39 protein-coding genes, 1 tRNA gene and 11 pseudogenes (1 of these 51 cut by a window edge) are annotated in these 57,671 nt (G+C 64.0%); 24 read left to right on the forward strand and 27 right to left on the reverse strand.

From position 1 onward, the window contains the following. Positions 1 to 64: 64 nt before the first annotated feature. From ACQVLG_RS29710 to ACQVLG_RS29735, 6 genes and pseudogenes are all read right to left on the reverse strand, one after another. Entirely contained in the window at positions 65 to 346 is a 282-nt protein-coding gene (locus ACQVLG_RS29710) for an FAD assembly factor SdhE (RefSeq protein ID WP_034752073.1), read from the reverse strand. A 117-nt stretch (positions 347 to 463) separates the two neighbouring features. Beyond that, positions 464 to 1,174: a succinate dehydrogenase iron-sulfur subunit gene (locus tag ACQVLG_RS29715; RefSeq protein WP_034752075.1), complete on the reverse strand. Its 711-nt coding sequence runs from the start codon at positions 1,172 to 1,174 to the stop codon at positions 464 to 466. 9 nt (positions 1,175 to 1,183) lie between these two features. Next, positions 1,184 to 2,966: pseudogene (sdhA, locus tag ACQVLG_RS29720) on the reverse strand (succinate dehydrogenase flavoprotein subunit). 2 nt (positions 2,967 to 2,968) lie between these two features. Then, complete coding sequence (gene sdhD, locus ACQVLG_RS29725; protein WP_034752078.1) at positions 2,969 to 3,334, reverse strand: succinate dehydrogenase, hydrophobic membrane anchor protein; 366 nt, start codon at positions 3,332 to 3,334, stop codon at positions 2,969 to 2,971. Between the two features lie 2 nt (positions 3,335 to 3,336). After that, entirely contained in the window at positions 3,337 to 3,759 is a 423-nt protein-coding gene (gene sdhC / locus ACQVLG_RS29730) for a succinate dehydrogenase, cytochrome b556 subunit (RefSeq protein WP_034752080.1), read from the reverse strand. A gap of 306 nt (positions 3,760 to 4,065) precedes the next feature. Beyond that, positions 4,066 to 4,962: a GntR family transcriptional regulator gene (locus tag ACQVLG_RS29735; protein ID WP_474292144.1), complete on the reverse strand. Its 897-nt coding sequence runs from the start codon at positions 4,960 to 4,962 to the stop codon at positions 4,066 to 4,068. Positions 4,963 to 5,257: 295 nt separating this feature from the next. Here ACQVLG_RS29735 and ACQVLG_RS29740 point away from each other — a divergent pair, with 295 nt between their 5' ends. From ACQVLG_RS29740 to ACQVLG_RS29760, 5 genes and pseudogenes are all read left to right on the forward strand, one after another. After that, on the forward strand, positions 5,258 to 6,247 hold the full coding sequence (locus tag ACQVLG_RS29740; protein WP_230542180.1) for a malate dehydrogenase: 990 nt from the start codon (positions 5,258 to 5,260) through the stop codon (positions 6,245 to 6,247). Positions 6,248 to 6,373: 126 nt separating this feature from the next. Continuing rightward, a complete protein-coding gene (locus ACQVLG_RS29745) occupies positions 6,374 to 7,372 on the forward strand; it encodes an HpcH/HpaI aldolase/citrate lyase family protein (protein ID WP_474292145.1) in 999 nt (332 codons plus the stop codon). Positions 7,373 to 7,385: 13 nt separating this feature from the next. Next, a complete protein-coding gene (locus ACQVLG_RS29750; RefSeq protein WP_230542182.1) occupies positions 7,386 to 7,940 on the forward strand; it encodes a hypothetical protein in 555 nt (184 codons plus the stop codon). An 88-nt stretch (positions 7,941 to 8,028) separates the two neighbouring features. Continuing rightward, positions 8,029 to 10,750: pseudogene (gene acnA / locus ACQVLG_RS29755) on the forward strand (aconitate hydratase AcnA). 213 nt (positions 10,751 to 10,963) lie between these two features. Next, a pseudogene (locus ACQVLG_RS29760) lies at positions 10,964 to 12,221 on the forward strand (DUF2863 family protein). Between the two features lie 229 nt (positions 12,222 to 12,450). Here ACQVLG_RS29760 and ACQVLG_RS29765 read toward each other — a convergent pair. Both ACQVLG_RS29765 and ACQVLG_RS29770 read right to left on the reverse strand, forming a co-directional pair. Beyond that, on the reverse strand, positions 12,451 to 12,915 hold the full coding sequence (locus ACQVLG_RS29765) for a CYTH domain-containing protein (RefSeq protein WP_474292146.1): 465 nt from the start codon (positions 12,913 to 12,915) through the stop codon (positions 12,451 to 12,453). A 12-nt stretch (positions 12,916 to 12,927) separates the two neighbouring features. Then, positions 12,928 to 14,049: a M14 family metallopeptidase gene (locus ACQVLG_RS29770; protein ID WP_474292147.1), complete on the reverse strand. Its 1,122-nt coding sequence runs from the start codon at positions 14,047 to 14,049 to the stop codon at positions 12,928 to 12,930. 302 nt (positions 14,050 to 14,351) lie between these two features. Between ACQVLG_RS29770 and ACQVLG_RS29775 the strand changes: the two genes are divergently transcribed. Beyond that, on the forward strand, positions 14,352 to 15,014 hold the full coding sequence (locus tag ACQVLG_RS29775; RefSeq protein WP_474292148.1) for a TetR/AcrR family transcriptional regulator: 663 nt from the start codon (positions 14,352 to 14,354) through the stop codon (positions 15,012 to 15,014). Positions 15,015 to 15,110: 96 nt separating this feature from the next. Then, positions 15,111 to 15,482: a hypothetical protein gene (locus ACQVLG_RS29780; RefSeq protein ID WP_474292149.1), complete on the forward strand. Its 372-nt coding sequence runs from the start codon at positions 15,111 to 15,113 to the stop codon at positions 15,480 to 15,482. Between the two features lie 54 nt (positions 15,483 to 15,536). Here the strand turns inward: ACQVLG_RS29780 and ACQVLG_RS29785 are convergent. Next, positions 15,537 to 17,031, reverse strand: a pseudogene (locus tag ACQVLG_RS29785) (acetyl-CoA hydrolase/transferase family protein). Positions 17,032 to 17,191: 160 nt separating this feature from the next. On the opposite strand from ACQVLG_RS29785, the pseudogene ACQVLG_RS29790 reads away from it, so the two are divergent. Next, a pseudogene (locus ACQVLG_RS29790) lies at positions 17,192 to 18,090 on the forward strand (LysR substrate-binding domain-containing protein). A 55-nt stretch (positions 18,091 to 18,145) separates the two neighbouring features. Here ACQVLG_RS29790 and fucP read toward each other — a convergent pair. After that, positions 18,146 to 19,447 carry an L-fucose:H+ symporter permease gene (gene fucP / locus ACQVLG_RS29795; protein ID WP_230542191.1) on the reverse strand — a complete coding sequence of 434 codons (1,302 nt, stop codon included), beginning with the start codon at positions 19,445 to 19,447 and terminating at the stop codon, positions 18,146 to 18,148. Between the two features lie 435 nt (positions 19,448 to 19,882). On the opposite strand from fucP, the gene ACQVLG_RS29800 reads away from it, so the two are divergent. Continuing rightward, the gene (locus tag ACQVLG_RS29800) at positions 19,883 to 20,116 is read left to right on the forward strand and encodes a DUF3563 family protein (protein WP_230542192.1); all 234 of its coding nucleotides are present in this window, start codon (positions 19,883 to 19,885) and stop codon (positions 20,114 to 20,116) included. A gap of 215 nt (positions 20,117 to 20,331) precedes the next feature. Here the strand turns inward: ACQVLG_RS29800 and ACQVLG_RS29805 are convergent, their stop codons facing one another. From ACQVLG_RS29805 to ACQVLG_RS29820, 4 genes and pseudogenes are all read right to left on the reverse strand, one after another. Then, positions 20,332 to 22,038, reverse strand: a complete 1,707-nt coding sequence (locus tag ACQVLG_RS29805; RefSeq protein ID WP_474292150.1) for a lactate permease LctP family transporter — start codon at positions 22,036 to 22,038, stop codon at positions 20,332 to 20,334. Between the two features lie 92 nt (positions 22,039 to 22,130). After that, positions 22,131 to 23,575 (reverse strand): annotated as a pseudogene (locus tag ACQVLG_RS29810) (LutB/LldF family L-lactate oxidation iron-sulfur protein). After that, a pseudogene (locus ACQVLG_RS29815) lies at positions 23,572 to 24,292 on the reverse strand (LutC/YkgG family protein). The pseudogenes ACQVLG_RS29810 and ACQVLG_RS29815 overlap by 4 nt, the downstream one beginning before the upstream one ends. Then, positions 24,289 to 25,081: pseudogene (locus ACQVLG_RS29820) on the reverse strand ((Fe-S)-binding protein). Before ACQVLG_RS29820 ends, ACQVLG_RS29815 begins: the two co-directional pseudogenes overlap by 4 nt. 140 nt (positions 25,082 to 25,221) lie before the next feature. Between ACQVLG_RS29820 and ACQVLG_RS29825 the strand changes: the two are divergent. The 9 genes and pseudogenes from ACQVLG_RS29825 to ACQVLG_RS29865 all read left to right on the forward strand — a co-directional run bounded on the left by ACQVLG_RS29825 (position 25,222) and on the right by ACQVLG_RS29865 (position 33,699). Beyond that, complete coding sequence (locus ACQVLG_RS29825; RefSeq protein ID WP_289904132.1) at positions 25,222 to 25,932, forward strand: FadR/GntR family transcriptional regulator; 711 nt, start codon at positions 25,222 to 25,224, stop codon at positions 25,930 to 25,932. A gap of 109 nt (positions 25,933 to 26,041) precedes the next feature. After that, positions 26,042 to 27,142 (forward strand): GGDEF domain-containing protein, encoded by a 1,101-nt coding sequence (locus ACQVLG_RS29830; RefSeq protein WP_474292151.1) that lies wholly within the window; start codon positions 26,042 to 26,044, stop codon positions 27,140 to 27,142. An 81-nt stretch (positions 27,143 to 27,223) separates the two neighbouring features. Beyond that, positions 27,224 to 28,249: a helix-turn-helix transcriptional regulator gene (locus ACQVLG_RS29835; protein ID WP_474292152.1), complete on the forward strand. Its 1,026-nt coding sequence runs from the start codon at positions 27,224 to 27,226 to the stop codon at positions 28,247 to 28,249. Between the two features lie 63 nt (positions 28,250 to 28,312). Next, positions 28,313 to 28,726 (forward strand): hypothetical protein, encoded by a 414-nt coding sequence (locus ACQVLG_RS29840; RefSeq protein ID WP_474292153.1) that lies wholly within the window; start codon positions 28,313 to 28,315, stop codon positions 28,724 to 28,726. 240 nt (positions 28,727 to 28,966) lie between these two features. After that, a pseudogene (locus ACQVLG_RS29845) lies at positions 28,967 to 29,756 on the forward strand (TorF family putative porin). A 57-nt stretch (positions 29,757 to 29,813) separates the two neighbouring features. After that, positions 29,814 to 31,902, forward strand: a pseudogene (locus ACQVLG_RS29850) (methyl-accepting chemotaxis protein). A 295-nt stretch (positions 31,903 to 32,197) separates the two neighbouring features. Then, positions 32,198 to 32,857 carry a hypothetical protein gene (locus ACQVLG_RS29855; protein WP_474292154.1) on the forward strand — a complete coding sequence of 220 codons (660 nt, stop codon included), beginning with the start codon at positions 32,198 to 32,200 and terminating at the stop codon, positions 32,855 to 32,857. Between the two features lie 216 nt (positions 32,858 to 33,073). Next, entirely contained in the window at positions 33,074 to 33,403 is a 330-nt protein-coding gene (locus ACQVLG_RS29860; protein ID WP_474292155.1) for a hypothetical protein, read from the forward strand. Further along, on the forward strand, positions 33,397 to 33,699 hold the full coding sequence (locus ACQVLG_RS29865; protein ID WP_474292156.1) for a hypothetical protein: 303 nt from the start codon (positions 33,397 to 33,399) through the stop codon (positions 33,697 to 33,699). Before ACQVLG_RS29860 ends, ACQVLG_RS29865 begins: the two co-directional genes overlap by 7 nt. A gap of 206 nt (positions 33,700 to 33,905) precedes the next feature. On the opposite strand, the gene ACQVLG_RS29870 is transcribed toward ACQVLG_RS29865, so the two are convergent. After that, the gene (locus ACQVLG_RS29870) at positions 33,906 to 34,328 is read right to left on the reverse strand and encodes a hypothetical protein (RefSeq protein WP_474292157.1); all 423 of its coding nucleotides are present in this window, start codon (positions 34,326 to 34,328) and stop codon (positions 33,906 to 33,908) included. Between the two features lie 50 nt (positions 34,329 to 34,378). Here ACQVLG_RS29870 and ACQVLG_RS29875 point away from each other — a divergent pair, with 50 nt between their 5' ends. Beyond that, positions 34,379 to 34,846: a hypothetical protein gene (locus ACQVLG_RS29875; RefSeq protein WP_474292158.1), complete on the forward strand. Its 468-nt coding sequence runs from the start codon at positions 34,379 to 34,381 to the stop codon at positions 34,844 to 34,846. A gap of 66 nt (positions 34,847 to 34,912) precedes the next feature. On the opposite strand, the gene ACQVLG_RS29880 is transcribed toward ACQVLG_RS29875, so the two are convergent. The 6 genes and pseudogenes from ACQVLG_RS29880 to ACQVLG_RS29905 form a co-directional block, all read right to left on the reverse strand. After that, positions 34,913 to 35,437 carry an autotransporter domain-containing protein gene (locus tag ACQVLG_RS29880; protein ID WP_474292159.1) on the reverse strand — a complete coding sequence of 175 codons (525 nt, stop codon included), beginning with the start codon at positions 35,435 to 35,437 and terminating at the stop codon, positions 34,913 to 34,915. Next, a pseudogene (locus ACQVLG_RS29885) lies at positions 35,373 to 35,873 on the reverse strand (autotransporter outer membrane beta-barrel domain-containing protein); the annotation flags it as partial. The gene ACQVLG_RS29880 and the pseudogene ACQVLG_RS29885, both read right to left, overlap by 65 nt. 500 nt (positions 35,874 to 36,373) lie before the next feature. Next, positions 36,374 to 36,829 carry an Ig-like domain-containing protein gene (locus ACQVLG_RS29890; RefSeq protein WP_474292161.1) on the reverse strand — a complete coding sequence of 152 codons (456 nt, stop codon included), beginning with the start codon at positions 36,827 to 36,829 and terminating at the stop codon, positions 36,374 to 36,376. Further along, positions 36,793 to 37,362, reverse strand: coding sequence for an Ig domain-containing protein (locus tag ACQVLG_RS29895; protein WP_474292162.1), 570 nt, complete (start codon positions 37,360 to 37,362; stop codon positions 36,793 to 36,795). Before ACQVLG_RS29895 ends, ACQVLG_RS29890 begins: the two co-directional genes overlap by 37 nt. Further along, positions 37,325 to 37,846 (reverse strand): Ig domain-containing protein, encoded by a 522-nt coding sequence (locus tag ACQVLG_RS29900; protein WP_474292163.1) that lies wholly within the window; start codon positions 37,844 to 37,846, stop codon positions 37,325 to 37,327. Before ACQVLG_RS29900 ends, ACQVLG_RS29895 begins: the two co-directional genes overlap by 38 nt. A 22-nt stretch (positions 37,847 to 37,868) precedes the next feature. After that, positions 37,869 to 43,631 (reverse strand): beta strand repeat-containing protein, encoded by a 5,763-nt coding sequence (locus tag ACQVLG_RS29905; protein WP_474292165.1) that lies wholly within the window; start codon positions 43,629 to 43,631, stop codon positions 37,869 to 37,871. Between the two features lie 536 nt (positions 43,632 to 44,167). Here ACQVLG_RS29905 and ACQVLG_RS29910 point away from each other — a divergent pair. From ACQVLG_RS29910 to ACQVLG_RS29930, 5 genes are read left to right on the forward strand one after another with little or no spacing between them, the layout of a single operon-like run. After that, the gene (locus tag ACQVLG_RS29910) at positions 44,168 to 44,449 is read left to right on the forward strand and encodes a phage tail protein (protein WP_474292166.1); all 282 of its coding nucleotides are present in this window, start codon (positions 44,168 to 44,170) and stop codon (positions 44,447 to 44,449) included. 11 nt (positions 44,450 to 44,460) lie between these two features. Then, positions 44,461 to 44,703 (forward strand): phage tail protein, encoded by a 243-nt coding sequence (locus tag ACQVLG_RS29915; RefSeq protein ID WP_474292168.1) that lies wholly within the window; start codon positions 44,461 to 44,463, stop codon positions 44,701 to 44,703. Between the two features lie 30 nt (positions 44,704 to 44,733). Then, positions 44,734 to 44,952 (forward strand): phage tail protein, encoded by a 219-nt coding sequence (locus ACQVLG_RS29920; protein WP_474292170.1) that lies wholly within the window; start codon positions 44,734 to 44,736, stop codon positions 44,950 to 44,952. 38 nt (positions 44,953 to 44,990) lie between these two features. Continuing rightward, positions 44,991 to 45,269, forward strand: a complete 279-nt coding sequence (locus tag ACQVLG_RS29925) for a phage tail protein (protein WP_474292171.1) — start codon at positions 44,991 to 44,993, stop codon at positions 45,267 to 45,269. 52 nt (positions 45,270 to 45,321) lie between these two features. Beyond that, positions 45,322 to 45,855, forward strand: coding sequence for a phage tail protein (locus ACQVLG_RS29930; protein ID WP_230542480.1), 534 nt, complete (start codon positions 45,322 to 45,324; stop codon positions 45,853 to 45,855). A 65-nt stretch (positions 45,856 to 45,920) separates the two neighbouring features. On the opposite strand, the gene ACQVLG_RS29935 is transcribed toward ACQVLG_RS29930, so the two are convergent. From ACQVLG_RS29935 to ACQVLG_RS29960, 6 genes are all read right to left on the reverse strand, one after another. Further along, entirely contained in the window at positions 45,921 to 46,214 is a 294-nt protein-coding gene (locus ACQVLG_RS29935) for a DUF6916 family protein (RefSeq protein WP_474292172.1), read from the reverse strand. Between the two features lie 166 nt (positions 46,215 to 46,380). Further along, the gene (locus tag ACQVLG_RS29940; protein ID WP_474295847.1) at positions 46,381 to 48,990 is read right to left on the reverse strand and encodes an autotransporter domain-containing protein; all 2,610 of its coding nucleotides are present in this window, start codon (positions 48,988 to 48,990) and stop codon (positions 46,381 to 46,383) included. Beyond that, positions 48,948 to 53,975 (reverse strand): beta strand repeat-containing protein, encoded by a 5,028-nt coding sequence (locus ACQVLG_RS29945; RefSeq protein ID WP_474292173.1) that lies wholly within the window; start codon positions 53,973 to 53,975, stop codon positions 48,948 to 48,950. The genes ACQVLG_RS29940 and ACQVLG_RS29945 overlap by 43 nt, the downstream gene beginning before the upstream one ends. Positions 53,976 to 54,635: 660 nt before the next feature. Continuing rightward, on the reverse strand, positions 54,636 to 56,648 hold the full coding sequence (locus ACQVLG_RS29950; RefSeq protein WP_474292175.1) for a S9 family peptidase: 2,013 nt from the start codon (positions 56,646 to 56,648) through the stop codon (positions 54,636 to 54,638). 231 nt (positions 56,649 to 56,879) lie between these two features. Next, positions 56,880 to 56,956, reverse strand: a tRNA-Pro gene (locus tag ACQVLG_RS29955). Positions 56,957 to 57,057: 101 nt separating this feature from the next. Beyond that, positions 57,058 to 57,671, reverse strand: partial view of a TetR/AcrR family transcriptional regulator gene (locus ACQVLG_RS29960; RefSeq protein WP_474292176.1) — the 3' portion only. 1 nt of this gene lie beyond the right edge of the window; the window shows 614 of its 615 coding nt (coding positions 2–615); only part of the start codon is in view: it crosses the right edge, with 2 bases visible at positions 57,670 to 57,671; its stop codon occupies positions 57,058 to 57,060.

Consider the following 57,671-nt stretch of genomic DNA (forward strand, 5'->3'; position numbering starts at 1 on the left):
CGCACCGCATTCGGCAGTGCTACAGCGCGCCACTCGCACCGTTTGCAATATATCGCCCAGGCGTCTAGGCAATGCGCAGTCGTTGCAGCAGTGCGCGCACATGCGGCAGATCGACTTCGCCTTCCGGCTCTTTACGGGCCAGTACCAGATCCATTAACGCATTGTCCGACAAATCCAGCAAACGCGTCAGCGCGTCAACTTCTTCATCGGTCAATTCGGTTTCATACGCATCGAGAAAACGGGTCAGGATAATGTCGTTTTCCAGCAGGCCACGGCGTGAACGCCAGCGCAGGCGGGCGCGGTTGGCCGGGTCGGCCTGATGCGAGGACAAAATTGATTCTGTCATTTGGTTTACCACTTTACGTGTGCCTTGCGGCACGGTGCTGCTTTGCAGGCGCCGCCTGCAGGCAAGAGAGGATACCCTCTTCCCACAAACGGCGCCCGGCGGACGCGATCACGAGGATCAGATCGCGCGGCGGACCATCAATTCCTTGATCTTGCCGATCGCCTTGTTCGGGTTCAACCCTTTCGGGCAGACATCGACGCAGTTCATGATCGAATGGCAGCGGAACAGGCGGTACGGGTCTTCCAGGTTGTCCAGACGCGCGCCCGTGGCTTCGTCGCGCGAATCGGCGATGAAGCGGTAGGCTTGCAGCAGGCCGGCCGGGCCGACGAACTTGTCCGGATTCCACCAGAACGACGGGCACGACGTGGAGCAGCATGCGCACAGGATGCACTCGTACAGGCCATCGAGTTCTTCGCGCTGTTCCGGCGACTGCAGGCGTTCTTTTTCAGGCGGGATCGAATCGTTGATCAGGAAAGGCTTGATCGAATCGTACTGCTTGAAAAATTGCGTCATGTCGACGATCAGGTCGCGGATGACCGGCAAGCCTGGCAACGGACGCAGCACGATAGGCTCCGACAGTTCGTTCAGATTGGTGGTGCATGCCAGGCCGTTCTTGCCGTTGATGTTCATCGCGTCCGAACCGCACACGCCTTCGCGGCACGAGCGGCGCAGGGCCAGCGAGTCATCGACGTCCGCCTTGATGCGCTGCAATGCATCGAGCAGCATCTTGTCGGTGTCTTTCAGTTCGACCGTCAGGTCTTGCATGTACGGCTTGGCATCCTGGTCAGGATCGTAGCGGTAGATTTTGAATTTAAGAGTGCGTGCCATGGTATAGCCTTAGAAAGTACGTGGTTTCGGTTTGAAGGTATCAACCGTCAGCGGCTTGGTCACGACTGGCTTGTATTCCAGTCGGTTGCCTTCCGAATACCACAGAGTGTGCTTCATCCAGTTGTCGTCGTCACGTTGCGGATGGTCGTCCTGGGCGTGGGCGCCGCGCGATTCCTTGCGCGCTGCCGCCGAAACGATGGTCGCTTTCGCCGTTTCGATCAGGTTGTCCAGCTCCAGCGCTTCCACGCGGGCCGTGTTGAAGACCATCGATTTATCCTTGAAGGAAACGTGCTTGCGGCGCTCGTCGAGCTTCATGATTTCTTCGACGCCCTTGTTCAGCATCTCGTCGGTACGGAACACGCCGCAGTACTTCTGCATCGTTGCGCGGATGTCGTTGGCCACGCCCTGCACGGTTTCCGTGCCGGTCGAGCTTTCCAGGCGCTGCAGACGGCCCATGGCGAAATCGGCAGCATCGGCTGGCAAAGGCTTGTTTTCCTTGGCTTTCAGGCCGCTGTTGACGATGTGGTTACCGGCCGCACGGCCGAAGACCACCAGGTCGAGCAGCGAGTTCGTACCCAGGCGGTTGGCGCCGTGCACGGAAACGCAGGCGCATTCGCCGATCGCGTACAGGCCGTTGACGACCTTCGCCGAATTGTCCGGACCGGTCGGGGTGACAACCTGGCCGTGGATGTTCGTCGGAATGCCCGCCCATCTGGTAGTGAATCGTCGGCACGACAGGAATCGGTTCCTTGGTGGCGTCGACGTTGGCGAACTTGTGGCCGATTTCCAGAATCGACGGCAGGCGCTTGGCGATGGTGTCGGCGCCGATATGGCGCAGATCCAGCATCACGTGGTCCTTGTTCGGACCGCAGCCGCGGCCTTCCTTGATTTCCTGGTCCATCGAACGCGAGACGAAGTCGCGCGGCGCCAGATCCTTCAGGGTCGGCGCATAGCGCTCCATGAAGCGTTCGCCTTCGCTATTGATCAGGATGCCGCCTTCGCCGCGCACGCCTTCGGTGATCAATACGCCCGCGCCGGCCACGCCGGTCGGGTGGAATTGCCAGAATTCCATGTCCTGCAGCGGCAGGCCGGCGCGTGCCGCCATGCCCATGCCGTCGCCGGTATTAATGAACGCATTCGTCGACGCGGCGAAGATGCGGCCTGCGCCGCCCGTTGCCATGACCGTCGTTTTTGCTTCCAGGATCATGCATTCGCCGGTTTCCATTTCCAGTGCGACGACACCGATCACGTCGCCTTCGGCGTCACGGATCAGGTCGAGTGCCATCCATTCGACGAAGAAGTGCGTACGGGCGCGCACGTTGCGCTGGTACAAGGTGTGCAACAGGGCGTGACCGGTACGGTCGGCTGCCGCGCAGGCGCGCTGCACCGGCTTTTCGCCGAAGTGGGCCGTGTGGCCGCCGAATGGACGCTGATAGATGGTGCCGTCAGGATTGCGGTCGAACGGCATGCCGAAGTGCTCCAGCTCGTACACGACTTTCGGTGCTTCGCGGCACATGAATTCGATGGCATCCTGGTCGCCCAGATAGTCGCCGCCCTTGACGGTGTCGAACATGTGCCAGAACCAGTTGTCTTCGGCCATGTTGCCGAGCGACGCGCCGATACCGCCCTGCGCCGCCACGGTGTGCGAGCGGGTCGGGAAAACTTTCGACAAAACAGCGACGTTCAGGCCGGCTTCAGCCAGCTGCAACGACGCGCGCATGCCGGAACCGCCGGCGCCAACGATGACCGCGTCAAAGCGGCGGGTAGGGATTGCAGATTTATATGCTGCCACGATTACACACTCCAGAGTATCTGTACCGTCCAGCCGGCACAAGCGATCAACCACAGCATGGTGGCAATTTGCAGGGTCAGACGGAGGCCAGCGCTTTTCACGTAGTCCATCCAGATGTCGCGTACGCCGACCCATGCGTGGTAGAACAGGGCGACGAAGGTCACCAGACTGAACAATTTAAACCACTGCTGTGCGAACAGACCAGCCCAGCCTTCATAGCTGAAGTTGCTGCCAGTCAAGAAAGAAATAAGCAGGATGGCAACATATGCCACCATGACGATGGCGGTGACGCGTTGCGCCAGCCAGTCGCGCAAGCCGTAATGGGCACCGACGACGAGGCGTTTCGGTCCGATATTATTGTCTGCCATGTTTAAAATACTCCAAACAGTTTCAAAGCGACCAGAGCCGTCAACACCAGGCTCACGACCAGCACGGACGACGCGGTCTTGCGTGCCGAATCTTTCTCGATGGCAACGTGCACATCCATGAACAGGTGACGGATACCGGCGCAGAAGTGGTGCAGGAAAGCCCAGACCAGGCCCAGGGTGATCAGCTTGACGAACCAGTGCGAGGCGATGCCCTGGAAGTAGGCGTAGGACATTTCGGAACGCAGGCTCAGTTCCAGCATGTACAGGATGCACGGCAGCAAGGCGAAAATGATGAAACCGCTGATGCGATGCAGGATCGAGACGATGGCGCCGACAGCCATGCGGTAGTTCGACAATTCGGTAACATGAATGTTACGGAATTGCGGCCGTTCTTTTTTTGGTACTTCTCTTACGGCTTCAGACATAACAAAAACCTCCCCTTTGAATTTCAACTAAATATTGAAGCCGCGATTTTCGCCGATTTTCGCAACCCATACCAATATCTATTGTTACATATAACCAAAATGGTTTTTTACTACAAAATACCGCGCTACTTTCCGTAGTTCACGTAATTTAATTACAGAATCGCCGGCAAAGCACGGCCCGCCGGGGCCGGCCATGCTTTAGCTGCGCTTTCCGTTGTCTCCGTTGCCCGCCTTGCGACAGGCATCTTGCAAGCGATGCACTTCAGCCTTGCCGCTTCTCCGGATGCCCGCAGGCATCCCGCTGCTTCAGCTGAGTTCATTCTGATAATGGTGGCGACTGGTCAGGTACAGGCCCCGGCGCAGTTCGACCGGCTTGTCGCCGTAGGTAAACGACACGCGCTCGGAACTGAGCAAAGGCGTGCCGAGGTCGATATTTAACAATTGCGCGGCGCCCGCGTCGGCGCACACGGCGCGGATCTGCTCGGACGCACGGATCATGCGCGTGCCAAATTCCGTTTCGAACAGGCCGTACATGGGGCCCTTGTATTCCACCAGGCGCTCGGCCGTCAGCCCCTTGAAGATCAGGCCGGGCAGCCACAGCTCTTCGACGATGGTCGGCACGCCGTCGAAATACTGCACGCGCTTGATGAAGATCACGGCGTCACCGGACTTCAGATCCATGAGGCGCGCCACGTCGGCCGGCGCGCGCACGCGCTTGACTTCGATAAACTTGCTTTCGGGATAATGCGGCACGCCTTCGTCCGGCACCAGGCGCAGGAAGCGGAAATGCGCGCGCGCCTCATGGTGGGTGGAAACGAAGGTGCCCTTGCCCTGGCGGCGCATGACGAGGTTCTCGGCTGCCAGTTCATCGATGGCCTTGCGCACCGTGCCCTGGCTGACCTTGAAGCGCCCTGCCAGCTCGACTTCGCTGGGAATGAGCTCGCCCGGCTTCCATTCGCCCGATTGCAGGCTCTGCGTAATGAGCGCCTTGATCTGCTGGTACAGGGGACTGAAGGTGGGCGATGCAGTGACTGCAGGCACGGCGGGCGCAGTGGTATTGCTGCTGGCCGTCACGGTGACTGGGGTACTGGCCGCGGCGGCGACGGGCGTGGCCGGGGTGCCCGCGCGGTCGGACTGACCGCCCCGCTTGCAGCAGTGGCATTGTTGGTCAGATTGGACGAGGCGGAATTCATAGTCCGACATTTCAACACAAATCACTGCCCGCGTCCAGTAAAACACTCGTAGTTATCTGTCTTATATAAGACATAAGATATGATTGACAGATACAGATCAGAGGCCTAAACTGCCTTCGATAAAACTTGTGAGCCAGCGTTTTATGTTGTCGGCCAGCCACTCTGGCCTCGTGCAGCACAAGCGTGACGGCGGCGTACACCAGCAATTCGGTGGCGCGGGCCGGTTTTGGTATCATTATAGTTTTTCCGGATAAGCGTAAGCCCAGCTTCAAGCCCGTTTTCTTTCCCATTTTTGGAGATTCATCATGGCTAAAACCCCAATGCGTGTTGCAGTGACCGGCGCCGCCGGCCAGATCGGCTACGCCCTGTTGTTCCGCATCGCCAATGGCGACATGCTCGGCAAAGACCAGCCTGTCATCTTGCAACTGCTTGAAATCCCGGACGAAAAAGCCCAGAAGGCGCTCAAGGGCGTGATGATGGAAATCGACGATTGCGCATTCCCGCTGCTGACGGAAATGACCGCCCACTCCGATCCGCTGACGGCATTCAAGGATGTCGACGTGGCCGTACTGGTTGGCGCGCGTCCACGCGGCCCAGGCATGGAACGCAAGGACCTGCTGGAAGCGAACGCGCAGATCTTCACGGTGCAAGGCAAGGCGCTCGACGCCGTCGCTTCGCGCAATGTCAAAGTGCTGGTGGTCGGCAACCCTGCCAATACCAACGCCTACATCGCCATGAAATCGGCACCATCGCTGCCGGCGAAAAACTTCACCGCCATGCTGCGCCTGGACCACAACCGCGCGCTGTCGCAAGTCGCTGCCAAGACCGGCACCGCCGTGAAAGACATCGAAAAGCTGACCGTCTGGGGCAACCACTCGCCAACCATGTACGCCGACTACCGCTTCGCCACCGTCAACGGCAAGGCTGTCAAGGACCTGATCAACGACCAGGAATGGAACGCCAACACCTTCCTGCCGACCGTCGGCAAGCGCGGCGCGGCCATCATCGAAGCGCGCGGCCTGTCGTCGGCAGCGTCGGCAGCGAACGCCGCCATCGACCACATCCATGACTGGATGCTGGGCACCAACGGCAAGTGGACCACCATGGGCGTGCCTTCGGATGGTTCGTACGGCATCCCTGAAGGCACCGTGTTCGGCTTCCCGGTCACCACCGACAACGGTGAGTACACCATCGTTCAAGGTCTGGAAATCGATGCATTCTCGCAAGAGCGCATCAACCTGACCCTGAAAGAACTGACCGAAGAGCGCGAAGGCGTGAAACACCTGCTGGCCTAAGTCCAGTTCTGGCGGCGTGGCGCAAACGTGCCGCCCGCCACGCAGGCCGCGCCGCGAAATTCGCGGCGCGTCTTGCGCGGCCCGACTGTTTATCAAGTAGTTTTTACCTGCAGAAATGCCTTAAGCATGCACCCTTCCGAGGTTTTATTCCAAGGCAAACGCCAGCCGCTGTTGCTCGCCGCTTGCGACCACTACGCCGGCTCCGAAAAGCTGATGCGTAAATCGATTGCTTTGCAACAAGAGCTTGGGCCCCTGTTCGACATCACGTTCGACTGCGAAGACGGCGCCAGCGCCGGCAATGAAGAGTCCCACGCCCACATGATCGCCGGCCTGCTGGCCAGCGACGACAACCAGTTCAACCGCATCGGCGTGCGCGTGCACGACGTCGACAGCCCGTTTTTCGCGCGCGACGTGGAAATCATCTGCGGCGCCGCATCGCGCCTGGCCTACATCGCCGTACCCAAGGTGGGCGGCGTGCAGGATGCCATGCTGGCCATCGACCTGATCAACCTGCACGCGCGCCGCGCCGGCCGCGACAACCTGCCCGTGCACATCCTGATCGAGACGCATGGCGCGCTGCGCGACGCCTATGCGATCGCCGCCCTGCCCCAGGTCGAATGCTTGTCGTTCGGCATCATGGATTTCGTCTCGGCCCACTACGGCGCCATTCCCGCCGCCGCCATGCGCACGCCAGGCCAGTTTACGCACCCGCTGGTGGTGCGCGCCAAGCTGGAAGTGGCCGCCGCCTGCCATGCGCACGGCAAGGTGCCGTCGCATAACGTGACGACCGACGTGCGCGATTCGGCCGTGGTGGCGAATGACGCCCAGCGCGCTACGGCCGAGTTCGGCTATACGCGCATGTGGAGCATCCACCCGGACCAGATCAAGCCCATCATCAAGGCCTTCACGCCGCGCCTGTCCGAAGTCAACGAGGCCAGCAACATCCTCAATGAAGCGCTGCGCGCCAACTGGGGACCGATTGCGCAAAATGGCCGCTTGCACGACCGCGCCAGCTACCGATATTATTGGACCGTTTTGCAACGCGCCAAACTGGCAGGCCTCGGCCTGCCCGAGGCGGCCGCTGCATTGCTTAACGCCCCCTCTTCCAGCACCACTGAAAACTGACAGGAATTACACGATGTCCCTCTCCAAATTAGCCATTGCCTGCAGCGTCGCGCTGGGCGCCATGACCCTCACGCTGGCGCCAGCCAGCTTCGCCGCCACGGACACCAAGGAAGCGGCAAACGCCAAGGCGGTCAAAGCCAAGGCCAAGCCGAAGGCCAAGGCCACCAAGGCCGCCGCCAAGGAAGCGCATCCGCTGGCCATGTCTGTGGTCGACAAGGAAGAATCCGACGAACCGGACACCGCTGGCTCGGCTTCCACCGATTTCAATTGTGAACTTGGTAATAAAATTACCATCTACACCAATGCGACCGATGACAAACACATCGCCCTGCGCTGGAAGAAGCGCCTGCACCGCCTGAGCCGCGTTGGCACCACCACCGGCGCCAACCGCTTCGAGAACCGTTTGTATGGTCTCGTCTGGATCGGCATCCCGGCCAAGGGCATGCTGCTCGATTCCAAGCAGGGCCGCCAGTTGGCCAATGAATGCAAGGATGCGGAGCAAGCCAAGCCGGCGGCAGTGGTGGAAGCCGCGCCATCGCTGGGCGTGCTGCCGGCGACCGGCGGCTGATGTGAGCAGCAAGGGCCTCTTCGGGGGCTCAGTCATGTTTTGTAATTTGAATAATCAATAAATAGACGATACCCAACAAGGAGAGGTCATGTCCCGCAACACTCTGAACACGCTCAAGGACTTTAATATTTCGGATAGCAAGAAGGGCAAGCTGTACTCCCTGCCTGCGCTGGAAAAAAGCCTGGGCATCAATGTCTCCCGCCTGCCAGTGTCGATTCGTATCGTGCTCGAATCGGTATTGCGCAACTGCGACGGCAAGAAAGTCACCGAAGAACACGTCAAGCAATTGGCGAGCTGGGGCCCGACCGCCGAGCGCACCGACGAGATCCCGTTCGTAGTGGCGCGCGTCGTGCTGCAAGATTTCACCGGCGTACCTTTGCTGGCCGACCTGGCCGCCATGCGCAACGTGGCCGCCAAGATGGGCATCAACGCCAAGAAGATCGAACCGCTGGTACCGGTCGACCTGGTGGTCGACCACTCGGTCACCATCGATCACTACCGCGAAAAGAAAGCGCTGGACCTGAACATGAAACTGGAATTCTCGCGTAACAACGAGCGCTACCAGTTCATGAAATGGGGCATGCAGGCATTCGACACCTTCGGCGTCGTGCCACCAGGCTTCGGCATCGTCCACCAGGTCAACCTGGAATACCTGGCGCGCGGCGTGCACCACGCTGGCAAGAAAGCCGGCGACGTGTACTACCCCGACACCCTGGTCGGCACCGACTCGCACACCACCATGATCAACGGCATCGGCGTGGTCGGCTGGGGCGTGGGCGGCATCGAGGCGGAAGCCGGCATGCTGGGTCAACCGGTCTACTTCCTGACGCCAGACGTCATCGGCGTGAACCTGTCGGGCGCGCTGCGCGAAGGCTGCACCGCCACCGACCTGGTCCTGACCATCACCGAATTGCTGCGCAAAGAAAAAGTCGTCGGCAAGTTCGTCGAATTCTTCGGCGAAGGCACTGAGTCCTTGACCCTGACGGACCGCGCGACAATCGCCAACATGGCACCGGAATACGGCGCGACCATGGGCTTCTTCCCTGTCGACGAAGCGACCATCGATTACTTCAAGGGCACCGGCCGCAGCAAGGCTGAAATCGCCGCATTCGAAGGCTACTTCAAGGCGCAAAACCTGTTCGGCGTGCCAAAAGCCGGCGACATCGACTACACCCGCGTGGTGGAACTGGACCTGGCATCGGTTGCTCCGTCGCTGGCCGGCCCGAAACGCCCGCAAGACCGTATCGAAATCGGCAACGTCAAGGCCAACTTCGCCGAGCTGTTCGCCAAGCCGACGACCGAAAACGGCTTCAACAAGAACCCGGCCGACCTGAACGCCGTGTACGAAACCACCAACAACGTCAAAGTGTCGAACGGCGACGTGCTGATCGCTGCGATCACCTCGTGCACCAACACCTCGAACCCGAGCGTGATGCTGGCTGCCCGGCCTGCTGGCCAAGAAAGCCGTGGAAGCCGGCCTGAAAGTTGCGCCGCACATCAAGACCTCGCTGGCCCCTGGCTCGCGCGTCGTGACCGAGTACCTGACCGCTGCCGGCCTGCTGCCGTACCTGGAAAAACTGGGCTTCGGCGTGACCGCCTACGGCTGCACCACCTGTATCGGCAATGCGGGCGACCTGACGCCTGAGCTGAACGCAGCCATTGCCACGCACGACATCGTCGCGTCGGCCGTACTGTCGGGCAACCGCAACTTCGAAGCACGTATCCACCCGAACATCCGCTCGAACTTCCTCGCTTCGCCACCGCTGGTCGTCGCCTACGCCATCGCCGGCAACATGACGCGCGACCTGATGACGGAACCAGTCGGCAAGGGCAAGGGCGGCAAGGACATCTACCTGGGCGACATCTGGCCGACCTCGGCTGAAGTGTCGGCCATGATGAAGTTCGCCATGAACGCCAAGGTGTTCAAGGACAACTACGCCGACGTCAAGGGCGCGCCAGGCAAGCTGTGGGAAAAAGTCACCACCGTCTCCGGCCAAGTCTACAACTGGCCGAAATCGACCTACATCGCGGAACCACCGTTCTTCGACAACTTCTCGATGACGCCAGCCGCAGTGGCCACCGGCATCGAAGGCGCGCGCGCACTGGGCGTGTTCGGCGATTCCATCACCACCGACCACATCTCGCCAGCCGGCTCGATCCAGGAAAACGGTCCTGCAGGCAAATGGCTGAAGGAAAACGGCGTCCTGAAAGCGGACTTCAACTCCTACGGCTCGCGTCGCGGCAACCATGAAATCATGATGCGCGGCACGTTCGCCAACGTGCGCATCAAGAACCGCATGATCCCTGCCAAGGCAGACGGTTCGGCGGTCGAAGGCGGCATCACGATCCACCAGCCTTCCGGCGAGCAAATGTCGATCTACGACGCAGCGATGAAATATGTTGCTGAAGGCACGCCAACCATGGTCTTCGGCGGCGAAGAGTACGGTACGGGCTCGTCGCGCGACTGGGCAGCCAAGGGCACCCAGCTGCTGGGCGTGAAGGCCGTGATCACCCGTTCGTTCGAGCGTATCCACCGCTCGAACCTGGTGGGCATGGGCGTGCTGCCGCTGCAATTCATCGGCGACGACAGCGTGCAGACGCTGGGCATCACCGGCAATGAAACCTTCGACCTGAAAGGCCTCGAAGGCGAAATCAAGCCACAGCAACTGGCTACCCTGGTGATCCACCGCGCCGACGGCAGCAGCCAGGAAGTCAAAGTCCTGCTGCGCATCGATACGCCGATCGAAGTCGATTACTACAAGCATGGCGGTATCCTGCCATTCGTGCTGCGTCAACTGCTGGCCGAGTAATCAGCCCAGCTGTGAGGTAAGATAAAAGCGCCGGTTCCGACCGGCGCTTTTTTTCGTCCGCAGCATCCGTTTTTCCTTGAAATTTCGACTATTGGCATGATCTAAGGACAGCTTACGTATTGCGTGCGGCTGAATCCTCTACAATACGGTTATAAGGGTTTATCATTGTTTGACTGATCCATTTTTTTCACTTTCCGAGACTCTTATCCCGCTATGCGTCGTCCTTCCAAAGATTCATCCCATAAACTGACTGCCGACAGCCAGCGCCTGGTCACCTTTGCCCAGGCGATCGTACAGGCAGCCAGCCGTCTCGAAGAGCGGTCCTGGGAACACAGCCTGGATACGCAGCTCCAGAAATTACTCAAAACCGGCCACCAGGACACCATCGACAACACCCTGGGCAGCCTGTTCAAGGAAGACTTGAACGCCTACGACGTGCTGATGGACTGCGTTGAAGCCGTCAGCGAATCGACCGTCATCACGCATGAAGACGTGCGCTACGACGCCCTGCTGGTCGCCGTGCCCATCCTCGCGTGGACGCGCTTTTCCATCGCTTCCGGCCCCATGGCCGGCGACGCGCACGGCGTGCTGTCGGCGCATTTCGCCGCCCACCTGCTGGCCGATGGCACGAAGATGGATGGCCATGGCGCCCACCCTGTACTCGATCGATCAGTTGCCGCGCAGCCACGTCGAAACCTACGCCAAGACGCAGAAGCTGGCGCAAGCCGCGCTGAAAGGCACGGCCGTCAAGCCCTCCAGCAAAGAGGCGGAAACGGCGCCTTTCCTGGCCGACACGCGCTACCTGCTGGTGGCCGTGGTGGCGCCAGCAGGCGCCCCGCTGTTCCGCTGGCAGACGCCGGCCAGCCAGCTCGACTTCATCGCCGAGCGCAGCGCCGCCCTGGAACAATGGCGCACGCAGGCGACGCCGACCATCGCCCGTCTGCTGCCCGGCTGCGGCCTGGAATTGCTGCTGCCGGAAGCGTATTACGTGGCCTGCCGCGAAGCGGACAAGCTGATCCGTCCCGTCTCCGTGCGTGCCGCCGTGCACTACCTGACGCACACGCTGGCCATCGAGCCGTCGGAATTGCGCGCCGTCATCGCCGGCTTCGGCGAGGAAGCGGCCGATGGCCAGGTGGACGAGTACCGCATCGCCTTCACCCTGCGCCAGGCGCCGGACGTCATCTACGGCATCGTCTGGCCCCTGTACGGCCAGGAAGACGAGGATGGCACGCCGATCGAAGGCCTGATCCAGGTCGGCATCGCCGCGCTGGACAAGCAAAAGACACCGGTCGATGAGATTATCGAGCATCTGAACGCTGCCGGCGTGACGCAGATCAAGCGCCACGCGGAACGTTTTGTCGGAGAGTATTGCGACGACTGCGGCGCACCGCTGTTTGCCGACCCGGTCGGCGAGCTGGCGCATGCGGAAATGCCGGAAGATACGCCGCAGGGCACGGAACACTTCCATTGATCTGATGACACGCTCTTCAAACCTACTGCGCAGCCCGCTCTCGGGTCGGCGTTACTCAACCCGATATCGGGCTTGCTCGCTACGGTTTGAAGAGGTGTCGATGCAATGGTTGAAAGGCAGACCGCAAGTCGGATTAGCCGGAACGGCGTAATCCGACAACAGCGTTGGCCCATAAAAAAGGCGGAACCCCGGTTCCACCTTTTTCATTTCAACGTCATTTAAAACACTATCACCACTGTGAAAACGGGTGGCGGATCAGGTTTGCGTTGTAGTAGCGCGCATCGCCCGACACTTCCGCGCCTATCCATTCCGGCTTCTCGAAGGGCTGGTCTTCCGACGCCAGTTCGATCTCGGCCACGAGCAAGCCCGCGTTGGCGCCGAGAAACTCGTCGACTTCCCACACCATGCCCGCGTGTTCGACGCGGTGGCGGTATTTTTCGATCAACGGCTGTTCGCACAGGCCATCGAGCAATTCGACGGCGTCGGCCAGCGGGATCGGATACTCCCACTCGCCGCGCGACGCGCCCACGTTGGCGCCCTTGATGGTCAGCATCGCCTGTTCGCCTTCGATGCGCACGCGCACCACGCGCTCGCGCGCCGACGACAGATAGCCCTGGCGCAGCAGTACCGCCTGGCCCAGGCCGCGCCAGGCGTCGCCGGCCAGCAGGAATTTACGCTCGATCTCGATTCCCATGAACAACGCCGATCAATCGAGCGACAGCAGGATAGGCTGCAGCATGGCCGCACCCAGGGCCGCGCTGCGCGCGCCGTTCCAGCCCACGGCCAGATCGGGCAAGTCGGCGTTTTCCTTGAACGGCATTTCCAGCGTCAAGGCCAGGCAGCCGAAGTGGTGGCCGATGTATTTCGACGCCAGCGTCAGCATGTCCGACTTGTACTTGCTGGCCGCATAGCCGAACTTGTCCTGGAAGTCGGGGCTGGCCTGCTTGTAGCGCTCGATGAAGGCCTTCTGGTGCGCCGCTTGCGCCGGCGTAAAGTTTTCCAGCATTTCGTTGCCGGCCACAAAGTTGTACGGTAGCGCTTCATCGCCGTGGATGTCGAAGAACATGTCGACGCCCGTTTCGTGGATCTTGTTCTTCACGCACAGCACTTCCGGGCTGGACTCCAGCGATGGCGTCATCCATTCGCGGTTCAGGTTGGCGCCTGCCGCATTCGTGCGCAGGTTGCCGCGAATCGAGCCGTCCGGGTTCATGTTCGGCACGATGTGGAACACGGCGCGCTGCAGCAGTTTGCGCGCGATCGGGTTGGCATCGTCCAGCAGCGAGTCGATCAGGCCTTCGACGAACCATTCGGCCATCGATTCGCCCGGATGCTGGCGCGCGATGACCCAGATTTTCTTTTCCGCCTGCGGGTTGCCGATGGTCACCATGTTCATGTCGCGGCCGTCGACCGTGCTGCCCAGGTCGGACACGCGCGCCAGCGGGTGCTCGGCCACTTCGCCCAGCAGGCGCAGATGGCGTTCCCACGAATACGGCTCGAAATAGGCGTAGTACACGCTGTCGAGTTCCGGCGTGTGCGAAATCGTCATAACCTGGCCGTCGAACGCCGTCGGCACGCGGAACCAGTTTTCGCTGTCGTAGCTGGCCACGGCCTGGTAGTCTTCATAGCCGGCCGGATAGGTGGCCTGGCCCGCGTTCAGGAAGCGCATCGTGCACGCCTGGCCACGCGCGCCCTGCAGGCGGAAGTGGAACCACTGGTGGATGTCGGCGTGGCTATCCTTGCGCAAGTTCAGGTCGATGGCGCCGGCACTGGTGGCGTTCACCACGTCGATGGCGCCCGAGTCGAAGTTCTGGCTGATTTTAATGGTCATGTAATGATCCCGTCCGAATGTAAGTGTTCCGGCGTTGCCTCGTGGGCCACCGCCGTCGCGCTAAAAAACGCAGTGTAAGCTATCCCGCTATTTTCCGCCCTTTGGCCCCATTCGCAAAGCCTGGTCCGGCGATTTATGCACCAATCCGGGGCATCGATGGAAAAGTGCCGGGCAAAAGCGCGAAAAATCGGTCAGCTGTTGCATCTGCCGGACAAAAAACTGAATTGTAACAATGCCTGACACATTGGCAGCGCATCGCCACCCTATAATTCTTGCTTTCATAGAGTCGCCAGGAAAGAGTCGTGGACAAGAAGTTAACTAACATCCAGGAAAGAAAGTTACGCGAGGCTCAGGCGCGGCGCGAGCACATCATCGACGTCGTCAAGGATCTCATCAAGAAGGGCGGCGCGCGCGCCGTTTCCATCCGCAAGGTGGCCGAGGCGGCCGGCTTTTCCACCACCGTCGTCTACGCGCTGTTCCGCGACAAGGCCACCCTGATCGCCCAAGCCATGGACAAGGACTTGCTGGAACTGGTACGCGCCATGCGCACGGCCTGCGCCGGCAGCGACGACCCGTGGCAGCGCATCGCCCTGGTCGGCCGCGCCTACATCGAGTACGGCTTCCAGCACCCGGACGAGTACTCGCTGATCTTCATGGAGCTGCGCCCGCATGCCGAGCTCGACGCCGTGGAAGTCGAACACGGCAATATCGAGCAGGATCCATATGCCTACGCGCTGCACCTGTTCGGCGAACTGGCGCAAACGGGCCAGGTACGCCAGGACGAGCCGGCGCTGCACACGATGACGCAAATCTTCTGGCAATCGCTGCACGGCCTCGTGTCCCTGCGCATCGTCATGGATGCGGGCGACCCATGGACGCCACACCCGGAAATGAACGCGCATATTGACGACTTGCTGGCCGTCGTCACGGCAGGCATCCGGCTGCGCTTTGCACCGGTTTCCTGACGTTTGATCCAGCGCAAACCGCCCGGACAGAAAAGGCGGACAGTGGAGTGAAGCCGCCTGCGCTGGTGCAGCGCGGCTCGCGCGAAGGAGTGCGAGATGAACGAAGCCTATGCCACGGACCGGCTTGACAAACAGCAAAGCGCGAACAATGCTGTACGCATGGAAGCGCGCCTGACAAAACTGGAAACGGACCGGGAACATGACCGGCTATGGTTCAAGACCCTGGAACAGCGTCTTGGCGAAGGCCTGGACAACGTGCGTGCGGAATTGCGCGACGAATCGCAGTTGCTGCGGGCCGACCTGACGCAATTTCGCGGCGACCTGCGCGGCGACTGTCACGCCTTGCGCACGGAACTGGGCGACATCCGCAAGCACATGCATACCCACTTCCTGTGGTTCATGGGTATACAGGCCACCACCACGTTTGCCCTGCTGGGCCTGGGCGCCAAGGCGCTGCATCTGTACTGAGGAAAATTACAGGTGCGGCGCCTCCCCACCCCACCTGTATATTAGCCAGACTGACTACGCTTCGAGCATGCTCTGCGTTTCCTGGTAGCGCGTATGCCACGACAGCGCCTGTTCCAGGAGGTGCGGCGTGTGTCCGCCGCGCTGGCATGCCGCGTCGTAATACGCGCGCAATTGCTCACGGTAATCGGGATGCGTACAGCGCTCGATGATCAGCGGCGCCCGTTCGCGCGGCGCCAGGCCGCGCAAGTCCGCATAGCCCCACTCCGTCACCAGCACGTCGACGTCGTGTTCCGTATGATCCACATGCGACACCATCGGCACGACGCTGGAGATGCGCCCGCCCTTGGCCGCCGATTTCGACACGAACATCGACACTTGCCCATTGCGCGCAAAGTCGCCCAGCCGCCGATGCCGTTCATCATATGCGTGCCGCACACGTGCGTGGAATTGACGTTGCCGTAGATATCGAATTCCAGCGCCGTGTTCAGGGCGATGATGCCCAGGCGGCGCACGATTTCCGGATGGTTGCTGATCTCTTGCGGGCGCAGCACGATTTTCGAGCGGTAATGGTCGATATTGTCCATCAGCTTTTGATGCACGCCAGCCGACAGCGTGATCGACGAGGCCGAGGCAAACGCCAGCTGGCCCGAATCGAGCAACTCGATGGCGCTGTCCTGCAGCACTTCCGAATACATCGTCATGTTCTGGAAGGGCGAACCGATCAGGCCGTGCAGTACGGCATTGGCGATGGTGCCGATGCCCGCCTGCAGCGGCAGCAATTCCGGGCCCATGCGCCCGGCCGCCACTTCGCCTTCGAGGAAGGCGATCACGTGGCCGGCGATCGCCTGCGTTTCCGCGTCGGGCGGCAAGGCGTTCGACGGACTGTCGGGGCTGTCCGTGATGACGATGGCGGCAATGCGCGCCGGATCGATGGCGATGGCCGTGCTGCCCAGGCGCTGGTCCACGCGCGTGAGGGGTATCGGTTCGCGGCCCGGCAAGGTTTGCGGAATATAAATGTCGTGCAAGCCTTCCAGCGCCAACGGCGTGGACAGGTTGATTTCGATAATGACTTGTGTTGCCTGCTGGGCGAACGCGGCGGAGTTGCCCACCGACATGGTCGGGATGATGGCGCCGGCCGCCGTGATGGCCGTCGCTTCGATGACGGCGATATCGACGGCAGCCAGGTTACCCGAACGCAACTGCTCGGCCGTTTCCGACAGATGCTGGTCGATGAACATGACTTCGCCGTTGTTGATCTTGCCGCGCAGAACCGGGTCGACCTGGAACGGCATGCGGCGCGCCAGCACGCCCGCTTCGGCCATCAGGCCGTCGCTGCCGTTGCCCAGCGAAGCGCCCGTGATCAGGGTCAGGCTCAGCGGGTCTTGCAAAGCGCGCTCGGCCAGTGCGCGCGCGGCAGGGCCTTGGCGTCGCCGGCACGGGTAAAGCCGCTCATGCCGACACGCATGCCGTTGTGGAACAATTTAGCTGCCTCATCGGCGCTCATGATTTTGCTGAGCAGGCCTGGGTGGCGGATACGGTCCTCGTACATCGTGATGCTCCTGATATTCTTAATATTCTCAAACTGGATGGCTGTCATACACCAACCCCATAAGTGGATTCAGTATAAAATCCCGGCCATATGCATGGCATGAATTAATTTCGCCACATCCAGTCGATATTTTCATGCCGCGCCACTGCCGAGCACCCTCTTGGATATCCGTTCCCTGCGCTATTTCGTGGAAACCGTGCGCCTGTCGAGCTTTACGCAGGCGGCCGAATCTCTGCACCTGACCCAGTCCACCATCAGCAAGATGGTGCGCCAGCTGGAAGACGAGGTGGGCGCGCAGCTGCTGGTGCGCGACGGGCGCAAGCTGACCCTGACGGACACGGGCCGCATCGTCTACCAGCACGGCACGGCCAGGAAATGCTGGCGAACATGCGCCAGCTGACCCTGGAAGTGCGCGACACCCAGGCCTTGCAGCGCGGCAGCCTGACGGTCGGCATCCCGCCCATGATCAACGTGCTGTTTACGCCCGTATTAAAAGCCTTCCGCGCGCGCCATCCGCACATCAGCCTGACCCTGCAGGAAGACACGGGCCAGCAGATCGAGCGCAAGGTGGCGGCCGGCGAGCTGGAAATCGGTATGACGGTGCTGCCAGCCGACCCGGAACTCGACCTCGTGGCCGTGGAAGTGGCCAGCTACCCGATCTGGGCCCTGGCCGAGCCGGGCACGTTCCAGAAAAACCGCACGACACTGCCCTTCAAGGCGCTGGCAGACTTGCCGCTGGTGTTATTGAAAGATGATTTCGCGCTCACGCGCAGCCTGCGCCAGCATTTCGCGCAAGCGGGCTTCACGCCGACGATTGCGGCGCAGAGCGGCCAGTGGGACTGGCTGGTGGCGATGGCCTCAGCGGGCCTGGGCGTGGCGCTGCTGCCCGAGCCGTTCATCCACCGCCTGGCCGGCGAACCACTGGAAGCGGTACGCATCGTCGAGCCGGAAGTGGCGTGGCAGGTGGCGCACGTCTGGAGCGGGCGCTATCTGTCGCACGCGGCGCGCGCCTGGCTCGAAGTGTGCCAGGACGTACTGGGCACGCAATTCGCGCACTGACGCAAAAAAAAAGGGTGGCCGAGGCCACCCTTTTGCTTGATCGCGACAGCGCGGCTTATTTGGCGTCGTCGTTGTACATGCTGGCGTATTTCCAGCCGAAGTACAGAATGAAGGTGTAGCACAGGGCCGGCACGAGGAAGGACAGCTGCAGGTTGATATGGTCGGCCAGGAAGCCCTGGATGAACGGCACGATGGCGCCGCCGACGATGGCCATGCACAGGATGCCCGAACCTTGGCCCGTTTGCGCGCCCAGCTTGTTCAGAGCCATGCTGAAGATGGTCGGGAACATGATGGAGTTGAACAGGCCGACGGCGATCAATGCCCACATGGCCGTATGACCGCTGGAGAACACGGCGACAAGGATCAGCGCGATGACGACGGCGGCGTTGAAGGCCAGCGTCTTGCCCGGGCTGACATAGCGCATCACGGCAAAGCCGACGAAGCGGCCCAGCATGGCGCCCCCCCAGTAATAGCTGACGAAATAGGCGGCGTCGGCGTGGCTGAGGCCCGCGATATGGCTCTCGCCCAGGAAGTTGATCAGGAAGCTGCCGATGCTCACTTCACCGCCCACGTACAGGAAGATGGCCAGCGCGCCCAGCACCAGGTGGCGGTGCGACCAGATCGAGACCTTGTGGCCGTCCTGCGCCAGGGCGGCCGCATCGTCCGCATGCGAAATCTTCGGCAGCTTGGCCAGCGCGAACAGCACGGCCAGGATCACCAGGGTGGCGGCCAGCACCAGATACGGGCCCTGCACGGAAGCAGCTTCCTTGGCGCGGTAGGCCAGTTGCTCGGCCGCCGGCAGCAGGTCGAACTGCTGCACCGTCAGCACGGTACCGGACAAAATCAGCATGCCGCCCAGGGCCGGTGCCACGGTGGTGCCCAGCGCATTGAAGGCCTGGGTCAGGGTCAGACGGCTCGACGCCGTCTGCGGGTCGCCCAGTTCCGTCACGTACGGGTTGGCCGCCACCTGCAGCACGGTGATGCCGGCCGCCAGGATGAAGAAGGACAGCAGGAACAGCGCGTAGCTGCCGGTGGACGCCGGGTAGAACATGGCGCAGCCGGCGGCTGCGATCAGCAGGCCGGCAACGACGCCGCGCTGGTAGCCGATTTTCTTGATCAGCATGCCGGCGGGCAGCGAGACGATGGCGTAGGCACCAAAGAAGCAGAACTGCACCAGCATCGCCTGGACATAGGTCAAGGTGTAGATCGAGCGCAGATGGGGAATCAGCACATCATTGAGCGAGGTCAGCAGTCCCCACATGAAAAACAGCACCGTGACAATGATCAGGGCGCCTGTATTGTTTTGCGTGCCGGCCTGTGCGGACTGGACGCCCTGGCCTTGCTTTACGTATTCCATACCTTCTCCATTTTTCAATTCCAAGTTGATCTTGCCAGGCATGGAAACGTTTCCATCCAGGCAGCACCAGGACGCGCAAGCGCCACGCAGATATCAGCGTGGGCCATGACTGCCATCAGCGATACGGGGGCAGGCATGGCAATCTTGCGCGCGGCAGGCGCACGGCCGACCGTTTCTCGTCAGAACGATGTCTTGTGGGCGCGGCACGCCTGCGGGCTGCGTTTGAAAACAACATCCAGGACAAAACAGTCTTGTAGTAAAACTACGATACTGCGCCGGCATTATGCCTTAAAGCCCCGTATTGCGCAGCTTTCCCGCCAGTTATCTCAAAAATGAATAGCTGACATTTGAAATCAAAAGTAGCCTTATAACTTGGAATTGGTATACTTGTGTTGCAGTGCAGCATAACGCGGCACGCCACACAAGGAGTCTGCCATGTCTACCGCATTTACCTACCACACCACGCAAAGCAGCAATATCGTCGCCACCCTGGTGCACGCCGCCAAACGTCTTGGCGCCTGGCTGAACCAAAGCAGCGACCGCCGCGAACGCGCTTACGAAGAAGCCTATCTGGCCGAATCGACCGACCGTTACGATCTGGAATACCGCATGCGCGAACTGGCCCGTGCCAACCCGCAGCCAAGCTGGATGAGCGGCCTGAGCCGTTAATGTTGAGCAAGAAGTAAGCAGCGCCAGCAAGACCATCGCCAGCCCCATCCTGCTCGCCCCGCGCTTGAGCACAGGATGGGTAAGCGGCAGCAGGCGGCCGCCCGGCATGACGCCGGGAAGCGCCACGATGCTGCAGTGCATCAGGTCATTTTCATGACCCTCTGCACGTTTTACTATCAATTCATCTAGTTTTACTACGTACTTCTACGGACCGCTCAATGCGGAATCATGCCGGTGAACACGTACGCCTGCAGCATGGTGATGATGCCGATGATGACGGCAAACAACAGGCTGTGCTTCAAGGTGAAGCGGAACAAGTCCGATTCCTTGCCAACCAGGCCCGTTGCCGCGCAGGCGACGGCGATCGACTGGGGCGAGATCATCTTCGCCGTCACGCCGCCCGTCGTATTGGCCGCCACCATCAAGGTGTCGGACACGCCGATCTGGTGCGCCGTGGTGTTTTGCAGTGAACAGAACAGGGCATTCGACGAGGTGTCGGACCCCGTCAGGAAGACACCCAGCCAGCCCAGGAATGGCGAGAAGAACGGGAAGGCGGCGCCGCTGCCGGCCAGCAGCAGGGCCAGGGTGGACGACATGCCCGAGTAATTGGCAACAAAGGCAAACGCCAGCACCAGGCCGATCGACAGCACGGGACGGCGCAATTCCACCACGGTTTCCACGAAGGCCTTCACGCCATCGCGTGGCTTCATGCGCAGCATCAGCATCGACAAGACGGCCGTCAGCAAGATCGCCGTGCCCACGGCCGACAGCAGATCGAGCTTGAACACCGCGTCATACGCCTTCGGCTCCGCCACGATGGGCATCGTCTTCATCACCAGCTTATCGAGATACGGCACGTGGATCTTGATGACCAGGCCAGACAAGGCGCCGCCGGCGGCAAACAGGGCCTTGAAGCCGGGCAGGCTCCATACGGTGACGATGGCCGTCAGCAGGCCGAACGGCGCCCAGGCGCGCATGGTCTGCGCCGTCGTGTAGGGCGAAGCGGCGCGGTTGCCGCCGCCGCGCAGATCCGCAGCACCGCCCGCGCCGCCAAAACCGGACAGCGCAGCCGTGCCGCCGCCGACGGCATGGGCCACTTTCGCATTCTTCGGCTGCCACACTTTCAGGAACAGGGTCAGCGACACCAGGCTGACGAGGGCCGAGGTGATGTCCGGCAGTTCAGGGCCGATATGGTTCGACGTGAAATACTGGGTGACGGCAAAGCTGAAACCCGTCACCAGCGCGGCCGGCCACACTTCGCGCACGCCGCGGAAACCATCCATCATGAACACCAGCCAGAACGGCACCAGCAGCGACAGCAGCGGCAGCTGGCGGCCCGCCATCGCGCCGATCAGGAAGGGGTCGATGCCCGTCACCTGGCCCGCCACGATGATGGGAATGCCCATGGCGCCAAAGGCCACGGGGGCCGTATTGGCGATCAGGCACAGGCCTGCCGCGTACAGCGGGTTGAAGCCCAGGCCCACCAGCAGCGCCGACGTGATGGCCACGGGCGCGCCGAAGCCGGCCGCCCCTTCCAGGAAGGCGCCGAAGGCAAAGCCGATCAGCAGCACCTGCAGGCGCTGGTCGTCCGTCACCGACAGCACGGAGGCGCGGATGATGTCGATCTGCCCCGTCTTCACGACGATTTTATACAGGAAGACGGCCGTGACGATGATCCAGGCGATGGGCCACAGGCCATACGCGAAGCCGTAACCGGCCGCCGCCAGCGCCTGCGGCACGGGCATGCCGTAGGCGAAAATCGCCACGGCCAGCGCCAGCGCCAGGGTGACGGCGGCCGCCACATGCCCCTTGATGCGCAGCGCCGCCAGGGCGATGAAGAAGAAAATGATGGGCACGGCTGCCGCCAGCGACGACAGCCACAAGCTGCCGAGCGGTGTATAAAGTTGGGTCCAGGTTTGCATGTCGGGTCTCCTCCGGTGGATGCGGGTTAAGTAAAAAACGGCTTTTGATGTAATTGTGTGCAGCGTGTTTTTTGCGGTGTGGCGGGGCGTCGCTATTCTTCCTGTCCCCGTGCATTGAGCAGGTCGGCCAGGCTGCGCGGCGCCGGTTGTAAAGGCTTGCGGTGCTGCGTCCAGCCCAGCTGCGCGCGCGGCGTCAGCAGCCGCAGCCGCGTGGCGGCCCAGCGGAACAGGCGGTAGCTGGCGGGGCGCGCAAAAGCGCCGCTCCAGAAGCGCCAGATCAGGCTTTCGCCGCGGCTGAACTTGGCCCCCTGTCCGCGCAGCGGATGCGCCACCTGTTCATCCGGATTGCGGTTCGCCTCCGTGCGCAGGCGCACCAGCAGCTGCGGAATCGGGATGCGCACGGGGCACACCTCGCCGCAGGCGCCGCACAGGCTCGATGCGGTGGCCAGGTCGGCCGTCGCGTCCAGCCCCAGCAAGTGGGGCGAAATGATCTTGCCGATCGGCCCCGGATACGTGGTGCCGTAGGCGTGGCCGCCGATGCGCGTGTAGACGGGACAGTGGTTCATACAGGCGCCGCAGCGTATGCATTGCAGGGTGGCGCGCAGTTGCTCGTCCGCGTAGGCCTGGCTGCGGCCGTTATCGAGCAAGACCAGGTGCACTTCGCGCGGCCCATCGAGCTCACCGGCCCGGCGCGGGCCGGAAATCAGGTTGAAATACGTGGTGATGGCTTGCCCGGTGGCGGAGCGCGTCAGGAGGCTGGCCAGCGGCACGATATGTTCCAGCTTGGCGACCACCTTTTCCATGCCCATGATGGCGATGTGCACCTCCGGCACGGACGTCGTCAGCCGGCCATTCCCTCGTTTTCCACCAGCCACAGGGTGCCCGTGTCGGCCGCCGCGAAGTTCACGCCCGACAGGCCGATGTCGGCCTCGACGAAAGCCTGGCGCAGGGCGCGCCGGCCCGTCTGGATCAGGCTGTCGACGTCTTCCGTGTAGGGCGCGTCGGGAATGTGCTCGGCGAACAGGCCGGCGATGTCGGCCTTGGTCTTGTGAATCGCCGGCATGACGATGTGCGACGGCTTTTCGCCGGCCAGCTGGACGATGTACTCGCCCATGTCCGACTCCAGGCACGTCATGCCGCGCCCTTCCAGGTAGTGATTGAGCTCGATTTCCTCGCTGGCCATCGACTTGCCCTTGATGAAGCGCGTCGCCTGGGCCTTTTGCGCGATGGCGTGGATGATGGCGTTGGCCTGCTCGCCATCCTCGGCCCAGTGCACCTGCACCCCGGCCGCCGTCAGCCGCTCTTCCAGCTGCACCAGCAAATCGGGCAGGCGCGCCAGCGCATGCCGTCGCACGGCTTCGCCGATGTCGCGCAGGCGTTCCAGCTCGTCGCCGTCGGGGAATTGCGCCGTGCGCTTGTCCTGCAAAAAATCCATGGCGCCGCGAAAGCTCTGGCGCAGCTTCGGGTCGTCGAGCGCGGCGCGGGCGCGCGCGTGAAAGTCTGCAGGTTTGACAAATTGCAAGGGCTTGGCGTTCATGGCTGGCCTCCTTCGTGGGCTGACAGGTCGTCGATGATCAATACCCACAGCCAGCGCGGGCCATGCGCGCCATACGCGAGGGTTTGCTGGATGTCCGACGTTTTCGAGGGGCCCGACACCAGCACCAGGTTGGACGGCATGCCGTCCGACCAGCGCTCGGCGCGCGCCGCCGCGTGCAAGTCCACGTGCAGGCTGCTCGCATACACGAGGCAGATGTGCAGGGGCGGCGCCAGGGACACCGTGCGCGGCGCGGCCGCGTCGGGCGCGATGACCAGCGTGCCCGTGGCGGCGATGCCGGAACGGGCGACGGTAAACCCGGCGTCGACCGTGTCGAACAATTCGCCCTTCCACTGCGCCAGCGGACGCTCAAAAGACAGCGCTGCCACGCACTGCGGCAAGGCGGCGCGCAAGGCCTGCCTGTCCTTCGGCGCTGCCGGCATCGAGCAGCAAACGGCGCACGCCGTGTTCACCGAGGCGCTGCGCCAGCAGGGCCGGCCAGGCGTCCACGCTCACGCAGTCGACCTGCGCGTGCGCAGCGCGCAAGGCTGCCTGCATGGCGCTTATCCTGTGCCGTGCCGGCAGCGGCGCGGCAGCGCGACGGGCCTGGTAGTGATTGTCGATGGCGGTATCGATGGTATCCACCGCTTCGGGCGCGGAGGGTGCCGCGGCGCGCAGCCGGCCCAGCATGCGTTCGCGGGCAGTCAATGCCGTACTCATGCCGCACCTCCCGTGCGGCGCCACAAAAAGCTGGCCAGGTGCTCGACGGGCAGCGGCGCGCCCTGGTGCTGCGCGGCGTGGCCGATGTTGAGCAGGCAGCCGCAGTCGGCCGAGACGAGCCGGTCGCAGTCCGTGGCGCAGGCCGAGGCGATCTTGTCGCTGACCATGGCGCCGGAAATGTCCGGATGTTTTAGTGAAAACGTGCCGCCGAAGCCGCAACATTCCGATTCGCGCTGGTGTTCGATGCGCCTCACGCCGGGCAAGGCGTCGAGCAGGACCACGCCGTGCGTGCGCGTGCCCATTTTCGCGGCGCGCGCCGCACGAGGTGTGCAGCACCACGTTTTCATCGGCCTGCCCGGCGCCAGAAAGGCTGGCCAGGTCGAGTTTGAGCACGCAGACGAGAAATTCGCTCAGTTCATACACGCGTCCGGCCAGTTCTTGCGCCTTGGGGCCGGCCACGGGGTCGTCCTGGAACAGCTGCGGCCAGTGGTGGCGCATCATGCCGGCACAGGAACCGGACGGCACGATCACGGGCCACGGCTGCGCAAACAGGTCGAGCTGGGCGCGCGCCACGGCACGCGCCTGCTCCGGGTTGCCGCTGCTGTAGGCAGGCTGGCCGCAGCAGCTCTGGCCGCGCGGATAGTGCACCAGCAAGCCTTCGCGCTCCAGCAGGCGCACCGCGTCGAGCCCCGCCTGCGGCACGAACAGGTCGACCAGGCAGGTGGCAAACAGGTACACCTGGAGCGGTGCGGGCGGGTAATGACGCGGCTGGCGCGGGTCTGGCTGCATGAGTGTGTCTCCCCGGCGCTCTGTGTGTTGCTGCGGCGCCGCTGTGTGTTGTTAAGAATGACTGGTTCACGCATAATTCCAGCTTCCGAGAACCACTTCAAATTGCTCGGACCACTTTAAAACAACACCGGAAGACAGCGATGGCGACAGGCATGCAGACGCGGGGCAGGGTCGAGATGGTGATGCGCAGGCTGGAAACCGCCCTGCTGGACGGCAGCTTGCCGGCGGGCGCGCAATTGCCGGCCGAACGCCTGCTGGCGCAGCAATATGCGGTCTCGCGCAATACCGTGCGCGAAGCGGTGCAGCGGCTGGCGGCACGGGGCCTCGTGCGCAGCCGGCGCGGCGCCGGCGTCTTCGTGACGGATCAATTGCGCACCGGCATGGCGTCGCCGTGGAGCCAGCTGGTGGCCGACCACCCCGCCCTGCGCGACGACATCCTGGAATTTCGCCGCGTGCTGGAAGGGGCGACGGCTTATTTTGCGGCGCAGCGGGCCAGCGGCGACGAGCGCGCGCAGATCATGGCGCTGCTGGCCGAGCTGGAACAGGCACGCGCCAGCGACGACAAGCACGGCGAGGCGCAAGCCGACGCGCGGCTGCATGAAGTCATCGCGCAAGCGTCGCACAACACCATGTTCTTGCACTTGCACACCAGCATCATCGGCATGCTGCGCGAACACATCACCATCAATGGCACGGGCTTGCGCCAGCAGGACGAGGCCACCTCGCTGCAACTGCTGTCGCAGCACCGCACGCTGTGCGAGGCCATCTGCGCCAGCCAGCCCGAGGAAGCGCGCACGGCCATGCAAGGCCACATCGATTTCGTGCGCACGCGCGTCACCAGCGACGAATAAGGTCCACTGGTAGGACCAATCCAACAGGCAGCATGGCGGCGCGATGCGTCGCGGCTTGTCGCAGGGCCGGGCAAGAATGGGATCCCGATTCGCTATCCGACAGGTTTCCATGCATTTGCACCATGCAACTGACGATATCCGCAAGCCGGCGCCGCCTCCCTTGCCGGCGCGCTTGCACGATCCGCAACAGGAAGCGGCGCCTCCGCGCCCGGCTTCCGCCTGCGGGACGCACGCCTGGCCCTTGCTGGTCCTGCATGCCGGCGCCAGCGCCATCTTTGCCGCCGCGCTGTTGCCGCCCGCCGGCTGGCCGCTGGCCCTGGCCTGCTGCCTGGCCATCCTGGCCATGCTGTTGCGCGCCTTGCGCCCGCCTGGCGCACAGCCTGGCCGCGCCGCCTCCGGCACCGCGCTGCTGGCGCTGGACCTGCTCGTCTTCCTGCTCTGCTATGCCTTGCGCGAAACCGACGCCGGCTGGCATGCGACCGCCTTTTGCATCCTGCTCGCCGCACCCTATGCGGGCATCACGCGGCACCTGCTGGGCGGTGCCGGCCTGGCCGTCGTGGCAAGCCTGGCCTGGCTCGGCCTGCAGGACGAGCTCCAGGCCGGCAGCGCCGCCACCTTGATGCTGCTCAACCTGACCGGTCTGTGTGCCGGCCATGGCCAGCTGCGCCAGCGCCGCGCGCACGTCCTGCAGCACGCCAGGCTCACCGAGCAAGCCATGCGCGACCACCTGACCGGCTGCTACAACCGCCGCTACCTCGATGAGCACCTGCTGGGCGCCGAACTTGCGCGCTCACAACGCCATGGCCTGTGCCTGACGGCCATCCTGTGCGATCTCGATCACTTCAAGCGCGTCAACGACGCCCACGGCCATGCCGCCGGCGATGACGTGCTGCGCACCTTTGCTGCCCTGCTCGGCAACGCCACGCGCCGCGGCATCGACAGCGTGGTCCGCCACGGCGGCGAGGAGTTCCTGCTGATCCTGCCTGAAACGGACCTGGCAGGCGGCGTGCGCCTGGCCGAGCGCCTGCGCGCCGGCCTGTTGCAGCACATCGGGACGACGGCCAGCTTCGGCGTGGCGTCCGTCGCGTGCGCACCCGGCCGCCAGGCGCCCGGCGCTGCCGCCCTGGTCGCTGCCGCCGACCGCCTGCTGTACCAGGCCAAGCACGCGGGGCGCAATTGCGTCAGGGCCACCATGCTGGACGCCCTGTAATTGCCATCGAATCAATGTTACCATTCGTTAACTTATGTACTCATCAGTACACATCCTGCCATTCAATAGAACGGAACCACCATGTCTGAACACGCGCCCCGTCCCTCCACCATCATGCGCCAATGGCAAATGCTGCGCCTGATACCTCCGGCGCCTCGCACCATCACCGCCAACGAGTTGCACGACAAGCTCAAGGCCATCGACTTTGCCATCGGCCTGCGCACCATCCAGCGCGACTTGCTGCTGGACCTGGCCGAGATTTTTCCGCTGACCAACCCAGCCGACAGCAAGCCGTTTGGCTGGTGCTGGATGGAAAACGCGGCGCGCATGGACATGCCGGGCCTGTCGACGCCTGCCGCGCTGACCCTGGCCCTGATGGAACAGCACATGCGCCATGCGCTGCCGCCGTCCACCCTCGACAGCATGCAGCCATATTTCAGCGCGGCGCGCCAGACCCTGAGCGCCACCAGCGAGCGTGCCAACTCGTCCGCCTGGCTGGGCAAGATACGCGTCATCGCCCCCATGCAGCGTCTGCTCGCGCCCGTCATCGACGAAGCTTGCCAGCGCACCGTGTATGAAGCGCTGATGCAGAACCGCCAGCTCAAGCTCAGCTACAAGAAGCGCGACAACGACAATCCCGTCAGCTATGATGCCGTCCATCCGCTGGCCATCGTGCAACGCGGTCAGTTGCTCTATCTGGTATGCCTGTTCGCCGGGTACAACGATGTGCGCACCCTGGCCCTGCACACGCGCGTGCAGCAGGCGGAAATGCTCTACCTGCCCGCGCGCGAACAGCCCGGCTTCGACATCGACGCGTATATCGCCTCAGGCGCCATGGGCATCCGCGATGGCGAACCGCTGCTGCTCGAAGCCGTGTTTGCCCGCCGCAGCGGCGAACACCTGTACGAGACGCCGCTGAGCACGGATCAGCAATTGCAGGAACGCGAGGACGGCTCGCTGCACCTGAGCGCCACCGTGCCCAACACGCGCGAACTGCAATGGTGGCTGCTGGGCCTGGGCGATGGCGTGGAAGTGCTGGCACCGGCCGCGCTGCGCGAACAGATGAAAAGCACCATCACCAGCATGGCCAGCCGCTACGCCGCCTGACGGCGGCCCCCGGCGGCGGCGAAAACTGCTACCATCGCGCGCCGCCACTCCTTTCGTCCGCACATGACCGTCCTCAGCCATACTCATCCGCTGGTGCGCCAGCTGGAAAACGACTTGCTGCCCCTGTTCCGCGCCGCCCTGCCGCCACTGGCGGCCGCGGCGCCACGGGTGCTCGCCTCCGTCTTCGCCTTTTCCAGCGGCACGGCCAGCGCCTTCCAGGATTATCACTTCGGCATTTCCTGCCTGCTCGAGGACGTGCCCGAGGATGCCCCGGAAGAAGTCGCCCTGCTGGTCAGCGTCACGGGACTCGACGCCAGCGCCCGGCTGAGCGCCAAGGTCGTCTGGGGCCAGCCATCTAGCTTGGTGGAAACGCAGGCCGAGCTGCCGGCGGCCGACTTGCCGGCCTTGCACGCGGCCCTGCCCGGCTTGCTGGCCCGCCTGCAACAGGCAGCCAGCCGTGGCAGACCGGGAATCTAACAGGCGCATGAAAAAGTGCCGAGAAACAACAACTTACGATTTCCATAGCGCAACTTTGTTGACTTCCACTAGCCCCACCCCCTATCCTTTCAGTTACGTTTGGTGAGAATGTGTGCATGTTCGCGCGAGCATGCTGACGGCATCGCCTTGCTCCCAATAAAGTCCTTTCCGCATTTTTATCGCAACCATCAGGGCAACGCGCCTGGACGGCCGCTGCCTGCAAATACGGAGCCGACTGCCATGCCATCGTACCGCCATTTTCCTCGAACATCCCTGCTGGGCTGCGTCTTCCTGCTGGCCAGCGTGCCCGTGCAGGCGCAGACCGCGGACAGCACTGCCGCCACCTTCAGCGCCAATGCCAGCCTGACCTCGCAATACATCTCGCGCGGCTTTCGCCAGACCTGGGGCAAACCAGCCCTGCAGGCGGGCCTCGACTATGCGCACCCCAGCGGCTGGTCGCTCGGCACCTGGGCTTCCACCGTCAGCGACCGCTATATCCAGGACGCCACGGTCGAATGGGACCTGTACGGCGGCTACGGCGGCACGGTGGGCGAACTGGGCTACAGCGTGCTCGCGTATTACTACAAGTATCCGGGCGCCGTCTACCGCGCCACTGGTGTCAAGTACGACTATGGCGAGCTGTCGCTGGGCCTCAGCTACAATGCTGTACGCCAAGTACAACCGCACCGTCACGCGCGACTTCTTTGGCATCACCAATGCGCGCGGCACCGGTTATCTCGACGTGGGCGCGAACATCGACCTGGGCCATGCCTGGACCTTGAACTTGCACGCAGGCAATGGCCGTGTGGCAGGCAACGGCAACGCCATGTGGAACTGGCGCGACGCCAAGGCCGGCGTCACCAAAACCCTCGACGGCGGCTGGAGCGCCAGCGCCGCCCTCACGCGCGCCTGGGGCGCCACCGACGCCTATGACCATTACACCCTGGGCATCCCGGATGCGGCCGGCCGGTTCGACACCTCGAACCCGGCCGCGGCCACCTTCGTGCTGGCCATCAGCAAGACTTTCTAGGCGCGCTACCCGCGACGCCCGAGACACCGATACCTCTCCCCACCAAGGAACAGCATCATGCAACTATCACTGAACAGTAAAATCTGCGTCGCCGCCACCGCGCTCGCCGTCCTCAGCCTGGGCGTCACGGCGGCGGTGATCGGCTACAAGAGCAGCGCCAGCGCCGAAGCGGCCGCCCTGGAACTGGCGCGCACGTCGGCACGCGAAGTGGCCGGCGCGCTGCAGGCGCGCATCGCCAGCAACCTGTCGAGCGTCTCCAGCCTGGCCGGCGCCATGCGCGGCACCAAAAGCGCGAATTTGCCCCTGCAGCGCGAGCAGATCAACGAACTGACCAAGGCGACGCTGACCAGCTCGGAAGACTTGCTGGGCGCGGCCGTGACGTGGGAAGCGAACGCGCTCGACGGCAAGGATGCGGAATTTGCCAATCAGAAGCCGAACTATGACGCCAGCGGCCGCTTCATGCCCTACTGGACGCGGGGCGCCGGCGGCAAGCTGCAAGTCGAACCCATCGTCTTCGACCCGAAACCGGGCGCCAACGACTGGTACGACGTGCCCAAGCGCACGGGCAAGACTTTCTTTACGGAACCGTACATCTACCCCGTCGACGGCAAGGATGTGCTGATGGCTTCGCTGGTGGCGCCCATCATGATCGATGGCAGCTTCAAGGGCACGGCCAGCGCCGACTTCATGCTCACGCGCCTGGCGAAAATCCTGGCCGGCCTGAAAGTGATCGAGGGCGGCAAGCTGGCCCTGATCTCGAACGGCGGCCTGTACGCCAGCCACCCCGTGCCTGAACGGCTGGGCAAGAAGGCGGACGACGTGCCGGCCGCCGGCCTGGAAAAGGTGCGCCAGGGCCAGGCGTATGAATACGAGGACGACAAGGGCTATATCCATTTGCTGCAGCCGCTGCAGATCCACCCCGATATCGCGCCGTGGAGCGTGGAGCTGAATTTCCCGAAAAGCGTGGCCACCGCCTCGGCGCGCGACCTGATGATCTACACGCTGATCGTCGCCCTGCTGTGCGCGGCGGCCACGGCCGGCATCTTGATCCTCGTCGTCAACCAGCTGACGCGCCCGCTGCGCACCCTGGGCCGCACCATGACGGACCTGTCCAGCGGCGACGCCGACCTGCGCGTCAAGCTGGAAGTCAAGGGCACGGACGAGCTGGCCGTCATCGGCAAGGGCTTCAACCAGTTCGTGGAAAAAATCCACGCCGTGCTGCTGCAAGTGCAAGCCAGTGCCGACAACGTGGCCCGCGCCAGCGCGGAAATTGCGCAAGGCAATAATGACCTGTCGGCCCGCACGGAACAGCAAGCCAGTTCGTTGGAAGAAACGGCCGCCTCGGTGGAAGAGCTGACGGGTACCGTCAAGGAAAACGCCGACCACGCGCGCCAGGCGAATCAACTGGCCGCCTCCGCATCGAGTGTGGCACAGAAGAGCGGCGAAGTGGTCGGCAAGGTCATAGAGACCATGACGTCGATCAATGACTCGTCCAATAAAATTGTCGACATCATTTCCGTCATCGATGGCATCGCCTTCCAGACGAATATCCTGGCCCTGAACGCGGCCGTGGAAGCGGCGCGCGCGGGCGAACAGGGGCGCGGCTTCGCCGTCGTCGCCACGGAAGCGCAACCTGGCGCAGCGCTCGGCCGCCGCGGCCAAGGAAATCAAGCTGCTGATCGACGATTCCGTGGGCAAGGTAGCGGCCGGAAGCAAGCTCGTCGATGAGGCGGGCGCCACTATGGAACAAGTGGTCGACAGCGTGCGCAAGGTGACCGCCATCATGGCCGACATCAGCGTCGCCACCACCGAGCAAAGCGACGGCATCGCCCAGGTCAACCAGGCGCTGGCGCAAATGGATGGCGTGACGCAGCAAAACGCGGCCCTGGTCGAGGAAGCGGCAGCGGCCGCAGAAAGCCTGCAAGACCAGGCCAGCCACCTGGCCGAGGTGGTCAGCGTGTTCAAGCTGGGCGAGCAGCAGCGCCAGGTGGCGCCGACAGCAACGCCGGCGGCAGCCGTGGCAACGCCGCGCGCCGCGCCGCAAAAGACGGCGCCACCGGCCCAGCGCCTGGCCGCTGCCAAGCCGCACGCGGCGCAGCATGCGCCGGCCAAGGCACCGGCAGGCGATGACTGGGAAGAATTTTAAGCCGGCCATCTCTGGCGGCGGCCGGCGCCATTCTCAGGCGCCGGTACTATCTGCACCCGCCGCATTCGCAATGGCAATAGCGTTCTTTATATGCCGCCATATAAATACATGCTTCATTCATGATTATGCGCGGCACCCGCCTGATTCTTCTCGCCGCCATTCAATGGCCGCACTTTCAATACAAGCATTGCGGCCAACTTCAGATTTCAAAAAAAATAAGATATGCATTTCCTCTATAATATCGCCGCGCATACGGCATGGCCTCCAGCCGGCTGATAATTTATAGGAATTACGCATGAAAAAAATTTGGACTGTATTAATGGTATCGGGCACAGTGGCATTGGCTGGCTGCGGTGGTGGTGGTAGCGATAGTGGTAACAGCAGCAGCAGCGGTAGTGTTGCCGTAGCTGTGCCACCAGTGGTGGTCGCGCCCCCGCCTCCACCGGCACTGGCCGCTTATGTTGGTACTTGGCAACCCGCTTGTGAAGACCAAGCGCGCCAGCGCCTCGTCGTGGCCCTCAAAAGCGATGGCAGCGGCGCCCTGGAAATGTCGACCTACGACGAAACCTTCGGCACTCCCGATTGCAGCGGTCCCGTGCAATTCACGGAAACGACGAGCGAGAAAATTACCGCAACGCCAGACGGTACTGGCAATATTCAGCTCAAGCTGGCAGCGGACAGCCCGGCCTCGGACATCCGCATCGACAAGGTCGTATCGTCGCTGCCAGCCCACACCATCCAGTTTACGGGCCCGGCCGTCACCACGGTGCTGGTCGATGGCAAACCCCATTGGCGCATCACTGATGGCAGTGGCGACACCACGGACATCGCGGATACCGGCATACAACAGGCAGTCAGTGGCAAGGGCGGCTTTTATCTGCGCGGCAACGAATTATTTACCGTGATGGAAAAAGACGGCGCTTATGTGCTCGATATGCACTATGTAAAACAATAAATCAGCCGATAATCAGCCATTGCGCCGCGTGAACGGCGCAATGCGCACCAGTTACACCACATCCTCCCATCATTCCCTCAAACCATTTCAGTGCATCGCCGCGACATGATCTAAATCAAGTCGGCGATAGATTCAGTGAGAATTGCCGCCCATTAAGACTTCTATAATGAGGCCGCGTTTACGGCACGCACCGCTGCCGGATAAAAAGGACTCTGCATGAAAAAACTATTGGCAGTATTGGCCGGCTCGGCGGCGGCACTCCTGAGCGGCTGCGGTGGCGGTGGCGGCAGCACGACACAGCAGCTTGCCGGCGATTCCGGCAGCACCTCGCCACTGGCCGCGTATATCGGCACGTGGCAATCCGCGTGCGACGATCACGACCGTCAAGTGCTCGTCATCGCGTTCAAGAGCGACGGCAGCGGTTCGCTGGAACTGACGCCGACCGGCGAAACTTACTTCAAGGCCGATTGCTCCGGCCCCGTGGTCGCGACGGACGCCATGAGCGCGAAGATCACCGGCAACCGGACGGTACGGCCGACATGCTGATCAAGCTGGCGGAAAATGCCGCGGCAACAAGCTTACGCGTCGACAAGATCACCTCGTCGGTTCCGGCCTATACCTTCCAGCGCAGCGGCACCAGCGTGCAATATGTGCTGCGAGACAACATACAGCAGTGGTGCGTCAATGTCGACAATGGCGAATCGTGCATGTGGGATGAAGGCATGCAGCCGGCGCTAAGCGTCCCCGGCGGCCTGTCCTTGCGCGGCAACGACCTGTACTCGGTAGTGCTGGACCCGAAAAAAGGCGTGTATGTCCTGGACTTGCACTACGTGAAAAAGTAAATGCATGATTTGCTGCGGCCACGTCATGGAATCGTGGCCGTTCGCGGCTGCCTGTGTAAAATCAAACAGACATTGCAAAAATAAAAAGCTATCCTGTTAAAAAACAGGAGCTTGCCATGTCGAAGCATACCTTCTCCCTGCCCTCCCACGCCACGCTGGATGCCCTGCTGCAGCCGCAGGACGGCACTTTCCACCCCATCGAAGGTTTAAGCCGGCTGCGCGACGCGGGACTGGACCAGCTGCCCCCGCCCGGCCACGGCGCCACCCTGCAGCGCTGGCAAATGCTGGCCGCCATCGCCGCCGTCGACCTCTCCCTGCTCAAGCTGTATGAAGGCCATACCGATGCGCTCGCCATCCTGGCGGAGATCGGCGGCTCCAGCGTGCCGGCCGGCAGCAGCTGGGGTGTCTGGTGCGCGGATCTGCCGGGCGCGCGCGTCCGCTTGCGGCAGACGGCCGATGGCCGCCATGTGCTCGACGGCCGCAAGGCCTGGTGTGCCGGGGCGCAGGGCCTCAGCCATGCCTTGCTCAGTTGCTGGAACGACGAGCACCAGGCCTGCCTCGCCTCGGTGGCCTTGGCGCAGCCCGGCGTGCACGTCACGGACGAAGGCTGGCAAGCCGTCGGCATGCATGCCTGCGCCAGCGTCGACGTGACTTTTTTTCTGCCGCGCGCGCCTTTCCCGTGGGCGCGCCGGGCGCGTACCTGGCCCGCCCCGGCTTCTGGCACGGCAACGCCGGCATCGCGGCCGCCTGGTATGGCGCGGCCTGCGCCGTCGCCAGCCACCTGCATGCGCGCGCGCAGCACGCCACCCCCGACCCCGTCCGCCTGGCGCAACTGGGGCAGATCGACTGCGCGCTGCGCGCCGTGGGCGCCCTGCTGCGCGAAGGCGCCGCCGAGATCGACCGGCACCCGCAAAGCGATGCGATGGCCCTGGCCCTGCGCCTGCGCCTGGCGGTGGAAGATGCCGCCACCCTGGTGCTGCACCTGGCCACGCGTGCGCTGGGCGCCGGCCCCCTGTGCCGCGACGCCCGCTTCGCGCGCCTGGCGGCCGACCTGCCCGTGTTCCTGCGCCAAAGCCATGCCGAACGCGACCAGGCCGTGCTGGGCGGCATCGTCGCCGGCGCAGAAGACCATCCCTGGACGCTGTGACAAAAAAAATCGCCGGACCGGATGGACTCCGGGCCGACGATCAGGGCTAGCCTGAAGGCCGACTGATTACCTGAGCGGCATGGCGATCCCGAACATCACCGACTGGGTACGCCCGCTATCGATATTCAGATTGCTGTTGTAGTCCAGCGTGATGGTCATGCCGTTCGACAGCAGCAATTTCACGCCCAGCCCCGCCGTCCAGTTGCCCGTCTGCTGCGGCACCGTGCGGATCACGTACACGGGACCGTCGGCCACCAGGTCCGCATACGCCAGGCGCGCATCATCGGCGCCCTGGAACTGGTGCCGGTACTCAAGCCGCGCGCGCGGGAACCACGTGCCCAGGCCACCGACATAGATGCCCTCGGCCCGCACCCCCAGCGCGCCGATGCGCGAACGCACCGTCTGCTTGAAGTAGCTCAGGGCGTTGATGCCCGCCGCCTTCTCCGTGTACGGATCGAGCTTGGCCGACATCAGTTCCACGCGGCCATACGGCGACCACATCCACGTTTCCTGGCGCATCTCGATGCCGCCCACCAGCGCCCCCGAACACCTGCTTGCCGTCGCGTTCACCGGTGGCAAAGCCGCTGCCATCGCTCAGGTAGCGCGAGGCGTCGTACTGCAGGGTGCCGTAACCGAGCACGCCGTCCAGGAAGACGCCCTTGCTCGGACGCAGGCTGCCATACACGGCCGCCACGGCGCTGTCGGCCGTGCTGCGGCTGCCGTTCTGGCCCACGTCGCTGCGGTCATGGCTGAAACCGGCGCCCACGCCCAGGGTCGCCAGGTCGCTGAGGCGGTAATCGCCGCCCACGCTGACGCCATTCGTGCGGAAGCGGAAGCCCGTCTCGCGGCCATTCACATAATGCTGGCCGAAATCGACCGCGCCGCCGAGCCACAGCGCCAGCGCCTGCTTCTGCGTGTCCGGCTTTTGCGGCATGTCCGGCAAGCCATTCGTGGCCTGGCTGACATCGGCCTGCTGCCGCTCGCTGCTGAAACCGGCGTCAGGCTGGCGTAGGGCCGCCTTGCGCATGAACGGTTTCACCGCCGTGCCGAACACGCGGTCCGCCTCCTGCTCCTGCCAGCGCGCCAGCGCCGCCGTCGGATTGCCGCTGTCGTTCGGCGGCGTCAGGCTCAGGCCAAAGGTCGAGCGTCCCCAGCCGTCGCCATGCAGGCTTTCCAGGCGCTGCGTGAAGTTCGACAGCTGCGCGCTGGCGAAACGCCGCGCAGCATCGGCTTGCGCCGCCTGCAGGCCGATCACTTCCGGATCGAGCGACGGGTCGCGCCGCGCCGTCACGGTGACGTTGACCACGCCCGGCTTCGAGGTGGCATACGCATTGCTCAGGGTGTAGCTGACCACCGCCGCGCCGGCGAACTTGCCCGAAGCCGCAAAGCTCAGCTGGTACGACGGCTTGCCGGCCGTGCCCACGTCGCGCACCACCGCCTTGCCCGCCTCGGCCGGCGCGACGCTCAGGACATTCGCCGCCGTGAACGGGCCGCCCGTGGCACCCGCCGTCAGGTCGACGGTGACCGTCAGGGGGCCACCACCGTGGCGCTCTGGCTGGCCACCTGCGGCATCGGATTGACGCTGATCGTCGACGTCACCGGCGCCGAGGTGCCGAACACGTTCGAGACGGTGTAGCCGATGCTGATGTCGCCGCTGGTGTTGATGCCGGGCGTGTAGACGATGTCCAGGCCATTGACCGCCGCCGTGCCGCTGGCTGGCTGCGTGGTGATGGCCACCGCCGTGAACGGACCGCCGGTGGCGCCTTGCGTCACCTGCAGGGTCACCGGCGTGCCGGCCAGTACCGTCGCCGTCTTGGCCACAGGCACCGGTACCGGCTGCGGCGCCACCGTCACGCTGACCGTGGCGGGCGCGGAGGTGCCGCCCGGACCCGTCGCCGTGTAGCTGAAGCTGTCCGGACCAAAGTAGTTGGCATCCGGCACATACGTCACCTTGAAACTCGCACCGGCGACGGCGCGCGCCATGCGCGCCGAGGCACCGCTCGAGACCACCGTGACGCGCCCGTGCTGCGGCGGCGTGACGTGACGATGGTCACGTCCGTGATCGGGCTGCCATCCGTGGAAGCGATGGTCAGGCTCACTTCCTGGTTGGCCGAGGTGGTCGCCGTTTCATTGGGCACCGGCGGCGGCGCCTGGTTCACCTGCAGCGTCAGCGCCTGCTGCACCGTGAACTGGTGCGCATCCTTCGCTTGCACGGTGAAGCTGAAGCTGCCGAACGCGGTCGGTGTGCCGCTCAGCAAGCCGCTGGCGGCATCGAGCGCCAAGCCGGCAGGCAAGGCGCCGCTGCTGACCGAATACGCATACGGCGCGACACCGCCGGCAGCCGTGAACTGCTGGCTGTAGGCATCGCCGGCACGGATCGCCGCCAGGCTGCCCGGGACCAGGCTCAGGGCCGGTGCCGCAACCGTCATGGTGTAGGCGTTGGTCGCGCTGAACGGCGCGCCCACGCCTGTGCTGCTATCAGTGACCTTGATGCTGAACGGAAAACTGCCAGCCACGTTCGTCGTGCCGGACACACACGCCAGTGGCCGCATTCAGGCTCAGGCCGACGGGCAAGACACCAACCACGGCATAACTATATGGCGCCGTGCCGCCCGCTGCCGTGACGCTGGCGCTGTAAGCCGCTTCCGCCGTCGGATTGGGCAAGCTGGCTGGCGTCAGAGCCAGTGTCGCCGAAGTCACTGGCAAGGTATAGTTTCTTGTTGCCGTGAACTGGCGTGTATCCGTCACTTTTACAGTCAGCGCAAAACTGCCGGCTGCCGTTGGCGTACCGCTCAGCACACCGCTGGCGCTAAGCGCCATGCCGGCTGGTACGCTACCGGAGACCACAAACGCATAGGGTCCAATACCGCCGCTGGCCGTCAGTTGCTGGCTGTAGGCCGTACCAACTGTCGCGCCCGGCAAGCTGGCTGGCGTGATATCCATCGCGGACGTCACCGTCAAGGTATAGCTTTGCGTTGCCTGGGTATTTACGCCAGCCACTGCGGCTTGCGTCGCAGTAATGCTACTGGTACCCAGCGGCCACGGGCGTAATGACGCCAACGCTGCTGACGGTGGCCACGCCCGCATTCGAACTGGAATAGCTGAGGGCACCATAGCTGCCACCCGCGAGGCTGGAAGTCGCCACGTTGGTCAAGCTATTCCCCAATGGAACGGATGCCGCGGCCGGTGTCGCAAACGTGATGACGCCGGTCGGGATATACGTAAATTGATCCGCCGCGCTGCTGGCACTGGTACCGCCAACTGTAGTGACTTTCACGTCCACCACGCCCAAGCTGCCCGATGGACTGATGGCCGTGATCTGCGTAGCACTGTTGACCGTAAAGCTCGTGGCTGCCGTAGCGCCGAATCGCACCGCCGTGGCGCCACCAAAACCCGTGCCGGTGACGACCACGCTAGTACCGCCAGTGATGGCACCGGAAGCAGGCGCAATGCCGGTGACCGCCGGTACCGCCACATAGTTGAACTGGTCCGAGGCGCTGGCAGCACTGGTACCGCCCGTCGTGGTAACCCGCACATCGACCGTGCCTGTACCGCTTGGCGCCGTGGCCGTGATCTGTGTGGCGCTGTTGACCGTAAAGCCGGTGGCTGCCGTGGCGCCGAACGTCACCGCCGTCGCTCCGGTAAAACCGGTGCCGTGAATGGTGACGCTGGTGCCGCCCGTCGTTGGCCCGACCGCAGGCGACAGGCCGCTCACTACCGGCGCACCAACATAGGTGAACTGATCCGCTGCCACCGCCGCGCTGGTGCCGCCAATGGTAGTGATGCGCACATCGACAGTGCCGGAACCGGCTGGCGCCGTCGCCGTGATCTGCGTGACGCTGTTGACCGTAAAGCCAGTGGCTGCCGAGGCGCCGAACATCACCGCCGTCGCGCCGGCAAAGCCGGTGCCGTGAATAGTGACGCTGGTACCGCCAGTGGCAGGACCTGCCGCCGGCGCAATGCCGGTGACCGCCGGTGCCGCGACATACGTAAATTGATCGATGGCGCCGGTGGCGCTGGTACCTCCAGCCGAGGTGACACGCACGTCGACCGTGCCGGAACCGGCGGGGGCCGTCGCCGTGATCTGCGTGGCGCTGTTGACCGTGTAGCCGGTGGCCGCCGTGGCGCCGAAGGTCACCGCCGTCGCGCCGGCAAAACCGGTGCCGTGAATAGTGACGCTGGTACCGCCAGTGGCAGGACCTGCCGCTGGCGCAATGCCGGTGACCGCCGGTGCCGCAACATACGTAAATTGATCGGCGGCGCCGGTGGCGCTGGTGCCGCCCGTCGTGGTGACGCGCACGTCGACCGTGCCGGAACCGGCGGGGGCCGTCGCCGTGATCTGCGTGGCGCTGTTGACCGTGTAGCCGGTGGCCGCCGTGGCGCCGAAGGTCACCGCCGTTGTGCCGCTAAAATTCGAACCGGTGATGATGACGGAAGTACCGCCGCCCGTCGGGCCCGCAGTCGGCGAAATGCTGCTGACCGTTGGCGGCGCCACATACGTAAATTGGTCGGCCGCGCTGGTGGCGCTGGTGCCGCCCGTCGTGGTGACGCGCACGTCCACCGTGCCGGAACCGGCGGGCGCTGTCGCCGTGATCTGCGTGGTGCTGTTGACCGTAAAGCCGGTGGCCGCCGTGGCGCCGAAGGTCACCGCCGTTGTGCCGCCAAAATTCGAACCGGTGATGATGACGGAAGTACCGCCGCCCGTCGGCCCTGCAGTCGGCGAAATGCTGCTGACCGCCGGCGCCGCGACATACGTAAATTGATCGGCCGCGCCGGTGGCGCTGGTACCTCCAGCCGAGGTGACCCGCACGTCGACCGTGCCGGAACCGGCGGGCGCCGTCGCCGTGATCTGCGTGGCACTGTTGACCGTAAAGCCGGTGGCCGCCGTGGCGCCGAAGGTCACCGCCGTTGTACCGCTAAAATTCGAACCGGTGATGATGACGGAAGTACCGCCGCCCGTCGGGCCCGCAGTCGGCGAAATGCTGCTGACCGCCGGCGCCGCCACATACGTAAATTGGTCGGCCGCGCTGGTGGCACTGGTGCCGCCCGTCGTGGTGACGCGCACGTCCACCGTGCCGGTGCCGGCGGGGGCCGTCGCCGTGATCTGCGTGGCACTGTTGACCGTAAAGCCGGTGGCCGCCGTGGCGCCGAAGGTCACCGCCGTTGTGCCGCCAAAATTCGAACCGGTGATGATGACGGAAGTACCGCCGCCCGTCGGCCCCGCAGTCGGCGAAATGCTGCTGACCGTTGGCGCCGCGACATACGTAAATTGATCGGCCGCGCTGGTGGCGCTGGTGCCGCCCGTCGTGGTGACGCGCACGTCCACCGTGCCGGAACCGGTTGGTGCCGTCGCCGTGATCTGCGTGGCACTGTTGACCGTAAAGCCGGTGGCCGCAGTGGCGCCAAAGGTCACTGCCGTTGTGCCGCCAAAATTCGAACCGGTGATGATGATGGAAGTACCGCCGCCCGTCGGCCCCGCAGTCGGCGAAATGCTGCTGACCGCCGGCGCCGCGACATACGTAAATTGGTCGGCCGCGCTGGTGGCGCTGGTGCCGCCCGTCGTGGTGACGCGCACGTCCACCGTGCCGGAACCGGCGGGCGCCGTCGCCGTGATCTGCGTGGCGCTGTTGACCGTAAAGCCGGTGGCCGCCGTGGCGCCGAAGGTCACCGCCGTTGTGCCGCCAAAATTCGAGCCGGTGATGATGACGGAAGTACCGCCGCCCGTCGGCCCTGCAGTCGGCGAAATGCTGCTGACCGCCGGTGCCGCGACATACGTAAATTGGTCGGCGGCGCTGGTGGCGCTGGTGCCGCCCGTCGTAGTGACGCGCACGTCCACCATGCCGGTGCCGGCGGGCGCCGTCGCCGTGATCTGCGTGGCGCCGTCGACCGTGAAACCGCTCGCCGCCGTGGCGCCGAAGGTCACTGCCGTTGTGCCGCTAAAATTCGAACCGGTGATGATGACGGAAGTACCGCCGCCCGTCGGCCCCGCAGTCGGCGAAATGCTGCTGACCGCCGGCGCCGCCACATACGTAAATTGATCGGCCGCGCTGGTGGCGCTGGTGCCGCCCGTCGTGGTGACGCGCACGTCCACCGTGCCGGTGCCGGCGGGGGCCGTCGCCGTGATCTGCGTGGCACTGTTGACCGTGTAGCCGGTGGCCGCCGTGGCGCCGAAGGTCACCGCCGTTGTGCCGCCAAAATTCGAACCGGTGATGATGACGGAAGTACCGCCGCCCGTCGGCCCTGCAGTCGGCGAAATGCTGCTGACCGTTGGCGCCGCGACATACGTAAATTGATCGGCCGCGCTGGTGGCGCTGGTACCGCCCGTCGTGGTGACGCGCACGTCCACCGTGCCGGAACCGGATGGTGCCGTCGCCGTGATCTGCGTGGCACTGTTGACCGTGAAACCGCTCGCCGCCGTGGCGCCGAAGGTCACTGCCGTGGTACCGCCAAAGCCCGTACCCGTGATGGTGACCGTGGTGCCGCCGGCTGCCGGACCGGCAGTCGGCGAAATGCTCGTCACCGTCGGGGACGCCACAAAGGTGTACTGGTCCGCCGCGCTGGTGGCACTGGTGCCTCCAGTGGTGGTGACGCGCACGTCCACCGTACCCGTGCCGCTTGGCGCCGTCGCCGTGATCTGCGTGGCACTGTTGACCGTGAAACCGCTCGCCGCCGTGGCGCCGAAGGTCACTGCCGTGGTACCGCCAAAGCCCGTACCCGTGATGGTGACCGTGGTGCCGCCGGCTGCCGGACCGGCAGTCGGCGAAATGCTCGTCACCGTCGGGGACGCCACAAAGGTGTACTGGTCCGCCGCGCTGGTGGCACTGGTGCCTCCAATGGTGGTGACGCGCACGTCCACCGTACCCGTGCCGCTTGGCGCCGTCGCCGTGATCTGCGTGGCGCTGTTGACCGTAAAGCCGCTCGCCGCCGTGGCGCCGAAGGTCACCGCCGTGGTGCCGCTAAAGCCCGTGCCCGTGATGGTGACCGTGGTGCCGCCGGTTGCCGGACCGGCAGTCGGCGAAATGCTCGTCACCGCCGGGGCCGCCACAAAGGTGTACTGGTCCGCCGCGCTGGTGGCACTCGTGCCGCCAGTCGTGGTGACGCGCACGTCCACCGTGCCGGTGCCGGCGGGCGCCGTCGCCGTGATCTGCGTGGCACTGTTGACCGTAAAGCCGGTGGCCGCCGTGGCGCCGAAGGTCACCGCCGTTGTACCGCTAAAATTCGAACCGGTGATGATGACGGAAGTACCGCCGCCCGTCGGGCCCGCAGTCGGCGAAATGCTGCTGACCGCCGGGGCCGCGACATACGTAAATTGATCGGCGGCACTGGTGGCGCTGGTACCTCCAGCCGAGGTGACGCGCACGTCGACCGTCCCCGCGCCGGCTGGCGCCGTGGCCGTGATCTGCGTGGCGCTATTGACCGTGTAGCCGGTCGCCGCCGTGGCGCCGAAGGTCACCGCCGTCGTGGTGGAAAAGTTCGTGCCACTGATGACGACCGTGGCGCCGCCGCCTGCCGCCCCCGCAGTGGGCGAAATGCTTGTCACCGTCGGCGCTGCCACAAAGGTAAATTGGTCTGCGGCGCTGGTGGCGCTGGTGCCACCCACCGTGGTGATGCGCACATCCACCGTGCCGGAACCGGCTGGCGCCGTAGCCGTGATCTGCGTGGCGCTGTTGACCGTAAAGCCAGTCGCGGCCGTGGCGCCGAAGGTCACGGCTGTAGCGCCGGTAAAGCGCGTGCCGGTGATGGTGACCGTGGTACCGCCAGTGGTGGGACCCGCGGTCGGCGAAATGCTGGTCACAATTGGCGCGCCGACATAGGTAAATTGATCGGCCGCGCTGGTGGTACTACCGCCGCCGGCAGTCGTGACGGTCACGTCCACCGTGCCTGCGCTGCCCGCCGGCGCCGTCGCCGTGATCTGCGTGGCGCTGTTGACCGTAAAGCCGCTGGCATTGGTGGCGCCGAACTTCACTGCCGTCGCGCCCGTCAAATTGGTACCGGTGATAATCACGCTGGTCCCACCACCGGTGGGGCCTGCCGTCGGCGAGATGCCGGTCACGGTCGGCGGCGGGGTGGCGTTGATCACCATGGAGTAGCTTCTGGACGTGTTGTACGGTCCGTTGCCGCCAGTGACATCCGTCGATTTGATCACGAAATTGAAGGTACCCAGGCTACCCGGCGTGCCCGAAACCAGGCCGCTGCTCGACAAGGTCAGGCCCGGCGGCAAGCTGCCCGATTCCACCACGTAAGTGTAGGGCGCGGTGCCATTCGAAGTGGACATCTGCTGGCTGTAGGGCGTCGACAATCCTCCCGCCGACAGGACCGTGGGCGTGATGGACAAGATTGGTATGGCGATCGACACGGAATAGTTCTTGGTGACGGTCAGCGGCGTGCCTGCCGTCGAATCAGTCACCTTGACGCCGAACACATAGGCGCCGGTCGCCGTCACGGTGCCGGAAATTACGCCGCTCGATGACACGGTGATGCCAGGTGGCAAGGTTCCAGTATCCAGCGCGTAGGTATAGGGAGCCACGCCACCGCTCGCCGACATGGCCTGGCTGTACGGCACGCCAATCACGGGTGCCGTCAAACCGGCCGGCGACACGCTAAAGGCTGCCGCGGGAGGCAGGACAGTCACCGTGAAAGTCACGGCCTTGCTGTCCTCGTCCCACAGAACAAAGCTGTCGGACAAGGCCCCGTCGCCATTATTAATATAGGTCGCAATACCGGTACCGTTACCGACGAGGCCGGTAATCATGCCGTGCTGCGCGCCGGGGATATTTTCCGTCAAACCAAATTCGCTACAGGCAGACAAATCAATCACATAGGGGGCTCCTGATGCGACGGTAAAACTTCTCTGATTGGGAATACATTTCGTGCTCGGATCACCCGGATCCGCCTGTGCAGGACCTGCGACGAGTCCCAGCATCACCAGGCACAGCGAAGCGAACCAGTGCACGAAAAGGCCCGAGACTGGCGACCTGTCAGCGGCACGGTTTGGCATTCGTCCCTGGTTCCCAACAAAAAAAGAACGCAGAAAAGCAAATACCGGGCGGGCGACGACACCGTTGCAAATACGCAACATAGTTTCTCCAATACAGAATTTTTCAGACAAAAAAGAACGTGATTTCAGGCCGCCAGCAAGGTCCATTCCGAGCTCTTCTACAGTGCCAACAGATGTTGACGCTTGCCATATGACAACGTATGCTACCCCGAGATTTCAATAAAGTAACTATAACAAAAAGGGTTTTTTAAAACGCAATATTGATTGCAAATGGAAAATATTGCTCATTTGAAATTTAATGACATTCCAACCGTGGGAGAACGATGATGGCTGATGTGTATCTAGGACAAATCATGATGGGCGGTTTCAATTTTGCGCCGCGTGGCTTTGCAGCATGTAACGGGCAATTGCTGCCAGTTGCGCAGAATCAGGCGCTGTTCGCACTGTTGGGCACGTATTACGGCGGCAATGGCAGTACCACCTTTGCCTTGCCTGACTTGCAAGGCAGTACCCCTGTCGGTGCAGGCAGTTCGTTCTGGATGGTTCCTGGCAACCCACGCCCTATCAGATCGGCGCGCGCGTGGGGGTCGAGGCTGTCACCTTGATATCGACCGAGATGCCACAGCACACGCATGCGGCCAATACGGTGACCACGCCCGGCACTTCGAAAAACCCCACGAATACCCTGTTTGGCGGCAGCGGCGCGGAATTCATCTACGGTTCGGCGGGCCCGCAAGTCACCCTCTCCAGCAAGACCCTTGCGTTGACCAGCGGCAACCAGGCGCATAACAATATGCAGCCGTTCTCGGTCATCAACTTCAATATCGCCTTGAGCGGTATCTTCCCGTCGCGCAACTAACGAATCAGCCACCTCTTACGGAGCATAGTCATGACCACACCCTATGTCGGCGAAATTCGCCTGTTTGCCTTTCCCCGCATTCCCAGCGGCTGGTTCGCCTGCGACGGCAGCCTGAAACCGATCGCCAATAATGAAGTGCTGTACACCCTGCTGGGCACCACCTACGGCGGCGACGGCGTCAACACACTTTTGCCGTGCCCGACTTGCGCGGCCAGGTTCCCCTGCATATGGGTACCGGTCCCGGCCTGAGCAACCGGCCCCTGGGGCAACGAAGCGGCAGCGAATCCGTGACCCTGCTTGCCACCCAGCTTCCTTCGCATACGCACCCGTACAATGTGAACAGCACCCTGGCGACGGCGAATGTGCCGGCGGCCAACCTGCTGCTGACTGCCCCGTCGAATAACGACAAGATGTACACGAGCGATCTGACCGGGCTGACCGCCTATGCACTGGCAACCACCGCCACGGGCGCGACAGGCGGCAACCTGCCGCACGCGAACACCATGCCAACCCTGACAGCGTCATTTTGCATCGCATGGGCAGGCATTTTCCCATCGCAGCAATAACAGCCAGCAAGCTAGCTAGCGCAGCCCATAAAATCGATCAGGAGAACCTACCGTGACAACACCATACCTTGGCGAGATACAAGTCTTCGGCTTCAATTTCACACCCTACGGATGGGCCAGCTGCAATGGCGCCACCCTGCAGATCCAGCAACATGCCGCGCTGTTTTCCTTGATCGGCACACAGTATGGCGGCAATGGAACCACCACCTTCCAGCTGCCCAACTTCACGGGACGCGCGCCCTGCAGCCAGGGACAAGCACCCAGCCTGACGCCGCGCGTGATGGGCGAGACCTTCGGCACCAACAGTGTCGCATTGAACGTCACGGAAATCCCGAACCACACCCATCAACTCACTGTGTACCGCCAGCCCACCGCCGCCCTGCAGCACAACACACCGCTCGCTGGCGATGGCTTGATTGCGCTTGGCGGCACGTCCGCATTCGTGCCGGCAACGCCGCCCAATGTCACGCTGGCCCCGGCGGCGATCGGTACCGCTGGCGGCGGCCAGGCGCATGAAAACCGCCAGCCGTTGCTAGCGGTCAATTTCTGCATCTCCCTGCAAGGCGAATTCCCGTCATTTGATTAAGCTTGCTTGATCCAGGCAGACGGCGCCATCGCGGCGCCCGCCTTGCCCTTCTCCCCGTACTGACCTCAGTTAAACACTGCCTGGTACAGAAAGCCGTGGCTGTCACGCGCCACCGGCACCAGAAAGATACCCACCTCGCCCAACGCTTCATGCTGCATCTGGAAGATTTTCTGGTTGAACAGGATGGGCGAGCTATTGTGAAACAACAGGCTGAACGGCTTGCGCATCAAGCCCTCCAGGGTCGCTGACGGCAGCGGGCGCACTTCCTTCAGGACAAAGGCGGCATTCCCGTCAGCGGCCGCAACAAACGTCTCGTTGACGCGCGCGGCAAAATGTTCGAGGGTCAGGACATTCTTCATTCCAGGTATTCCATTCCGTAAGCAGTGTGGTCAAGACGATGCCTGATTCTAATGGAATCATTGCCGCCCTGGCACGGTAATGACATGAAAAACCAGCCGCCACATGCGCCGCGGGGCGGGAGCAGCTTGCTCCAGCCCCGCGGCGTCACTTCCTTGAATTGCAGGCCTACCTGAGCGGCATGGCGATGCCGAACATCACCGACTGGGTACGCCCGCTATCGATGTTCAGATTGCTGTTGTAGTCCAAGGTGAGAGTCATGCCGTTCGACAGCAGCAATTTCACGCCCAGGCCCGCCGTCCAGTTGCCCGTCTGCTGCGGCACCGTGCGGATCACGTACACGGGACCGTCGGCCACCAGGTCCGCATACGCCAGGCGCGCATCATCGGCGCCCTGGAACTGGTGCCGGTACTCGAGCCGCGCGCGCGGGAACCACGTGCCCAGGCCGCCCACATAGATGCCCTCGGCCCGCACCCCCAGCGCGCCGATGCGCGAACGCACCGTCTGCTTGAAGTAGCTCAGGGCGTTGATGCCCGCCGCCTTCTCCGTGTACGGATCGAGCTTGGCCGACATCAGTTCCACCCGGCCATACGGCGACCACATCCACGTTTCCTGGCGCATCTCGATGCCGCCCACCAGCGCCCCGAACACCTGCTTGCCGTCGCGTTCACCGGTGGCGAAACCGCTGCCGTCGCTCAGGTAGCGCGAGGCGTCGTACTGCAGGGTGCCGTAACCGAGCACGCCGTCCAGGAAGACGCCCTTGCTCGGACGCAGGCTGCCATACACGGCCGCCACGGCGCTGTCGGCCGTGCTGCGGCTGCCGTTCTGGCCCACGTCGCTGCGGTCATGGCTGAAACCGGCGCCCACGCCCAGGGTCGCCAGGTCGCTGAGGCGGTAATCGCCGCCCACGCTCACGCCATTCGTGCGGAAGCGGAAGCCCGTCTCGCGGCCATTCACATAATGCTGGCCGAAATCGACCGCGCCGCCGAGCCACAGCGCCAGCGCCTGCTTCTGCGTGTCCGGCTTTTGCGGCATGTCCGGCAAGCCATTCGTGGCCTGGCTGACATCGGCCTGCTGCCGCTCGCTGCTGAAACCGGCGTCAGGCTGGCGTAGGGCCGCCTTGCGCATGAACGGTTTCACCGCCGTGCCGAACACGCGGTCCGCCTCCTGCTCCTGCCAGCGCGCCAGCGCCGCCGTCGGATTGCCGCTGTCGTTCGGCGGCGTCAGGCTCAGGCCAAAGGTCGAGCGTCCCCAGCCGTCGCCATGCAGGCTTTCCAGGCGCTGCGTGAAGTTCGACAGCTGCGCGCTGGCGAAACGCCGCGCAGCATCGGCTTGCGCCGCCTGCAGGCCGATCACTTCCGGATCGAGCGACGGGTCGCGCCGCGCCGTCACGGTGACGTTGACCACGCCCGGCTTCGAGGTGGCATACGCATTGCTCAGGGTGTAGCTGACCACCGCCGCGCCGGCGAACTTGCCCGAAGCCGCAAAGCTCAGCTGGTACGACGGCTTGCCGGCCGTGCCCACGTCGCGCACCACCGCCTTGCCCGCCTCGGCCGGCGCGACGCTCAGGACATTCGCCGCCGTGAACGGGCCACCCGTGGCACCCGCCGTCAGGTCGACGGTGACCGTCAGGCCGGCCACCACCGTGGCGCTCTGGCTGGCCACCTGCGGCATCGGATTGACGCTGATCGTCGACGTCACCGGCGCCGAGGTGCCGAACACGTTCGAGACGGTGTAGCCGATACCGATGTCGCCGCTGGTGTTGATGCCGGGCGTGTAGACGATGTCCAGGCCATTGACCGCCGCCGTGCCGCTGGCCGGCTGCGTGGTGATGGCCACCGCCGTGAACGGACCGCCGGTGGCGCCTTGCGTCACCTGCAGCGTCACCGGCGTGCCGGCCAGTACCGTCGCCGTCTTGGCCACAGGCACCGGTACCGGCTGCGGCGCCACCACCAGGCTGAAGGTGGCCGGCGCCGATACGCCGCCGGCGCCGGTCAGCGTATAGCTGAAGCTGTCCGGACCAAAGTAGTCCTTGTTCGGCGTGTAGGTGACGATGAAGCGGGTAACAGCCGGAGCCGCGGCGGCGACCCCGCGTGCCAGACCTGCCATGCGCGCCGACGAAACGATATCGACCCGCCCATGGCTCGGCGGCGTGACGATGGTCACTGCCGTGATGGGACTGCCGTCGGCCGCATCGATGGTCAGGCTCACCTCCTGATTGGCCGAAGTCGCCCCCGACTCATTGACCACGGGCGGCGGCGCCTGGTTCACCTGCAGCGTCAACGCTTGCTGCACGCTGAACAGGTGCGCGTCCGCCGCGCGTATCGTGAAAGTGAAGCTGCCGAACGCGGTCGGTGTACCGCTCAGCAGGCCGCTGGCGGCATCGAGCACCAGGCCGGCAGGCAAGGCGCCACTGCTGACCGAATACGCATACGGCGCGACGCCGCCGGCAGCCGTGAACTGCTGGCTGTAGGCATCGCCGGCACGGATCGCCGCCAGGCTGCCCGGGACCAGGCTCAGGGCAGGCGCCGCAACCGTCATGGTGTAGGCGTTGGTCGCGCTGAACGGCGCGCCCACGCCCGTGCTGCTGTCGCTGGCGCGCAGGCTGAAAGTAAAGCTGCCGGCCACATTCGTCGTACCGGATAGCACGCCGGTAGCCGCATTCAGGCTCAATCCAGCAGGCAGGCTGCCGCTGGCCACGCTGTAAGTGTACGGCGCCGTACCGCCCGCGGCCGTCAGTGTCGCAGAGTAGGCCGCTTCCGCCGTCGGATTGGCCAGCGAGAGGCCGGCGTCAGGCTGACCGTGGCCGAGGAAACGACCAGGGTATAGCTGCGCGCGCCGGTAAACAGGTGCGCATCGGCCGCCTGCACAGTGAGCGTGAAACTGCCGCCCGCCGTCGGCGTCCCGCTCAGCAAGCCGCTGCTGTTCAGGGTGAGGCCGGCAGGCAGGCTGCCGCTCGACACTGTATAGGCATAGGGAGCAACACCGCCGCTGGCCGTCAGTTGCTGGCTGTACGCGGTGGCGACACTTGCCGCCGGCAAGCTTGCCGGCGTCACCACGATCGTCGGTGCACCGACGCTCACGGTATAGCTGTTGGTCGCGCTGAACGGCGCGCCCACGCCCGTGCTGCTGTCGCTGGCGCGCAGGCTGAAGGTGAAACTGCCCGCCACATTCGTCGTGCCCGACAGCACGCCCGTGGCCGCATTCAGGCTCAAGCCGGCAGGCAGGCTGCCGCTGGCCACGCTGTAGGTGTACGGCGCCGTGCCGCCCGCTGCCGCCAGGGTTGCCGTGTAGGCCGCTTCCGCCGTTGGATTCGGCAGGGTCGCCGGTGTCAGCGTCACAGTCGGGATGCCCACCGCCACTGTCACGGTCGCTGGCGCCGACGTGCCGCTGGCGTTGGTGACCGTATAGGTGAAACTGTCGGTGCCAGCATAACCGGCCGTGGGCGTGTAGCTGATGCTCGTGCCGCTGGCCGTCGCCGTGCCATGCGCGGCTGCGGACGCCACCGCCACCGACGTTGCCGCACCGCCGCTCAGGTTCAGGGCGATAGCATTGGCGCTGCTGCCATAGGCCACCGTGGCGCTGGCGTTGCCGGCAACGGGCGGCGCCACGGCCACCGTGCTGGAATAGGCACGCGAGCCCGTGAAAGGAGCGCCCGTGCCGGTGCTACTGTCGGTGGCCGTGACGGTGAAGTTATACGCGCCTGCCGCCGTCGGCGTGCCGGACAGGGTGCCGTCCGGCGCCAGGCTCAGGCCCGTGGGCAGGCTGCCGCCGGTGATGGCATAGCTGTACGTGGAAGTCCCGCCACTGGCGACAATATTCTGGCTATAGGCGACGCCGGCCGTCATCGCCGGCATGACCGTCGGCGTGACGCTGATCATCGGTGCAGACACCGTCAGCGTGTAGGCCCGCGCGCCCACGTACGGGCCATTGCCCGTCGAGCTGTCCGTGGCGCGCAAGGTGAAGTTGAAGGTGCCAGCGGCCGTCGGCGTGCCCGACAACACGCCGGTGGCCGCATTCAGGCTCAGCCCGGCCGGCAAGGCGCCAGCGCTGACCGCATACGCGTACGGCGCCTGGCCGTTCGCGGCAGTCACCGTCTGGCTGTAGGCCGTGCCGACAGCGGCTGCAGGCACGGCACTTGGCGCAACCGTGATGGTGGGTACGCCAACCGTGAGCGTCACGGTGGCCGGTGCCGAGGTGCCGACGCCGTTCGTCGCCGTGTAGGTAAAACTGTCGGGACCGCCATAGCCTGGCGTCGGCGTGTAGGTGATGCTGGTGCCGCTGGCCGTCGCCGTGCCGTGCAAGGCGCCGGACGACACCGCCACCGACGTTGCCACTCCGCCGCTCAGGTTCAGGGTGATCGGGTTGCTGCTGCTGCCGTAAGCTACCGTGGCGCTGACGGGGCCGGCAATGGGAGCGCCGGCCGCCACCGTGGCGGAATAGGCGCGCGAACCCGTGTACGGACCGCTGCCGGTGCTGCTGTCGGTGGCGGTGATCGTGAAGTTATACGGTCCCTCTGCCGTTGGGGTGCCGGACAAGGTGCCGTCCGGCGCCAGGTTCAGGCCAGTGGGCAGGCTGCCGCCGGTGATGGCATAGCTGTACGGCCCTGTGCCGTTCGCCGCAGTGATGCCCTGGCTGTAGGCCACGCCGGCCGTCATCGCCGGCATCGTCGTCGGCGAGATAGTAACCGTCGGCGCCGTTACCGTCAGCGAGTAGGCCCGCGCTCCCGCGTACGGACCATCGCCCGTTGAACTGTCCGTGGCGCGCACGGTAAAGTTGAAGACGCCGCCCGCCGTGGGCGTGCCCGACAACACGCCGGTGGCCGTATTCAGACTGAGCCCGGCCGGCAAGGCGCCAGCGCTGACCGCATACGCGTACGGCGCCTGGCCGTTCGCGGCAGTCACCGTCTGGCTGTAGGCCGTGCCGACAGCGGCTGCAGGCACGGTACTTGGCGCAACCGTGATGGTGGGCCCGCTGACCGTGAGCGTCACGGTGGCCGGCGCCGAGGTGCCCACGCCGTTGCTGGCCGTGTAGGTAAAGCTGTCCGGTCCGCCATAACCTGCCGTCGGCGTGTAGCTGATGCTGGTGCCGCTGGCCGTCGCCGTGCCGTGCAAGGCGCCGGACGACACCGCCACCGACGTTGCCACTCCGCCGCTCAGGTTCAAGGTGATCGGGTTGCTGCTGCTGCCGTAGGCCACCGTGGCGCTGACGGCGCCGGCAATGGGAGCGCCGGCCGCCACCGTGGCGGAATAGGCGCGCGAACCCGTGTAAGGAGCTCCCGTGCCGGCACTGCTGTCAGTGGCGGTGACGGTAAAGCTGTACGGCCCCGCTGCCGTCGGCGTGCCGGACAGGGTGCCGTCCGGCGCCAGGCTCAGGCCTGTCGGCAGGCTGCCGCCGGTGATGGCATAGCTGTAGGCGGCCGTGCCGCCGCTGGCGGTGATGTTCTGGCTGTAGGCGACGCCAGCCGTCATCGCAGGCAAGACCGATGGCGCCACCGTGATCGTCGGCCCGGCAACCGTCAGCGAGTAGGCGCGCGCTCCCGCGTACGGGCCATCGCCCGTTGAACTGTCCGTGGCGCGCACGGTAAAGTTGAAGACGCCGCCCGCCGTCGGCGTGCCCGACAGCACACCGGTGGCGGCATTCAGGCTCAGCCCGGCCGGCAAGGCGCCGGCGCTGATCGCATAGGCGTACGGCGCCTGGCCGTTCGCGGCAGTCACCGTCTGGCTGTAGGCCGTGCCGACAGTGGCTGCAGGCACGCTACTTGGCGCAACCGTGATGCTGGGCGCATTGACCGTGATCGTCACGGTGGCCGGCGCCGAGGTGCCGACGCCGTTGCTGGCCGTGTAGGTAAAGCTGTCCGGCCCGCCATAGCCTGCCGTCGGCGTGTAGGTGATGCTGGTGCCGCTGGCCGTCGCCGTGCCGTGCAAGGCGCCGGACGACACCGCCACAGACGTCGCCACGCCGCCGCTCAGGTTCAGGGTGATCGGGTTGGCGCTGCTGCCATAAGCTACCGTGGCGCTGACGGCGCCGGCAATGGGAGCGCCGGCCGCCACGGTGACGGAATATGCGCGCGAACCCGTGTACGGACCGCTGCCGGTGCTGCTGTCGGTGGCGGTGATCGTGAAGTTATACGGCCCCTCTGCCGTTGGGGTGCCGGACAAGGTGCCGTCCGGCGCCAGGCTCATGCCCGTCGGCACGGTGCCGGCAGTGATTGCATAGCTGTAAGGTCCTGTGCCGTTCGCCGCAGTGATGCCCTGGCTGTAGGCGACGCCGGCCGTCATCGCAGGCAAGACCGATGGCGCCACCGTGATCGTCGGCCCGGCAACCGTCAGCGAGTAGGCGCGCGCACCGGAATACGGGCCGCTGCCCGCCGAACTGTCCGTGGCGCGCAAGGTAAAGTTGAAGACGCCGCCGGCCGTCGGCGTGCCCGACAGCACACCGCCGCTGGACAGGCTCAGGCCCGCAGGCAAGGCGCCGGCGCTGACCACATACGCGTACGGCGCCATGCCGTTCGCTGCCGTCACGTTCCTGCTGTAGGCCGTCCCCACGGCGGCGGCAGGCAAGGTGGAGGGCGCAACCGTGATGGTGGGTCCGCTGACCGTGAGCGTCACGGTGGCCGGCGCCGAAGTGCCCACGCCGTTGCTGGCCGTGTAGGTAAAGCTGTCCGGCCCGCCATAACCTGCCGTCGGCGTGTAGGTGATGCTGGTGCCGCTGGCCGTCGCCGTGCCGTGCGAGGCGCCGGACGACACCGCCACGGACGTCGCCGCGCCGCCGCTCAGGTTCAGGGTGATCGGGTTGGCGCTACTGCCGTAGGCTACCGTGACGCTGACGGCGCCGGCAACGGGTGCGCCGGCCGCCACCGTGACGGAGTACGCGCGCGAACCCGTGTAGGGGCCGCTGCCGCTGCTGCTGTCGGTGGCCGTGACGGTAAAGTTGAAGGGTCCCGCTGCCGTCGGCGTGCCGGACAGGGTGCCGTCCGGCGCCAGGCTCAGGCCCGTGGGTACGCTGCCGCCGGTGATGGCATAGCTATACGTGGCCGTACCGTTCGCGGCGGTGATGCCCTGGCTGTAGGCGACACCGGCCGTCATGGCCGGCATCACCGTAGGTGCCACCGTGATCGTTGGCGCATTGACCGTCAGCGTGTACGTACGCGTGCCATTGGCGGCCAGCGAGTCCGTGGCGCGCACGGTGAAATTGAAGGTGCCGCCGGCCGTCGGCGTGCCCGTCAGGCTGCCTGCGCCGGACAGGCTCATGCCTGCAGGCAGGCTGCCAGCCGTGATCGCGTAAGTGTACGGTGCAGTGCCGCCCGTCGCGCTCAGGGTCGTCGTCGCGTAAGCCTGGGCCACCGTGCCATTCGGCACGGTGGCAGGCGACAGCGCGATGGCGGAAGTGATCGTGACGTTGTAGACGATGGGCTGCCCCACATCGTCCCTGATGGTAAACGTGTCCGATGTCGCGCTGAGATTGGTATTCCGGTAGCGCACGGCATTCGTGACATTCGAATCTTCCAGCGTGCCATGCTGCGGCGGCACCAGGGTGCCCGTCAGGCCAAACTGAGAACAGGGCGAATTGAGATAACTCTCGTAATACTCATCTCCCGCCACCACAGTGATGGCGCGCGGGCTCGGGCAGACACTGGCGGCGGAAGCTTGAAGGGAAAACAGGGAGAGCAAGGGAAACAGCAGGGCCGCCGCCAGCCGCATCAGCCAGGGTGAGCGCCAGGACAGAATACCCGGGGTAGTTCCCCCGCCGGCAATGGACACATCAATGCCACGGACAGGCGCAGGCAGCCATCCAAATTTCGTGAAATTTAGAAACATTTGTCTTCCCTCGATACATTTATCTTGGCGCTGGGCCTTGTACGGATAACGGTCACGGCAAACCTGCACGCCGATGACAACGACCGTCAACAGGACTGAAGATGGCTTTCCAGCATGATTGAACCTTGCTTTAAGTCAATCTATGCTACTACGACTTACAAATAAAGCAACTATAAAATATTATCAAATAGGGAAGTTTTTAATGAAAATCAACTATTGTCAAAATAATGTATCTATTTGACAACGGATGTAAAAAGGAACGCCGCATGTAGGGCTGTATTGAGCAACTTGCCGTGAGCCGTGCTGGCGTGGCAGCACGCTATTTTCCTAGGAAACATGGGGGTTTCCGGCCTTTTCCCCGGCGCGACACAGTCGGCATTCCGACAGAAAGCCGGCTTTGCATGATGACATTTCGGCGGCGCGTGCCTGCCGCCATATTGGCAGCGGTTGCATCGAACTGGCGTGGCGCGCCCGGCAATCAGTGGTACGAACGCCACGCCGGAGACTGTCACCTTGCAAGCCACCCACCGAGAATTTCTTGCCAGTGGGCAGCATGGCCTGCCCGGCAGCTTGCCCGGCAGGCCCCGCCTCGTGCTGACAGCGTTACTGCATCGCCTGCGTCAACCCCGGCGCAAACTCGGCGCCATGCTTGATCTGCGCGGTGGAGGCCTTCAAGGTGGCGCCGATGGGCTCGGCGCGGCCGGCCAGGCATTGCCCCAGGAAGTTTTCCGTCACGGCATTGAAGGCGATGTTGTTGACGGGCCGCGCAAAGCCATGGCCCTCATCGGGGAACAGCACATACGTGACGGGGATATTCTTCGCCGCCATGGCTGCCACGATCTGGTCCGATTCAGCCACGTTGACGCGCGGGTCGTTCGCGCCCTGGCCGATCAGCAGGGGACGCTGGATATTCTGCGCGAAGTTCAGCGGCGAGCGCTCCTTGAGCAGCGCCCTGCCCTCTTCCGTGGTCGGGTCGCCCATGCGCTTGTAGAACTGCTGCTTGCCCGCTTCCCAATACGGCGGGATGGTTTGCAGCAAGGTAAACAGGTTCGACGGGCCGACGATATCGACGCCGCAGGCAAACGTGGTCGGCGTGAACGCCATGCCGGCCAGGGTGGCGTAGCCGCCATACGAGCCGCCCATGATGGCCACCTTGTCGGCCGTGGTCACGCCGCTCTTGACGGCCCATTGCACCGCGTCGAGCAGATCGTCATGCATCTTGCGGCCCCACTGCAGGTCGCCGGCCGAGATGAACTGCTTGCCGAAACCCGTCGACCCACGGTAATTCACCGACAGCACGGCATAGCCGCGGTTGGCCAACCACTGGTGGTAGCTGTTGTAGCCATAGGTGTCGCGCGCCCACGGGCCGCCGTGCACCAGCAGCACCATCGGCACGGCTTGCGTGGCCTTGCCGCCGGCGCCCGCCTTCGATGCATGCGGCAGGGTCAGGTAAGACACCAGGGTCAGGCCGTCGCGCGCCTTGATTTCCTGCGGATACATGGGCACCAGCGGCGCACCTTCCAGCTCGGGCCGCGTGACGTACAGCTGCGTCAGTTTTTTGCTCTTGCGCTCATACAGCCAGCTCGATGCGGGTGCCGTGACGGTGTCGACGCCCACCAGCCACTTGTCGTCGGCATCCGTGCGCGACGTTACGTTGAACTGGCCCTGGGTATTCTTCTTCAGGAAAGCCAGGTCGGCCTTCAGGTCGTCCGTCAGCGGCAAATATTCCTGCTGCAGATAATTGACCGTATAGGCTTGCACGCGGCCCGTGCGCGTATCGTACAACGCGTCCGAAATGTCGGCGCGCGCATCTTGCGCCACCACCGTCGTCTTGCCGCTGGCCACATCCTGCGCCAGCAGCGCCGAGGTATTGCGGCCGCGCGAATCGGTCCAGTACAGGGTCTTGCCATCGACGGTGAAGGCCAGCGGCGCCGTCGTCTGCGAGTCTTCCAGGGCGACCTCGGCCAGCGGCGTGCTCTCGGCCTTGCCGTCCGTCAGGCGGAAATACTGCATGCCGCCATCGGCGCGCGCCTTGCTGGCGATGCGCAAATTGAGCAATTCATCGGCGACATAGCCGCCATAGCCATCGTTCTGCTGCACCAGGGTCAGCTTGCCGCTGGCCAGCTCCAGGCTGTACACATCGTGCCAGCGCGCATCGCGGTTATTGATGCCGACGAGGATACGGTCCTTGACCTTGCTGCTGATCTGGACGATCCGCACGCGCGTCTTCTCGAACGGCGTGTAATTGACCTGCTTGCCGCTTGCCACGTTCACGCCGTACAGCAGGAAATTCTCGTCGCCGCCCTTGTCCTGGATAAACAGCACGGTTGTCGAATCGGGCGACCAGAAGCTGCCGCGGATAGGTCGCACCTTCTCTTCCGTCAGCGGGCGCGCCTGCGTCAGGTCGCTGGCCGGCGCCACCCACACATTGAGCACGCCATCGCGCGGCGCGATCCACGACAGCCACTTGCCGTCCGGGCTGATCCGCCCGCCGGACTTGCTCGGATTACCGAAGATCTTCGCCCGCTCGATCAGCGGCGTTTCCTTGACAGGGGCTTGGGCATGCGCCGGCAGTGCGCCGGCGAACAACAGGACAGGCAGGACATAGCGAATCATGGACACCTCGTGGTTGATAAATGAAGGGAAACATCACACGTGCATGTGCCAGCAAATCATAGGCCAAAGCCGGGTTGCCATGTTGACTACAGCGATGGAAGACGAAAATCGGGGGACAGGATGGTGGAAAAAGGGGATGGAATGCACGGCGAATGATGCATGCCGTCATGGCGATGGCCGGCACAAAAGAAAAAGGCCACTCCGAAGAGTGGCCTAAGTCCTTGAATCTAATGGTCGGGGCGAGAAGATTCGAACTTCCGACCCCATGCACCCCATGCATGTACGCTACCAGGCTGCGCTACGCCCCGACGAGGTGGGAATTATAGCAGAGGCTTTTAGGTTTTTGCCATGCTTTGCGCTTGATTCATATCGAACTGCGCAAAGTTTTTTTCAATCCCCCGCAAAACGCTTACTCACTCAGCAGCAGCGCCGTCAGGATGATGCGGAAGCCGGCGATCAGCGGCTCGACCTTCACGTCCGGATTGTGAATGAAGCGCACGGGCAAGCCCTGGTACATGGCGACCAGGGCATCGAGGCGCCCTTGCAGCATTTCCTCATCGGCCGGCAAGCCCCGCTTGATGCGCGCGTCGCGGATGATGGAGAGAAACAACTGGCGCGAGCGCTGGTCCGAGCATTGCAGCATGTCGGCGATCACCGGATTGCGCGACGCTTCGGCAAAGATTTCCAGCGGCATCATCCATGTTTTCGGGTCCAGCGCTTCGAGCACATGCTCGCCCGCATTGTCGATCACGGCCTGCAGCGGGTCTTCGCGCTGCGCCAGGTCCTGCATCAAATTGGAGACCCGCTCCGTATTCTGCATGACGAAGGCGGCGATGATCGCATCCTTGCTGTCAAAATAATTATAGATGTGGCCCGCGCTCATGCCGGCCGCTTTCGAGATCTCGGCCATGCTGGCGCCGTGGAAACCGCGGCGGCTGAAGCAGCTTTCGGCCGCATCGAGCACCTGCTTGCGCCGCGTATTGGCGCGCTCGGGATCCGGATGCTTCTTTTCAACTTGGTTCA

Source organism: Janthinobacterium sp. TPC_1 (assembly GCF_056037845.1).

Excerpts from the sequence above, each read along its gene's own strand:
- ACQVLG_RS29710 (WP_034752073.1), bottom strand. The coding sequence starts at position 346 with ATGACAGAATCAATTTTGTCCTCGCATCAGGCCGACCCGGCCAACCGC.
- ACQVLG_RS29715 (WP_034752075.1), bottom strand. The coding sequence starts at position 1,174 with ATGGCACGCACTCTTAAATTCAAAATCTACCGCTACGATCCTGACCAG.
- sdhD (WP_034752078.1), bottom strand. The coding sequence starts at position 3,334 with ATGGCAGACAATAATATCGGACCGAAACGCCTCGTCGTCGGTGCCCAT.
- sdhC (WP_034752080.1), bottom strand. The coding sequence starts at position 3,759 with ATGTCTGAAGCCGTAAGAGAAGTACCAAAAAAAGAACGGCCGCAATTC.
- ACQVLG_RS29735 (WP_474292144.1), bottom strand. The coding sequence starts at position 4,962 with ATGTCGGACTATGAATTCCGCCTCGTCCAATCTGACCAACAATGCCAC.
- ACQVLG_RS29740 (WP_230542180.1), top strand. The coding sequence starts at position 5,258 with ATGGCTAAAACCCCAATGCGTGTTGCAGTGACCGGCGCCGCCGGCCAG.
- ACQVLG_RS29745 (WP_474292145.1), top strand. The coding sequence starts at position 6,374 with ATGCACCCTTCCGAGGTTTTATTCCAAGGCAAACGCCAGCCGCTGTTG.
- ACQVLG_RS29750 (WP_230542182.1), top strand. The coding sequence starts at position 7,386 with ATGTCCCTCTCCAAATTAGCCATTGCCTGCAGCGTCGCGCTGGGCGCC.
- ACQVLG_RS29765 (WP_474292146.1), bottom strand. The coding sequence starts at position 12,915 with ATGGGAATCGAGATCGAGCGTAAATTCCTGCTGGCCGGCGACGCCTGG.
- ACQVLG_RS29770 (WP_474292147.1), bottom strand. The coding sequence starts at position 14,049 with ATGACCATTAAAATCAGCCAGAACTTCGACTCGGGCGCCATCGACGTG.
- ACQVLG_RS29780 (WP_474292149.1), top strand. The coding sequence starts at position 15,111 with ATGAACGAAGCCTATGCCACGGACCGGCTTGACAAACAGCAAAGCGCG.
- fucP (WP_230542191.1), bottom strand. The coding sequence starts at position 19,447 with ATGGAATACGTAAAGCAAGGCCAGGGCGTCCAGTCCGCACAGGCCGGC.
- ACQVLG_RS29800 (WP_230542192.1), top strand. The coding sequence starts at position 19,883 with ATGTCTACCGCATTTACCTACCACACCACGCAAAGCAGCAATATCGTC.
- ACQVLG_RS29805 (WP_474292150.1), bottom strand. The coding sequence starts at position 22,038 with ATGCAAACCTGGACCCAACTTTATACACCGCTCGGCAGCTTGTGGCTG.
- ACQVLG_RS29825 (WP_289904132.1), top strand. The coding sequence starts at position 25,222 with ATGGCGACAGGCATGCAGACGCGGGGCAGGGTCGAGATGGTGATGCGC.
- ACQVLG_RS29830 (WP_474292151.1), top strand. The coding sequence starts at position 26,042 with ATGCATTTGCACCATGCAACTGACGATATCCGCAAGCCGGCGCCGCCT.
- ACQVLG_RS29835 (WP_474292152.1), top strand. The coding sequence starts at position 27,224 with ATGTCTGAACACGCGCCCCGTCCCTCCACCATCATGCGCCAATGGCAA.
- ACQVLG_RS29840 (WP_474292153.1), top strand. The coding sequence starts at position 28,313 with ATGACCGTCCTCAGCCATACTCATCCGCTGGTGCGCCAGCTGGAAAAC.
- ACQVLG_RS29855 (WP_474292154.1), top strand. The coding sequence starts at position 32,198 with ATGAAAAAAATTTGGACTGTATTAATGGTATCGGGCACAGTGGCATTG.
- ACQVLG_RS29860 (WP_474292155.1), top strand. The coding sequence starts at position 33,074 with ATGAAAAAACTATTGGCAGTATTGGCCGGCTCGGCGGCGGCACTCCTG.
- ACQVLG_RS29865 (WP_474292156.1), top strand. The coding sequence starts at position 33,397 with ATGCTGATCAAGCTGGCGGAAAATGCCGCGGCAACAAGCTTACGCGTC.
- ACQVLG_RS29870 (WP_474292157.1), bottom strand. The coding sequence starts at position 34,328 with ATGCATGCCGACGGCTTGCCAGCCTTCGTCCGTGACGTGCACGCCGGG.
- ACQVLG_RS29880 (WP_474292159.1), bottom strand. The coding sequence starts at position 35,437 with ATGGCAGCGGCTTTGCCACCGGTGAACGCGACGGCAAGCAGGTGTTCG.
- ACQVLG_RS29890 (WP_474292161.1), bottom strand. The coding sequence starts at position 36,829 with ATGGCGCGCGCCGTCGCCGGTGCGAGTTTCAAGGTGACGTATGTGCCG.
- ACQVLG_RS29910 (WP_474292166.1), top strand. The coding sequence starts at position 44,168 with ATGATGGCTGATGTGTATCTAGGACAAATCATGATGGGCGGTTTCAAT.
- ACQVLG_RS29915 (WP_474292168.1), top strand. The coding sequence starts at position 44,461 with ATGCCACAGCACACGCATGCGGCCAATACGGTGACCACGCCCGGCACT.
- ACQVLG_RS29920 (WP_474292170.1), top strand. The coding sequence starts at position 44,734 with ATGACCACACCCTATGTCGGCGAAATTCGCCTGTTTGCCTTTCCCCGC.
- ACQVLG_RS29935 (WP_474292172.1), bottom strand. The coding sequence starts at position 46,214 with ATGAAGAATGTCCTGACCCTCGAACATTTTGCCGCGCGCGTCAACGAG.
- ACQVLG_RS29950 (WP_474292175.1), bottom strand. The coding sequence starts at position 56,648 with ATGATTCGCTATGTCCTGCCTGTCCTGTTGTTCGCCGGCGCACTGCCG.